Source organism: Acetobacterium sp. K1/6, from assembly GCF_034438075.1.
Taxonomy (GTDB): Bacteria; Bacillota; Clostridia; order Eubacteriales; family Eubacteriaceae; genus Acetobacterium; species Acetobacterium carbinolicum.
On record NZ_JAXQGA010000003.1, the window covers coordinates 1 to 57,671 of the forward strand.

Annotated in this window: 53 protein-coding genes and 1 pseudogene (1 of these 54 running past the window's edge); 45 read left to right on the top strand and 9 right to left on the bottom strand. The window is 42.6% G+C overall.

Features of this window, described 5'->3' with window-relative positions:
• Positions 1-478 precede the first annotated feature (478 nt).
• From U2P91_RS03125 to U2P91_RS03155, 7 genes are all read left to right on the top strand, one after another.
• Positions 479-1,123: a TetR/AcrR family transcriptional regulator gene (locus U2P91_RS03125; RefSeq protein WP_111888697.1), complete on the top strand. Its 645-nt coding sequence runs from the start codon at positions 479-481 to the stop codon at positions 1,121-1,123.
• Entirely contained in the window at positions 1,120-2,487 is a 1,368-nt protein-coding gene (locus U2P91_RS03130; RefSeq protein WP_111888698.1) for a phenylacetate--CoA ligase family protein, read from the top strand. The genes U2P91_RS03125 and U2P91_RS03130 overlap by 4 nt, the downstream gene beginning before the upstream one ends.
• 357 nt (positions 2,488-2,844) lie before the next feature.
• Entirely contained in the window at positions 2,845-3,513 is a 669-nt protein-coding gene (locus U2P91_RS03135; protein ID WP_111888699.1) for a TetR/AcrR family transcriptional regulator, read from the top strand.
• Positions 3,514-3,738: 225 nt separating this feature from the next.
• Positions 3,739-5,730 (top strand): FAD-dependent oxidoreductase, encoded by a 1,992-nt coding sequence (locus tag U2P91_RS03140; RefSeq protein WP_111888700.1) that lies wholly within the window; start codon positions 3,739-3,741, stop codon positions 5,728-5,730.
• 182 nt (positions 5,731-5,912) lie between these two features.
• Positions 5,913-6,992, top strand: coding sequence for a uroporphyrinogen decarboxylase family protein (locus U2P91_RS03145; protein WP_111888701.1), 1,080 nt, complete (start codon positions 5,913-5,915; stop codon positions 6,990-6,992).
• Between the two features lie 109 nt (positions 6,993-7,101).
• Entirely contained in the window at positions 7,102-7,737 is a 636-nt protein-coding gene (locus tag U2P91_RS03150) for a TetR/AcrR family transcriptional regulator (protein ID WP_111888702.1), read from the top strand.
• On the top strand, positions 7,737-8,810 hold the full coding sequence (locus U2P91_RS03155; RefSeq protein WP_111888703.1) for a radical SAM/SPASM domain-containing protein: 1,074 nt from the start codon (positions 7,737-7,739) through the stop codon (positions 8,808-8,810). The genes U2P91_RS03150 and U2P91_RS03155 overlap by 1 nt, the downstream gene beginning before the upstream one ends.
• A gap of 125 nt (positions 8,811-8,935) precedes the next feature.
• Here U2P91_RS03155 and U2P91_RS03160 read toward each other — a convergent pair whose 3' ends face one another.
• From U2P91_RS03160 to U2P91_RS03175, 4 genes are all read right to left on the bottom strand, one after another.
• Entirely contained in the window at positions 8,936-9,619 is a 684-nt protein-coding gene (locus U2P91_RS03160) for a P-II family nitrogen regulator (protein ID WP_111888704.1), read from the bottom strand.
• Complete coding sequence (locus tag U2P91_RS03165; RefSeq protein WP_111889772.1) at positions 9,606-11,099, bottom strand: DUF1538 domain-containing protein; 1,494 nt, start codon at positions 11,097-11,099, stop codon at positions 9,606-9,608. Before U2P91_RS03165 ends, U2P91_RS03160 begins: the two co-directional genes overlap by 14 nt.
• A 339-nt stretch (positions 11,100-11,438) precedes the next feature.
• Positions 11,439-13,214 carry an oleate hydratase gene (locus U2P91_RS03170; protein WP_111888705.1) on the bottom strand — a complete coding sequence of 592 codons (1,776 nt, stop codon included), beginning with the start codon at positions 13,212-13,214 and terminating at the stop codon, positions 11,439-11,441.
• Between the two features lie 131 nt (positions 13,215-13,345).
• Entirely contained in the window at positions 13,346-13,924 is a 579-nt protein-coding gene (locus U2P91_RS03175) for a TetR/AcrR family transcriptional regulator (protein WP_111888706.1), read from the bottom strand.
• Positions 13,925-14,099: 175 nt separating this feature from the next.
• Between U2P91_RS03175 and U2P91_RS03180 the strand changes: the two genes are divergently transcribed.
• The 4 genes from U2P91_RS03180 to U2P91_RS03195 all read left to right on the top strand — a co-directional run bounded on the left by U2P91_RS03180 (position 14,100) and on the right by U2P91_RS03195 (position 16,764).
• Positions 14,100-14,237: a hypothetical protein gene (locus tag U2P91_RS03180; protein WP_162624518.1), complete on the top strand. Its 138-nt coding sequence runs from the start codon at positions 14,100-14,102 to the stop codon at positions 14,235-14,237.
• A 46-nt stretch (positions 14,238-14,283) separates the two neighbouring features.
• Positions 14,284-14,625 carry a zinc ribbon domain-containing protein YjdM gene (locus tag U2P91_RS03185; protein WP_111888707.1) on the top strand — a complete coding sequence of 114 codons (342 nt, stop codon included), beginning with the start codon at positions 14,284-14,286 and terminating at the stop codon, positions 14,623-14,625.
• 301 nt (positions 14,626-14,926) lie between these two features.
• Positions 14,927-16,078, top strand: coding sequence for an aldo/keto reductase (locus U2P91_RS03190; protein WP_111888708.1), 1,152 nt, complete (start codon positions 14,927-14,929; stop codon positions 16,076-16,078).
• Between the two features lie 257 nt (positions 16,079-16,335).
• On the top strand, positions 16,336-16,764 hold the full coding sequence (locus U2P91_RS03195; protein ID WP_111888709.1) for a flavodoxin: 429 nt from the start codon (positions 16,336-16,338) through the stop codon (positions 16,762-16,764).
• A 108-nt stretch (positions 16,765-16,872) separates the two neighbouring features.
• Here the strand turns inward: U2P91_RS03195 and U2P91_RS03200 are convergent, their stop codons facing one another.
• The 3 genes from U2P91_RS03200 to U2P91_RS03210 form a co-directional block, all read right to left on the bottom strand.
• Positions 16,873-17,298, bottom strand: a complete 426-nt coding sequence (locus U2P91_RS03200; protein WP_111888710.1) for a hypothetical protein — start codon at positions 17,296-17,298, stop codon at positions 16,873-16,875.
• A gap of 159 nt (positions 17,299-17,457) precedes the next feature.
• Positions 17,458-18,795 (bottom strand): MATE family efflux transporter, encoded by a 1,338-nt coding sequence (locus U2P91_RS03205; protein ID WP_111888711.1) that lies wholly within the window; start codon positions 18,793-18,795, stop codon positions 17,458-17,460.
• A 54-nt stretch (positions 18,796-18,849) separates the two neighbouring features.
• Positions 18,850-19,443 carry an MBL fold metallo-hydrolase gene (locus U2P91_RS03210; protein WP_111888712.1) on the bottom strand — a complete coding sequence of 198 codons (594 nt, stop codon included), beginning with the start codon at positions 19,441-19,443 and terminating at the stop codon, positions 18,850-18,852.
• Between the two features lie 822 nt (positions 19,444-20,265).
• On the opposite strand from U2P91_RS03210, the gene U2P91_RS03215 reads away from it, so the two are divergent.
• The 11 genes and pseudogenes from U2P91_RS03215 (at position 20,266) to U2P91_RS03265 (ending at position 34,256) form a co-directional block, all read left to right on the top strand.
• Entirely contained in the window at positions 20,266-21,993 is a 1,728-nt protein-coding gene (locus tag U2P91_RS03215) for an MATE family efflux transporter (protein WP_111888713.1), read from the top strand.
• Positions 21,994-22,007: 14 nt separating this feature from the next.
• Positions 22,008-23,630, top strand: coding sequence for a SpoIIE family protein phosphatase (locus U2P91_RS03220; RefSeq protein WP_111888714.1), 1,623 nt, complete (start codon positions 22,008-22,010; stop codon positions 23,628-23,630).
• Positions 23,631-23,634: 4 nt separating this feature from the next.
• The gene (locus tag U2P91_RS03225; RefSeq protein ID WP_111888715.1) at positions 23,635-24,189 is read left to right on the top strand and encodes a hypothetical protein; all 555 of its coding nucleotides are present in this window, start codon (positions 23,635-23,637) and stop codon (positions 24,187-24,189) included.
• Positions 24,186-24,788, top strand: coding sequence for a GNAT family N-acetyltransferase (locus tag U2P91_RS03230; protein WP_111888716.1), 603 nt, complete (start codon positions 24,186-24,188; stop codon positions 24,786-24,788). The genes U2P91_RS03225 and U2P91_RS03230 overlap by 4 nt, the downstream gene beginning before the upstream one ends.
• The gene (locus U2P91_RS03235; RefSeq protein WP_111888717.1) at positions 24,785-25,195 is read left to right on the top strand and encodes an ATP-binding protein; all 411 of its coding nucleotides are present in this window, start codon (positions 24,785-24,787) and stop codon (positions 25,193-25,195) included. The genes U2P91_RS03230 and U2P91_RS03235 overlap by 4 nt, the downstream gene beginning before the upstream one ends.
• 121 nt (positions 25,196-25,316) lie before the next feature.
• Positions 25,317-27,605, top strand: a complete 2,289-nt coding sequence (locus U2P91_RS03240) for an ABC transporter permease subunit (RefSeq protein WP_162624519.1) — start codon at positions 25,317-25,319, stop codon at positions 27,603-27,605.
• Positions 27,602-28,318, top strand: a pseudogene (locus U2P91_RS03245) (amino acid ABC transporter ATP-binding protein); the annotation flags it as partial. The gene U2P91_RS03240 and the pseudogene U2P91_RS03245, both read left to right, overlap by 4 nt.
• A gap of 394 nt (positions 28,319-28,712) precedes the next feature.
• Positions 28,713-32,801: a PEP/pyruvate-binding domain-containing protein gene (locus U2P91_RS03250; RefSeq protein WP_111888720.1), complete on the top strand. Its 4,089-nt coding sequence runs from the start codon at positions 28,713-28,715 to the stop codon at positions 32,799-32,801.
• A 217-nt stretch (positions 32,802-33,018) separates the two neighbouring features.
• Positions 33,019-33,621 (top strand): helix-turn-helix domain-containing protein, encoded by a 603-nt coding sequence (locus U2P91_RS03255; protein WP_111888721.1) that lies wholly within the window; start codon positions 33,019-33,021, stop codon positions 33,619-33,621.
• A 37-nt stretch (positions 33,622-33,658) separates the two neighbouring features.
• Positions 33,659-34,018 carry a GIY-YIG nuclease family protein gene (locus U2P91_RS03260; protein WP_111888722.1) on the top strand — a complete coding sequence of 120 codons (360 nt, stop codon included), beginning with the start codon at positions 33,659-33,661 and terminating at the stop codon, positions 34,016-34,018.
• On the top strand, positions 33,993-34,256 hold the full coding sequence (locus tag U2P91_RS03265) for a CatA-like O-acetyltransferase (protein ID WP_111888723.1): 264 nt from the start codon (positions 33,993-33,995) through the stop codon (positions 34,254-34,256). Before U2P91_RS03260 ends, U2P91_RS03265 begins: the two co-directional genes overlap by 26 nt.
• Here U2P91_RS03265 and U2P91_RS03270 read toward each other — a convergent pair.
• Positions 34,221-35,795: an IS3 family transposase gene (locus tag U2P91_RS03270; RefSeq protein ID WP_111888724.1), complete on the bottom strand. Its 1,575-nt coding sequence runs from the start codon at positions 35,793-35,795 to the stop codon at positions 34,221-34,223. The genes U2P91_RS03265 and U2P91_RS03270 overlap by 36 nt on opposite strands.
• A 35-nt stretch (positions 35,796-35,830) precedes the next feature.
• Between U2P91_RS03270 and U2P91_RS03275 the strand changes: the two genes are divergently transcribed.
• From U2P91_RS03275 to U2P91_RS03325, 11 genes are all read left to right on the top strand, one after another.
• Entirely contained in the window at positions 35,831-36,310 is a 480-nt protein-coding gene (locus tag U2P91_RS03275; RefSeq protein WP_111888725.1) for a CatA-like O-acetyltransferase, read from the top strand.
• 139 nt (positions 36,311-36,449) lie between these two features.
• Complete coding sequence (locus U2P91_RS03280) at positions 36,450-36,791, top strand: DUF3796 domain-containing protein (RefSeq protein WP_111888726.1); 342 nt, start codon at positions 36,450-36,452, stop codon at positions 36,789-36,791.
• Between the two features lie 2 nt (positions 36,792-36,793).
• Positions 36,794-37,003, top strand: coding sequence for a helix-turn-helix transcriptional regulator (locus tag U2P91_RS03285; protein WP_111889773.1), 210 nt, complete (start codon positions 36,794-36,796; stop codon positions 37,001-37,003).
• The gene (locus U2P91_RS03290; protein WP_242988510.1) at positions 37,000-37,887 is read left to right on the top strand and encodes a M23 family metallopeptidase; all 888 of its coding nucleotides are present in this window, start codon (positions 37,000-37,002) and stop codon (positions 37,885-37,887) included. Before U2P91_RS03285 ends, U2P91_RS03290 begins: the two co-directional genes overlap by 4 nt.
• A gap of 319 nt (positions 37,888-38,206) precedes the next feature.
• A complete protein-coding gene (locus tag U2P91_RS03295; RefSeq protein ID WP_111888728.1) occupies positions 38,207-39,247 on the top strand; it encodes a helix-turn-helix domain-containing protein in 1,041 nt (346 codons plus the stop codon).
• 248 nt (positions 39,248-39,495) lie between these two features.
• A complete protein-coding gene (locus tag U2P91_RS03300; protein ID WP_111888729.1) occupies positions 39,496-40,269 on the top strand; it encodes an ABC transporter ATP-binding protein in 774 nt (257 codons plus the stop codon).
• Between the two features lies 1 nt (position 40,270).
• Positions 40,271-41,383, top strand: coding sequence for an ABC transporter permease (locus U2P91_RS03305; protein ID WP_162624520.1), 1,113 nt, complete (start codon positions 40,271-40,273; stop codon positions 41,381-41,383).
• A gap of 1 nt (position 41,384) precedes the next feature.
• Complete coding sequence (locus tag U2P91_RS03310; protein WP_111888731.1) at positions 41,385-42,644, top strand: ABC transporter permease; 1,260 nt, start codon at positions 41,385-41,387, stop codon at positions 42,642-42,644.
• A gap of 74 nt (positions 42,645-42,718) precedes the next feature.
• A complete protein-coding gene (locus U2P91_RS03315) occupies positions 42,719-43,858 on the top strand; it encodes a sensor histidine kinase (protein ID WP_111888732.1) in 1,140 nt (379 codons plus the stop codon).
• Positions 43,859-43,872: 14 nt separating this feature from the next.
• The gene (locus tag U2P91_RS03320; RefSeq protein ID WP_111888733.1) at positions 43,873-44,502 is read left to right on the top strand and encodes a response regulator; all 630 of its coding nucleotides are present in this window, start codon (positions 43,873-43,875) and stop codon (positions 44,500-44,502) included.
• Between the two features lie 94 nt (positions 44,503-44,596).
• On the top strand, positions 44,597-47,338 hold the full coding sequence (locus U2P91_RS03325; RefSeq protein ID WP_111888734.1) for a cation-translocating P-type ATPase: 2,742 nt from the start codon (positions 44,597-44,599) through the stop codon (positions 47,336-47,338).
• 110 nt (positions 47,339-47,448) lie between these two features.
• Here the strand turns inward: U2P91_RS03325 and U2P91_RS03330 are convergent, their stop codons facing one another.
• Positions 47,449-48,042: a TIGR00730 family Rossman fold protein gene (locus U2P91_RS03330; RefSeq protein WP_322518999.1), complete on the bottom strand. Its 594-nt coding sequence runs from the start codon at positions 48,040-48,042 to the stop codon at positions 47,449-47,451.
• Between the two features lie 264 nt (positions 48,043-48,306).
• Between U2P91_RS03330 and U2P91_RS03335 the strand changes: the two genes are divergently transcribed.
• The 12 genes from U2P91_RS03335 to U2P91_RS03390 form a co-directional block, all read left to right on the top strand.
• The gene (locus tag U2P91_RS03335; protein WP_111888736.1) at positions 48,307-49,197 is read left to right on the top strand and encodes a metal ABC transporter solute-binding protein, Zn/Mn family; all 891 of its coding nucleotides are present in this window, start codon (positions 48,307-48,309) and stop codon (positions 49,195-49,197) included.
• Complete coding sequence (locus U2P91_RS03340; RefSeq protein ID WP_111888737.1) at positions 49,194-49,961, top strand: metal ABC transporter ATP-binding protein; 768 nt, start codon at positions 49,194-49,196, stop codon at positions 49,959-49,961. Before U2P91_RS03335 ends, U2P91_RS03340 begins: the two co-directional genes overlap by 4 nt.
• Before the next feature lies 1 nt (position 49,962).
• Entirely contained in the window at positions 49,963-50,823 is an 861-nt protein-coding gene (locus U2P91_RS03345) for a metal ABC transporter permease (protein WP_111888738.1), read from the top strand.
• Entirely contained in the window at positions 50,820-51,278 is a 459-nt protein-coding gene (locus U2P91_RS03350; protein WP_111888739.1) for a Fur family transcriptional regulator, read from the top strand. Before U2P91_RS03345 ends, U2P91_RS03350 begins: the two co-directional genes overlap by 4 nt.
• A 92-nt stretch (positions 51,279-51,370) precedes the next feature.
• The gene (locus U2P91_RS03355) at positions 51,371-52,666 is read left to right on the top strand and encodes an MFS transporter (RefSeq protein WP_111888740.1); all 1,296 of its coding nucleotides are present in this window, start codon (positions 51,371-51,373) and stop codon (positions 52,664-52,666) included.
• A 27-nt stretch (positions 52,667-52,693) separates the two neighbouring features.
• Positions 52,694-53,512 (top strand): glycerophosphodiester phosphodiesterase family protein, encoded by an 819-nt coding sequence (locus tag U2P91_RS03360; protein WP_111888741.1) that lies wholly within the window; start codon positions 52,694-52,696, stop codon positions 53,510-53,512.
• A gap of 228 nt (positions 53,513-53,740) precedes the next feature.
• Positions 53,741-54,556 (top strand): glycerophosphodiester phosphodiesterase family protein, encoded by an 816-nt coding sequence (locus U2P91_RS03365; protein ID WP_111888742.1) that lies wholly within the window; start codon positions 53,741-53,743, stop codon positions 54,554-54,556.
• 174 nt (positions 54,557-54,730) lie between these two features.
• Positions 54,731-55,186, top strand: coding sequence for a peptide deformylase (gene def / locus U2P91_RS03370; protein ID WP_111888743.1), 456 nt, complete (start codon positions 54,731-54,733; stop codon positions 55,184-55,186).
• A 38-nt stretch (positions 55,187-55,224) separates the two neighbouring features.
• Positions 55,225-56,127: a helix-turn-helix transcriptional regulator gene (locus U2P91_RS03375; RefSeq protein WP_111888744.1), complete on the top strand. Its 903-nt coding sequence runs from the start codon at positions 55,225-55,227 to the stop codon at positions 56,125-56,127.
• A 72-nt stretch (positions 56,128-56,199) separates the two neighbouring features.
• Positions 56,200-56,667 carry a VOC family protein gene (locus tag U2P91_RS03380; RefSeq protein ID WP_111888745.1) on the top strand — a complete coding sequence of 156 codons (468 nt, stop codon included), beginning with the start codon at positions 56,200-56,202 and terminating at the stop codon, positions 56,665-56,667.
• A 122-nt stretch (positions 56,668-56,789) separates the two neighbouring features.
• Positions 56,790-57,341, top strand: coding sequence for a GNAT family N-acetyltransferase (locus U2P91_RS03385; protein ID WP_111888746.1), 552 nt, complete (start codon positions 56,790-56,792; stop codon positions 57,339-57,341).
• Positions 57,342-57,549: 208 nt separating this feature from the next.
• Positions 57,550-57,671, top strand: partial view of a B12-binding domain-containing radical SAM protein gene (locus U2P91_RS03390; protein WP_111888747.1) — the start only. The gene runs 3,481 nt beyond the window's last position; only the first 122 of its 3,603 coding nucleotides appear in the window; it begins with the start codon at positions 57,550-57,552; its stop codon lies beyond the right edge, outside the window.

Genomic DNA, 57,671 nt, shown 5'->3' on the forward strand with positions numbered 1-57,671 from the left:
GGTTCGTCGTTTTCTACTCATGTGTATAGTTTATCTTATTTTCTGGATTTTGTGTCCAACTATTTGTGGACATTATAGAAAGCGATAAAAAATCATCCCGATATTGAAAAACAAATAGAAATTGATAAGAAGGATGAGCGAAATATTGCAATTGCCAGACGCGCCAAAGCCAAAGCCTATGATATCATGATCCCTGTGTTTGGGGCGTTTTTACTGACAGTTGCTCTAATGGGGGTTGATTTGATCATTGTGTTATTATTGGTTAGTGCATATTTGTTTGTTGTTTTTTATGGGTTGTATTATCGAGTCAAATATGATCGGGAAATGTAGTTTTTTTCTTTCGAAGGATGGATTGACTTTAATTAATTCTTAAAATGGGATAGCAGAGAAAGATCAAATAAGGGCGCCCTATTGACTTGTCAGTCAACAGGGCGTATACTTTACTTAAATATTGACTCACTAGTCAAAGGAGGTTTTTATGTCAATTGAATCTTTTGAAAAAGTATCAGATGAAAAAAAAGCGGCCATCATCCAAAGCGGAATTGCGGAATTTTCGAACAAATCCTATATGGATGCCAGTACCGATGAAATAACAAAAAACGGTGGCATCTCCAAAGGGATCTTGTTTCATTATTTTGATAACAAGAAAAATTTTTATCTTTATTGCCTGGAAGTTGCGTTGAAACGTCTTCTTAGAGATATCCACAAACCAAATCAATCAGATTTTTATGGGATTATCTTTTCTTATGCCGATGAAAAATTTAAATTGTGCCAAGAATATCCCAATGAAATGCGGTTGGTCAATATGGCGGCCCGGGAAATGAGCACTAAAATACTTGAAGAAAAAAATGCACTGATGATACGCTATATGATCAGTACGCGAAAGAAATCACAGGAGATTATGGCGAAAGCCATCGCTGCTATTACATTAAAAGATATTGATGGCGAAAAATTAAAAGACGCTATAACTTTATATCTGGGGGCGATTATTAACAAATATCTGGAGCGGTATAAAGAGACCCCAGAGTTATTTTTCGAGCGTTCAGCAGAGATTAAAGCCGAAATAAAAGAGTACCTTGATTTTATGTTAAATGGAGTAGTGAAGGAAGGCGAATCGTCATGAAAAAAATTAGTTTAATCAAGTCAATTTGGCTTTGTTCCCGATATCCGAAAAAAAGTGATTTAGACAAGGCCAGAATTAGAGCAGAACGGCTTAATCGTCTGGTTGATTATGCAGAACAAAACAGCCCTTATTATCAAGCGCACTATCAAAATATTGGAGAGAATTTTAAGCTAAGTGATTTACCACCAACGAATAAGGTCGATCTGATGGCGCATTTTGATGAGTGGATAACGACAAAGGATGTTACCTTAAATGAAGTAGAAATTTTCCTGAAAGATTTGGACAATATCGGACGAAAAATCAAGGGAAAATATCTGGTGTTTACCACCAGCGGCTCTACGGGAAACCCCTTGGTCGCTCTATATGATCAATCCACCAATAATGTTATGACCGGAATAAACATGATGCGAAGTTTTGCCAGAAAAGCAGATTTTATGGCCTTTATAAAAGGCGGCGGAAAAGCCATGGGAGTGTTTGCTACCGGTGGTTTTTACTTGGGAAATAGTTCGGTCCGGGCGCGCTTATTATCGATGCCCTGGAAAAAAAGACAGTTTGGCGTAACCAGTGCCTTATATCCGATTGCTCGGATCGTCGCTGAGTTGAATGCTTTTAAACCGACGATGTTGGGGGGCTATCCGACCATTCTGGAACTGCTGATTGATGAACGGAAAAAGGGGCGGCTACAGATTCAGCCAATTTTAATCATGACCGGTGGCGAATACCTGAGTCCGCAGCTGCGAAGTTCCTTGGAAGAGGCTTTTGGATGTACCGTTCAAACCTCTTATTCTTGTACTGAAGGCGGAACCATTGCGTGTGAATGTCCGGAAAAACATTTTCATATTAATGATGATTGGATCATTGTGGAGCCGGTTAACCATCAGAATGAACCGGTGGCGGATGGGGTACAGTCAGATAAAATCCTGATCACCAACCTATCTAATTATACCCAGCCTTTTATTCGATACGAGGTTACTGACCGGGTGATTATGCATCATGAACCCTGCTCTTGCAACAATCCGTCACCTTGGCTGACCCTTGAGGGACGTACCGACGACATCCTGACTTTTCACGAAGATGGCAAGATGATTAAAATTTCGCCACTGGCTATTTATGCAACGCTGAAAGAAATCCATGGGATCATTCGGTTTCAACTGATTGCTGAAGGAGAGAATAAGCTTGAATTGAGAATCACACCCGGGATCGGCGACGATCCACAGCGCTTATTTGAAGAAGCGCAGAAGAAACTATCGGCTTTTCTGGCCAGTCATGGAGTGACGACTGCCCATCTCTCTTTTTCTGATTTGACACCGGTGCAGCATCCGCAAAGTGGAAAGTTTAAGCATATTATTAATAAAACTGAGTGATTTTGGAGACTCAATCCTTGCAAAATTAGCGGACGCAGATATCCAGATCAAAATAAAGATCCTATAGAGAGTTTAAATCAATTAGCTTCATAGATCAAGAAAGGTCAGAATTGATTTGTTATTTTCACTTGACACTGAGATACATTACGGTGAAAATGATTGTATCTTATTGCATGATCGGGTAGTTGTTTAAAAAATAAACAAGCTTAGTTTTTGTCATAATGGGATCCTTTGTTTGACTAATACCATGATGTTGGGTGAGTTTTAAATTGAAACATGGCGCCATCATAATCCAAAGTCAAAATCTTGCACTTAATTAATGCATAACAACGTTAAGAAAGTTGGGAGTTTTTTAAAATGAAAAAAATGAAACCGGAAACAGAAATGAAAGAAAAAATATACAATGCTGCAAAAGTGCTTTTTTATGAAAACGGTTATATCAAGACGACTTATAAGCAGTTAGGGGAAGCGGTCAATGGGAATGGTGCGTTGGTGGCTTATTACTATGGATCAAAAGGAAAACTGGCTACCTTGGTTTACAACGAGTATATGAATCAAATAAAGAACATGGTCAGAGAACAATTTAATATAAATAATATCAGTTACGATGTTCTTCTTGCAACTGCCATTGAAATTCGGGTTCATGGGAGTCTGATGAGTACTAATCGGAATCTGAATCTTTTTTATTGGGAGATTATGAATGAAAACATTCAGATAAAAGAAGAGGCTGTTAATGAAGAGTATTTTCAGGAGTTAGTTAAAATCTGCAAATTGGATTTGCCGATTTACAAATTAAAGCTGCTTAATTATGGAGAGTTCGGATTTCGTCAGGCTACGTGTCTGGCTCATCAAATGGGAAAAGTCGATTGTTCCTATAAAGAGTTTACAGATGCTGCGATTGAAACATTACTGTTGTTGTTAAGACAGGTTGATCGGATTGATGAAATTTTAGCTGTTTCGGAAGAATTTGAAAAAAACATGCCAGAATTAGCGATTAAAAAAAACTTTGTAATTGACTTTAAATAACATGATTTATTCTGATCAAGGGTTACCGTTTGTAAAAGCTTAATATTACGGAAAAACTAATTTCAATTAGCGGCTATAATTTTTATACAATGCTTATTTATAGCCATTAAAAAGCTTAATAATTTCTTGATATTAATTGTGATTAATATTACTCTTGCGTTTTTTTTAATTTTCATGGTATACTTACTTTCGTAAAATAAATTAAATAACGAAAGGGTATAAACTATGAATAATTATCCCCATGTTTTTGAGTCCATTCGCATCCGTGGTGTTGATTTTAAAAATCGCATCGAGATGGCACCGCCATCACCAAACCGTGCTGACCGGGATGGCCGGGTTTCCCGGGAATTTATTGACTGGTTCAAACCCATCGCTGAGGGTGGAACGGCCATGATCCATGTTGGCAATTCGGTGATTGATCGGGCCGAATCCAGCGATGAAGAACGTCAGTTAGATTTAGGTACCGACGGATGTATTCTTCCGCTTTCTCAATTTGCCGAAATGTGTGAAAGTTTTGGGTGTCAGGCTTCGCTTGAAATCAATCATTGTGGCATGGATTCTGATCCTTTCAGAATTGGACATCCGGCTATTTCAGCTTCTTCCATCATCACTCCGGCAGAAATGGGACGTGCTAAGGCCGGTGGGCGGGAGCCTATTCCTACCATTGAAATGAGCCATGAAAAAATCAAAGAAACCGTTGATAAATATGCGATGGCCGCTTACCGTTGTCAGAAAGCCGGTATGAAAGTCTGTATGATTCACGGTGGACACGGGAATCTGATCTCTCAGTTTGCCAGCAAACTCTTTAATAAACGCACCGATGAATATGGTGGTTCCCTGGAAAACCGGGCCCGGTTCTGTGTCGAAGTGCTGGATGCTGTGCGACAGAAAGTGGGGGAAAATTTTGTCATTGAATTTCGGATTTCAGCAGATGAAATTCATCCTGACGGTATGCATTTTGAAGAGACCCTTGAGTTTATTGAATTGATTAAAGATAAAATTGATATTCTTCATGTTTCCGCGGGAATTCACGGCGATTTTGCGTACATGCGTTATTGGTGGCAAAACTCCATGATGGACCGGATGTATAATGTTCATTTTGCTGCGGATATCAAAAAACGCTTCCCAGATTTACTGATTGCTACCGTTGGTTCGATTATGAATATCAAAGATGCGGAAGCGATTATTGCCTCTGGAAAAGCAGACTTTGTCGCGATGTGTCGTCCGCTAATTGCTGATCCGGCGATGCCACGAAAATATGCCCTTGGTCAGGAAGAAGACCATCGACCATGTATACGTTGTCAGTATTGCGGTAAGAGATTGATTATGCCCCGAGTAATCGGCTGTGCGGTTAACCCACTCTGTGCTAATATTGATGAATTTCCCTATGGTAAAATTCCTAAAGCTGAGATAAAAAGGAAGGTTGGCGTAGTTGGTGGCGGTCCAGCCGGCATTCAGGCTTTATTGACTCTTTGTGAACGGGGGCACGAGGTTGTTCTTTACGAAAAAGAAGATCAACTGGGCGGGAATGTTATTACTGCGGCTTCGCCCAAATTTAAGATTGACATGCAGGATTATCGGGATTATCTGGTTCGTCAAGCTGAAAAATCATTGGGAACGATTCATTTGAATACTGAAGTAACGGCAGAAATGCTGGATGCTGAGCAATTTGATGCCCTGATTTTGGCAGTAGGAGCCGATCCTCTGATTCCAAATCTTCCCGGGGTCGATTTACCGCATGTTCATTGGGCACCTGATGGTGAAATGGGATGTGTTACTGTGGGAGAACAGATCGTGATCATTGGTGGTGGTGCGATTGGAATTGAATCGGCCATTGAACTGACTGAAAAAGGAAAGCAGGTAACGGTACTTGAAATGGCGCCAGATCTGTCTAACCTCTTTATGACCGCCAGTGGTACGATGCAGGATCTATTGGAAAAGATAGAAACGCTAAAGATTCCAGTAATCACCAGCGCAAAACTCAAGTCCATTGATGAGCAGACTGTTTACTACGACGATTTAACCACCGGAGCTGAGCATACCCTGCCTGCGGACACGGTGTTACTGGCGGTTGGAATGGTTCCAAGACATCAGTTGGTTGATGAACTGCGTCAGAGTGCGCCGCCAACTGAAGTTTTTGTGGTTGGAGATGCGATTGAAGTTGGTAATATTGCCGAAGCTGTAAATAGTGCGTTTAAAATAGCGGTTCATCTATAAATTGGCGCTGTCTGTTCGAGAGCGTAAAAAACCTGAATCGCTTAGATACAGATGCGGTGTAAAAAACAAGTTTTTATAGGCATAGTCCAGATCGTAGTGATAGGCAAAATTAAGTTTGAGGTTTTCGGTTTTTGGGAGATGCTCAATGAGAGGCACTGTGTTATCTTGTAGGAGGAACAATAATGAGTAAATTTATGGAAGTGGCAGCAAATCGGGATTATTCAAAGTCATGGCAGGCACCAGGGAGTTTCCCCTGGATTTTTCAACAGCCTAAACCACCCATTGAGAAACGGGTGATCGGTGTCAGGGAGAATTATATTCGCTGTGCCAAAGGTGAGCAGCCCTATTGGATGCCAGCTTATTTTTATGAATCCAATATTGTCTGGCCGGACGCGATGGAAGAGCACCCGGTGCCTGAGGTCGATGGCTATGATTGGTGGGGTGTCAATTGGATAATGGTTGATTCAGCTGGTGGAATGATTACCAAGCCAGATACCCGAGCCATTTCAGATTTTTCGCGTTGGAAGGAAGAACTGAACTGGCCGGATTTATCCCTGGTGGATTTTAGAACCGATGGGCAGAAGATCCAGAAAATGTTGGACCCGGAACGGCCCCATGTCTATGAATGTGTGGAAGGCATTTTTGAGCGGCTCCACGAAATGCTTCCCTTTGAAGAAAGCCTGATGGCATTTTATGAAGAACCGGAGTTACTGGAAGAATTTTTTCAGAAAATGGCGGATTACAAGATTGAATCGACACAAAAGATCATTGATTATTATGGTAGAATCGATGGGGTTCTTTATCATGATGACTGGGGTACCCAGCGATCCGGTTTTTTTTCCAATGAGATGTTTCGGGAACAGATCATGCCAGCCACCAAACGATTTATGGACTATCTAAAGAAAAAGGTTGCCTTTATTGAACTCCATTCCTGCGGCAAGAATATTCAATATGTGCCGATGATGCTGGAAATGGGAATAGATATGTGGACTCCCCAGCTATTTATTAATGAACCGGATTATCTTCATTCCACCTATGGAAAAGTAATGACTTTTACCTTTCCGCTGATGATTGAGCCTCAATGGAAAGAAGATGAAATACGCAGAGCGGTTCGGGAATTTGTCGATCATTTTGGTGAAAATGGTCGGGTTATGTGCTGGATCATGACCGAAAATTTTAATCAGGATCAGGAAGACATTGCCAGAGATGAGCTGTATCGTTATTCGCTAACCTATTACAATCAGCGCTTTGGTCGAAATTAATAGCGAAAAAATAACTTTAAAACCTGACTTGACAGGCTAGCGTTCATTAGCTATAATAAAGCTAATGAACGCTAGCTTTAATTTTTGACAGGAAGTTTAAGGAGAAGTGATGACAAAACGCAATACCAGAGAAATAATATTAGAGGAAGCACTGAATCTGTTTTCGGTAAAAGGCTATCAAAGTGTGACGGTTAAAGAAATCGCCCAGGCAGTGGGAATTAAAGACAGCTCACTGTATAAGCATTTTGCCAGTAAGCAGGCCATTTATGACACCTTGCTTACGTGGATGAATGAAAAATTTGAAGAAACCGTAACCTTTTACCGGTTGCCTCAGGGTGAGTTAGAAAGTGTCGCCAGGGAATATGGCCGCAATGATCTGGTCTGGCTTAAAAAAGCCTGTGAGGCTGTTTTTCTTTTTTTTCTTAAAGATCCACAGGCATCAAAGTTTCGTAAAATGTTAACCATCGAGCAGTATAAAAACAGTGATGCAGCTAAGACATTATGCAGTTGGTTTTTTAATGACGCCATCCAGTTTCAAACTGATTTATTTACTGAGATGATCAGGCAGGGAACCTTTAAAGAAGGTCCGCCCCAGATTATGGCGTTGCAGTTTTATTCACCATTTTACACGCTTTTATGCCAATACGATAGTATGCCGGAAAAAGAAGACGAAGCAATGGCTCTGCTGATAGCACACATCGAACAATTTGCATCAATTTATCAAATAAGAAATGAGGAAAGCTGATGAATTTAAATAGTATGATGGACCAGGGAATCACCCAAATCATGAAAACCGCCGGTCGATTCTATCTGGGGAATAACAAAGGCCGCGCATTTTTGATGAGCGTTCTACCGGAGATGGCAAAAAGCACGGCCAGAAGAAAAAAACAGGAAAAAGAAGGCTTGCATGTGCCGCCATTTCTGATCGCCAGTATCGCTTCCCAATGTAATCTGCACTGTGCCGGATGTTATGCCAGGGCTGGCGGAGGCTGTGGTACAACGACTGGCAAAGCGGAGATGAAGGCCGGTCAATGGGGAAATATTTTTGACCAGGCGGGGCGCCTTGGGGTCGCTTTTATTCTGCTGGCTGGTGGAGAACCTTTTTTACGCCGGGATATTCTTACGCTGGCCGGGGAGTATCCAAACATCATCTTTCCGATCTTTACCAATGGTACCATGTTGGATCAGGAGACCATTGCATTTCTTGATCAACATCGCAATCTGATCCCCATTTTCAGTATCGAAGGCAATGCCGAAGAAACCGATTCCCGCCGCGGGGTGGGTACCTATGAGCAGATTGAAGCGGCCATGGCAGCCTTGAAAAAGCGCAAAATCCTGTTTGGGGCATCGATTACGGTGACTAAAGAAAACATGGGGCTGGTAACCAGAAAGAATTTTCTTGAAGCTTTGGAGGACAAAGGCTGCGGCGTCAGCCTGTATATTGAATATGTCCCGGCAGAAGAGGGAACCGAATATCTGGAATTGGGAGAAGCAGAGATTAAGCAATTACAGGAAATTTGTATACAATTGAAAAAAAACTTTAGTAAGATGGTGATTCTATCATTCCCCGGCGACGAGGAGGAAATGGGCGGATGTCTGGCTTCGGGACGGGGATTTTTTCATATTAATCCCTATGGTGATGCCGAGCCCTGCCCCTTTTCACCCTATGCCATTCAAAACCTGACCAGTGATTCGGTGGAAGCTGTGCTTCGCTCCCAGTATTTTTTCGATCTCCGGGAGATTGCTAAAAGTGCCGGAAACCATGGCGGATGTACCTTGTTTGAGGTGAAAGATCAGGTTGAAGAATTGTTGGCATAAATCGTAAAGCGTTTATTAAAGTCTTCAAATAAGAACAGGTTAATGTGTTTAAAATAAACACATTAACCTGTTCTGGTCTCCGGCCGGAAGCGTCAATTAAAAAAAGCTACCGAATCAGGGTCAGATTAATGATTGTTCTGGTACAGCCCATAGGTTCGGTTTACACCAATGGTAAAAATAATCCCATTCCCGGGTTTGCTCATTTCAGTAGCGTCCTGAATAGCGTTGACGACTGTTTCTGTTTTCGCAGTTTCCAGGATTAGCATTACTACTTCTTTTTCCGGTTCAATATCCATGGCAAAGAGTTTTGAATACTCATGAATTCCCGAGCCTCGGGCATTCATGATGGTTCCACCCTTAGCACCGGCTGCTTCTGCTGCACCGACAACCGTTTCAGCATTGCCGCGATCGACAATCACAAATATCGCTTCATACATTGTTTTATTGACTCCTTTTTCTTCATGCGTTTTATCATAGAAACAATTTCGAACGCCTAAAAAATTATTAAGCGCCGCCGTAAAGGCAATGCCATGATTGGCTTTGGCGAATTTAAATTTCTGGCTAATCGCCTCAGCGGCTGATTCGATTTTTTCAGTTTGGGCGATCATTAGAACCACTTCCACCCGTTCATCACAGATATCAAAAAAATCGTTGAGCAAACAGTGCTGGGTGCCTTTTCCCAGAAAAATGGTTCCCCCAGAAATTCCATATTTTTTTCCCAAATGCAAAACCTTGGAACCAACGCCGAAATTGACAATGACAGCCAGCATTTCATAGCTTTTTTTTAGTGTGTTTTCAAGTGTGTTCATCTTCGAAAATGCCTCCTTTTACCGTTTTTATTTTGAAGATCAGGCCTAGAATCTCCAAAGCAATGATTGGCATCAGGGCCACCATGGCAATTAGTCCAAAACCGTCTATCAGTACATTCGCTCCTTCGATGGATGCGGCGGCACCTTGGGCAAAAGCAAGAATAAAGGTAGCCGTCATGGGGCCGGATGATACCCCGCCAGAGTCAAAAGACATCCCCACAAAAAGCTTCGGTACCAGATAGCTTAGAACAATGGCAAGAAGATAACCCGGCAACAGATAGTGCCAGAGTTTGATTTCCGGAATGACGATGCGCAACATCGACAAGCCTACAGCGAGAGATACCCCCAGGGATAAGGCAACCAGTACGACCCGTCGTTTTAGGTAGCCGCTGGTGACATCTTCAATTTGCTTGGTAAGGACATAAACCGCCGGTTCAGCCAGAATCACCACCAGTCCAAGCAGACCGCCAATGCCAACCAGGATGGCTTTATTATCAAAGTTAGCAATGGTATAACCGACCAGGGTTCCCACTTCCATAAACCCGGCGTTAACGCCAGTTAAAAAAAGAACCAGACCAATTAGGGTATAAATCAGGCCTTTGATGATTCGTTTAAGGGGCTTCTTTTTTAGTTTAAAGGCGAGCATCTGAAAAACAACAAAGACAATGACAATCGGCAAAAGGGCCAGGGCGACTTCGTAAAGCATGGTCGGCAGCTTTTGGATAAATGGCAGGAAAACAGCGGTTGAATCGGACAATTCACTGTCAAGGCTGCCGCCTATTTCTTTGGTCCCCTTTAACACACTCATCAGCATCACCGCAAGAATGGCACCGGTGGAGGCAATGCCAACCAGACCAAAGCTGTCATCCTCGGAGGCGCGTCCCCTTTTTAATGAAGAGATCCCCATCGATAGAGCCAGAATAAAGGGAACGGTCATCGCCCCAGTGGTGGCTCCAGAGGCGTCAAATGAAATGGCCAGAAATGCTTCGTTGGTAAAAAGAGAAACGATTAGAATCAGCCCATATAGGATGGTCAACAGAATACTTAAAGATTTGTTATAAATAATTCTTAAAAAACCAACGGTTAACAGTAAGGCGATTCCAACGGACACATAGATAATGATTTCAGTTTTAGTAATAACATTGGCAGAAACAAGGGCTACCTGACCAGCTAGAATATGGAGGTCGGGTTCGGCAACGGAGATAAAAAAACCAAGCAGTAAGCCTGAAACAATGACAATCCAGACCTTATTGCTTTTGGTAATATGCGTTCCCATCAAATTTCCAATTGGTGCAATACCCAGATCCACGCCGAAGAGAAAAATCGTCAGACCAACGACAATAAAGAGTGCACCCAGCAGAAAGCGCAACATAATCGGGACTTCAATGGAAACGAGAGTAAAACTTAGAATAACGACAATTAGCGTAATCGGCAAGACTGAAACCAGAACCTCTCTGAATTTCTCGAAAAGAATGCTAATAATAACCAACTCCTTTCTAAACTTTTATTGTGGTGGAGGAAATTACGAGAATCAACAAGCAGAACGATCTTACCGGGCAACTAGTGGATTTTAAAAATTTATGAGGTAACGAATAATTATGGCATCATTATACCAAAGAAGACAAATAAGGACAACCGTAGTCCTAAATTTGGCTAATGGCGTATTTTAGTTTAATTAAGACAATGATAAAAAAACAGAGACAACCTTGATTGAAGAGGTGTCTCTGTTTTAGGGAGGAATATTTTGCCGGTTTTTCTAAAATCGCTAGAAATAGTGTAATAGAGGTCGGCTTATTGATGCGAGATAGATTATTCTAACTTAAAATAGTTGATACGTCTTTAGCAACTTTTCAAGGTCAGTTCCCTGAATTCGTCTGAATACTTCAAACAAAGCCAGTTTCTCCTGATCACCCAGATCGAGATCAGTTATTTTCTTGCCATCACGAAGCTTGACGGTTGAGGTCAGGAGATCGCGGATATCGTAAGTACTTCCCCATACTTCCGGTACGCCGCGATCAATATCAAGAAGTGTGTAGACGGCTTCCATGGCGGTGCGGATTGAGTATTCCGTCGTGAAAATGGTGTCGCGTCTTGTTTCTGCAAACTGACCCAAGAAGGCAAAGTTCACTGCATTTTCAGGAACGACTAAAGGCCGGTCTCCAGCTTCACGAGGCATGAAAAAGGCGGTGATATAAGGCATCATGCAAGGGATGGTGTTAGCACTATTTTGAGCAAGTGAAGGAATTTCGCTTTCCGGCACACCAAGATGATACAGCCATTCCATACATATCTCGATGCCGGTACATTCGCGCATGGTCTTTTTTACATAGTTGCCGGGTTTATCACTGAACAGGCCATAAATCCAACCGACGAGTTGACCTTCCGGCTGGGAGCGAAACTGCGGTTGACGATTGAAGGTCCAGCTCAACAACCAGTTAGAATCCCTGGCGGTTACAATACCTCCGGTAACCGTTTTCCCGGAGAAAGGATCGCGCTGACAGATTTTTTGAATATAAGGTGGAATTTTATCGTCAAGAGTGGTGACGGTGGCACTCATCCAGTTGGTTTGTTCGGGATCATAGCAAAATTTATCGGGATTTCCGAAGGATGGATCTTGAACAGCGATTTTGCGCCACATATCCCATCCACCACCCTCGTTGATTTCTTTATTGTAAGGGGCGGGTTCATTTTGGCTGCCCAGCGTCGAATTTTCCACACAGCCGCCATTGGTAATGAAAATGAGATCATTCTCGGTCAGATCAATGCATGAGTTTTTTCCATCCTGAAAAACAACAATTTGTGTGGCCTTTTTTTGGTTCATGTTAATATCAAATTCGACATTGACAACTTTGGTATTGTAATGAAATTGGACACCAAAAGACTCTAAGTAGTTGATCATTGGCAGAATCATCGATTCGTACTGATTGTATTTGGTAAAGCGCAGAGCGGTGAAGTCGGGAAGACCGCCGATATGGTGAACAAATCGTTTAATATAAAGTTTCATCTCTAATGCCGAATGCCAGTTTTCAAAGGCAAACATGGTTCGCCAGTATAGCCAAAAGTTGGAGTCAAGGACTTCATTACTGAAACATTCGTCGATACGCTTATTGTAGAGCTGTTCATCTGGGGTGAAGAAAAGATGCATAATTTCCATCGCACCTTGATCCGAAAGACCGAATTTTTTATCGGTGTGGGCATCTTCGCCACAATTGACAGTCGCTCGCATCAGTGAAAAATTTGGATCGGCTTTGTTGAGCCAATAATACTCATCAAGAACACTGATACCTGCGGTTTCGATTGAGGGAATTGATCGAAACAGATCCCACATACATTCAAAGTGGTTATCCATTTCACGTCCCCCCCGCATCACATAACCAAGACCTTCATAGAGAAATCCATCACAGGCTCCGCCTGGAATCGGATCTTTTTCGAGAATGTGGATATGTTTACCTTGCATTTGACCGTCACGAATCAGGAAACAGGCCGATGCCAGAGCACCAAGTCCAGAACCGACAATGTAGGCTGATTTTTGGTCAACGCCGTCCGGTTTTAATGGGTGTGCAAAAGCTTCATAATTTCCGCTGGAATAATACATAGTAATAACCTCCGTTTATTGTTCAAATTTGTTTATGGGTTCATTGTAGTAAAGATCGTCATAATTTGATATAAACAAAAAGAGTGATTTGATAAAACTCTGATCAAAGCACTCTTTTTGTAATAGGTTGTTCATAGTATAGACCTGGGCGGTCGATCGGTGCGGAATTGGTTAAGGGCGGTGGCAACTTGTCCTTGTAGTAGTGTAGCAAGGCGATCGATTAGGATTTTAGGATCTTCCTGCATGGCACCACGGATCCATTCAAGCATTAAGCCGACAAAGGCGTACTTATAAAAATCGGCGATGAATTTTTTATCCGCTTCACGGATGGTTATACCGATCGCTTGTTCTTCAACAACATCAATCATCAGTTTGTAGGTTAATTTATAAAGATATATTTCAACTTGCTCACGACTGACGGAATGATAGACATTCATAATAAAGGGCTTGTTGTCGAGCACGACTTCAAAGATTTGTAAAAATCCCTGTTGCCAGGTATCGTAGGTTTTTTTACCATTGAGAGCCTTTGAAGCATCTTCGACACAGGACCATTCCACGAGGTCATAGATATCTTTAAAATGATAGTAAAAGGTCATTCGGCTAATTCCACAGTCCGAGGCAATATCATTAATTGTAATTTTATCCAAGGGCTTTTTTAAAAGCAGATTTTTTAACGAAATTTCCAGCGCTTTTTTGGTGGTTTGTGACATTTTTACCTCCCCCAAATGTATTGATTGATCTTTTATTGAAGTATATCATATTTTTTGCGGGCGAATGCTTAACAAATCTTTAACATCATCAGGATATGATATCATGTAGTTGAATTTAGCAAAGCTATCAATGAACATTCAGTGAAGAAATTACACGCTCAATAGGATTGCTTCGATGACCATTGCAGCACTAACATTTTTAAAAGACTGCCAGTATTTAAAAGAGTGGATTACATTAAAATATGACAAGCATAAATCAATCAAAGCGGCCATCGGGATGACTTGTCAAGTGGATCAGATTATGATAGTATGAATAACTCGTACCACGAGAAAAACCAATTATGAATGGAGAACAATACATGGAACAATTGCCGAATTGCCCTAAATGTAATTCAGAATATACCTATGAAGATCGAGAACTGTTGATCTGTCCAGAGTGTGCTCATGAGTGGACAATAGATGCAACAGACGAAAACAGTGACGATGAAAAGAGTATCAAAGATTCAAACGGAAACGTCTTAAGTAGTGGTGATACGATTATCTTAATCAAAGACCTTAAAGTAAAAGGCAGTTCCCAGGATCTCAAAAAAGGCACCAAGGTAAAAAATATCCGTCTGGTTGACAGCGATCATAACATCGATTGTAAAATTGACGGTTTTGGAGCCATGTCGCTAAAATCAGAGTTTGTTAAAAAGGCATAATCATTAGCACTAAAATGGTACAGACTCGCCTAGGAAAAAACTAAAAAAGCAAAGTGAAACAAACAAAAGCCCACTGATTTTTACTGGCAGAAAATCAGTGGGCTATTTTTTTGAATTGACGAAATCAAATATTTAAATCTTCGTAAGGTAGTTATAGGCCGATTTAAAAAAATAAAAGATTTTAACTTGGACTAAAGATCAGATAGTAGTATAGTAATAGTAGACAAATAATTCAATACAAATTAATTAGACTAAACAGTTTATCGCAAATTGTTTAAATTTATAATTAGGGAGAAAAAAGATGTTGTATCGAAAATTCGGAAAAACAAATGAAGAGGTTTCAGTTTTAGGGTTTGGTTGTATGCGGTTGCCGGTTATCGACGGGGTTCAATCCAATATCGATGATGAAAAAGCCATCAAGATGTTAAGGTATGCCATTGATCATGGTGTGAACTATATCGATACGGCCTATCCTTATCATGGCACTGGTTTTGACAAAGGTGGAGAGAGCGAGCTTTTTGTGGCCCGGGCCTTAAAAGATGGTTATCGTGAACGGGTTAACATCGCGACCAAGCTGCCGTCATGGTTAATTCAGTCACGAGCCGATATGGACCGATTATTGGATGAACAGTTAAAACGGCTGGAAACGGATACAATCGATTTTTACCTGCTGCATGGACTCAACAGAGGTTTTTGGCAAAACCTGAAAAATCTGGGAGCCCTTGAATTTCTTGATCAGGCGATCAAAGACGGAAAAATCAAATACGCCGGTTTTTCGTTTCATGATGATGTTGATTTATTTGTCGAAATTGTCGATGCTTATGATTGGTCTTTTTGTCAAATCCAATATAATTATCTGGACGAAAACTATCAGGCCGGTAAGAAAGGCCTGGAATATGCGGCCAGCAAAGGAATGGGAATCACCATTATGGAACCAGTCAGAGGCGGCGCTCTGGTTGATAAATTACCCCAGGAAGTTTTAGCCGCCTGGAACGAAGCGCCAATCAAAAGAACTCCGGCTCAATGGGCGCTGCGGTGGGTCATGAATCATCCTGAAGTTTCCGTGGTCCTCAGTGGTATGACGACGATGGAGCAGGTGATCGATAATATCAATACTGCCAATGCAGGTGCAGCCAATTCACTAACCAATCAAGAACTGGCGTTAGTGGATTTTGCCAAGAAAACAATAACAGAAAAAATGAAGGTCAACTGTACAAATTGCCGGTATTGTATGCCATGTCCATCCGGAGTTGATATTCCGGGACATTTTTCGCTTTATAACAATGCCTATCTCTTTGATACCCTTGAAAAAGCTAAATCTCTCTATAGCACAATGTTTCCTCAAGATGCCAAAGCCTCTCATTGCGTTGAGTGTGGAAAGTGTGAAGAACATTGTCCTCAGAATATTGCCATTATCGAGGAATTAAAAAATGTCAGAGCAGCCTTAGAATAAAGTGGATGCCTTTAAAATAAATTTCAAAAGGGATTGACAAGAACAGAAACTCTTGCTAATATGTTAGCAAAAGCTAACACAAAACTAACATAGAGTAAAGAGAGAACCGATGAGTTGATTAGATCGATGTTCGCTGATATCAAAATTGGAGGTAAGCATGACCCTGAATTGGAAAAAAACCCTTAAACAGATCACCAATAATGTCTGTTAAATTGGAAATGATTTAGCAAAAATTATTCAGATCAGGAGAATTTATGATGAAAAAAGTATCAATTGTTTATTGGAGTGGAACCGGAAATACTCAGGAAATGGCCGAAGCAGTTGCCGCTGGAGCAGAGGCTGGTGGTGCTGAAGTAAAGGTACTTAGTGTGGATAAGGCCAATATTGAAGAACTGTTAAGCAGTGATGCCATTGCTTTGGGTTGCCCTTCCATGGGTGCCGAAGAACTGGAAGATCAGGAAATGGAGCCTTTCGTCGCTGAACTTGAAAAAGAAAGTCTAACCGGAAAACCTTTGGCCTTATTTGGATCCTACGATTGGGGCGATGGCCAATGGATGGATGAATGGGAAGAAAGAATGAAGAAAACTGGGGTCAATCTAGTCGATGATGGCTTAAAAATCAATGATGCCCCCGACGATGCTGGCTTGGAAGCCTGCAGAGATTTAGGCAAACGACTGGCTTCATAGCAGTATCTAAGTAAAAAAGCACGGCAATCACGAAATAAAACCATGGACTGTTTAGCGCCATGGTTTTGTTTTTTTAGAGGTTTGAAAAAAGTCGACAGGTCTGAAAACTTAGCCTTTCTTTTTTTGCATTTCCAGTTTTTTTAGCTCAAATTTCTTTTTATAGTAGCAAGCATAGACTTGAGCATTTTGTTCCTGTTGTTCGCTGACAGAAAGTAAGCGGCACTTGTTGATGACCATCATCTGCCCTTTAAAAATGAGATAGATATCTTCCACATCGCGGAGCTCTTTGTTAGGATCCGATAATTGATTCATTGTTTCTTCAGCTAAGATGAGTAATTGTTTTTTTATTTCAGAATCTGATAGCTTTACGGCGAAACCAACCTTTTTTTTATTCTTTTCCGGAAGGTCAGTTGAAGCGTTTAATGGTGATTCTGAAGGCATTGGTTTTTTGGGGGATGCTTCTACAATGGGTTCTTTTTTATCTTTTTTTGTTAGCTTTGTTCGTCCATGGAATTCGTCTCGTGTGATTCGCAAGGTGGTTACCTCCAATAAGTATGGGAATAGGTTTGTTTAATGGAAATTGATGTAAAAATAAGATTTCATAATTGTCTTATTCTATCACCTTTTAGGGGAAATGACTATTAATAAATTTGGTCAAGTTGAGCAACTTTGAAAAGCACAGTAAATGTTATTTTACTGATCTTGATTCAAAGGATAAGTTGCGATTCTTTTAATCCATTTTCGGCTCTTCAATCGATAGATACACCAGATCGCTTTGATAATCTGGTCAATTTTCAGTAGCGTATAGATCCAAAATGCCGGTAAATGCCAGACGAAACCAGCCATTGCTCCAAGCGGAACCGAGGCAGCCCATAAGAAGATAATATCCGCCACCATTAAAAATCGGGTGTCTCCACCGCCGCGAAGAACCCCCTTGGTCAGGATACTGTTGGTCGATTGAAAAATAACAATAAAACCGATGGCAAACATTAGTTGAGCCGCAATTTGTTGAGTCTCTGGGGTCAGGTTGTAGAGACCAATCATCGGTTTGCTGGTGATCCAGATAAGCATAGCACTACAGAGGCCGATGGCGATGCCCAGATATAAAAAGGTGACGCCTTGCTGCTGAGCAGTTTCCTCATCACCCCGCCCCAGGGTGTGACCTGTGATAATAGCACTGGCGTTGGCAATCCCCTGGATAAGCACCGTACTCAGTTGCTGAAGAACCATCGTGATGGCATTAGCAGAAACAAAACTGACGCCTAACCGTCCAATCACCATCGCCACAGCATTATTGCCAAGGGCGAGTAAAACATCACTGATCAAAACCGGAATAGCGATGTTAATGTATTCCCTTAAGATATCCCGACATCGCATAAAGAGATGAAAGAGGCGATAACGGATTTTTTTGTCAATAAAAAATAGATAACCGCAAATAAACGAAAACTCAAAAATTCTGGCAATTAATGTTGATAGGGCAGAACCCTCAATACCCATCCGGGGGGCTCCCAAATTGCCAAAGATAAACAGGTAGTTAAAGAAAATATTGATGATAAATGCAAAAATCGATGAAACTAAAGGGAGTCGAACTTGACCGACACTTCGTAGTACAATGGTGGATGTCAGCGAGAGTCCTAAAAGCAGATAGCAGGGAACTGCCCATTTAAAATAGCGCGTACCTTCTTGGATAATTTCTGGATCGGTCGTATAGATACGCATGATCGCTTCAGGAGCAAAAAAGGTCACCAATGAAAAAAGCAAAGCAAAACCAATGCAGATGCGGAACATAATGGTAATTGATTTTTTTAAGGCATCAGGGTTTTTCATTCCCCAGAAACGAGAGGTGAGTACAGAGGCACCCATGCCAATCCCCATGCAACAGATCTGAAAAACCATAATGAACTGATTGGCCAGGGAAGCACCAGACAAGGGCAGTTCTCCCAGCGCCCCCACCATTATTGTATCGGTCATGTTAATGCCAATGGTAATGAGGCTTTGTAAGGTGATCGGAATGGCAATAGCAGCCACCATTTTATAAAAGGATTTATCTTTGATGATATATTTGATTGGTCTACCTCCAGAAAACTACAGTATTATTTCGTCATTGGGTTCTAAAATCAGGCGGCCTTCAGCCACAAAGGCTTCGGCAATTTTACGATCAAACAAAGCACCCGGTTTCATATGAATGGGGATGGTATGGACGGCACCGATGACTGCTGCACAGTCGGAGGCTTCCTTGGGATCCATATTATAAAAGCCATCAGTCGGCAACAAGGCATAGTCAAGTTTTTCTTTAGATAAAACGTCTTTCATATAGTCGGTGGTGGAAGTATCACCGGAAGCATAAATTTTAACGCCATCAAGCTCAATCACATAGCCCACACACTTGTTTTTGTCATGCCCGGAATTATAGGCCGGTACGGCCTGGATAGCAACTTCATGAATAGTCCGGGTTCCATAATTACCGTTTATCAGAATGGTTTCCGGTCGGACAACTACACACCCCTGATGTTGCTGTAATAATGATAAATTGTTATGATCGGGATGTTCATGGGTTATCAGGGCAATATCAGCAGGAAGATCGTAGCCTTCCCCAGCAAATGGATCAACGTAGAGTACGATGCCCTGATCGGTGACAAGCCGATAACTGCCATGGCCTTGATAGAATAATTTTCCCATTTAATTTCTCCTTCAATAAATTTTGTTTGATCAATTTACTTACTTAAATAGTCGCGATTAAATGTTGATTCAGCATCATAATTTAATTTTGTTGATTTTAGTTTATAACCATGAATTGATTTTGTCAAAGGAATTTAAGAAGAATAAGCCGATATAAGCGGAGAGATTAAGATTGGCATGAGGAAAAGTGGCAGTATTAAAGCTTAGAAGGAGAAACAAAAAATAAAAACAACGGCTCTTCGATAAGACCGTTGCTTTCATGAAAGGTTAGGATAGTTTAAGTGTTTGATGATGCTTTGTATGTTTATAATATATATGCCAATGCTTAAAAATGTCTTGAAATGGTTCTAAGTTAAGAATTAATTAAGAAATTCTAATATACATGGATGTAGTGTATAAGGCACATAAATATTTATTTGCAACCTGGTTATCCAAGCATCACTTAGCAACCATGCCCTTTACAATTGAACGCTATGCCAGTCATGACCCGAAGATAACGAAGATGGAAGTTTGGGTGATGCCAATAAAATGATTGAAGGGTTGATTTTTTCAATAAAAAATGAGTGAGAAAAGTCTGATTAGGTTCAGGCTTTTTTTATGTCAAAACGAGAGCTTCATTGTCAGAAAATTTTTGAAAACGTTCCAATTAATTAAATAAATCTTGAGCATCGCATGAATAATATATGCTATAATAACCACGTATAACTTTTTTTTAATTGGGTGATATTTTAGCAACGTAATTATTTGATAATCAATCGATTTGTTGTTCCCCTGGGATCAGTTTACTAAAACTGAAAAAGTAGGACGTGGAGAGAAGGCATCATGAATAATCAACATTTTGTTAACAAGGCTTTTCGCATATTTGTTATCAACAGTATCCTTTCTTCGGCTGGGGTAGTGCTGGGAACCTTTGTCGATGCTATCATTCTGGGGAATGCTTTTGGTGCAGTTGGTTTGTCAGTACTGGCCGTTTCAATGCCGATATACGCGGTTTATAACCTGTTCGGTTACGCCTTTGGGGTTGGTGGATCACTGAGAGTTTCCGAGTCCATTGGCGCTGAGGATAAAGATGGGGTTCGATCCTATTTTACCCAGGCAGTAGTTTTTGCAGCGGCAGTGGGAGTCGTTATTGCGGTATTGGGAAGCCTCTTTCTGCCGACCATTATTGCTCTTACCGGAGGGGCGGGAATTGCTAGTGCCAGGGATTATATGTGGCCGATTGTAGTCATGGCACCGATATTTATTCTGGCTCCGGTGATGTCGTTGCTGATTCGCAGTGACGCCGATCCATTTTTGTCGACTCTGGGGATTGGTGTCTCGGTGGCGGTAAATCTGGTTTTGGATCTGATTTTCATCTTTGGACTGAAGATGGGTGTGTTTGGTGGGGCGCTCGCTATGATTATCGGACAGCTGTGTGCGGTTTTCATCTATTCACTGCACTTTTTTAAAAAGCATAATCACCTTAAATTGAGTCGGACTTCCCTGAGTCCCAAAGCCGGCGCTCAGCTTTTTCAGGGGGGCTTTGGGATTGCATCGGCCTTTATTTATCAGGGGATCACCTTGATCGTTATTAATAATTTACTCAGTGTAACCGCGGGGGGCGGGGGATTGGGTGTCTATAATATCCTTTTTAACGTATCATTATTTGCTTATGCCATATTTGATGGTATTTCGTTGGCTCTGGCACCACTGGTCGCAACGTTTGCCGGGGAGAAGGATACTGAAGGTGTTTATAACACCATGGGCCTGTCCTTAAAGACGGCAGTTTTACTTAGTGCTTCATGTGCCCTGGCTTTGCTGATCTTCGCAGAACCTATTGCGTCGATGTTTGGGGTGGCGGACAATCTGCCGCTGGTAGCTCAGACCATCCGCATCTTTGCCTTCGGGGTAGTACAAACCTGCTTTAACTGCATCATGGCACACTTTTACCAGACCATTAAGCGGCCGTCTCTGGCGGGGCTGATTTACTTTATGCGGGGGCTATTGCTGCTGGTTGCCTTTTCGGCCTGGTTTATTCCGGTTTTTGGAGTGCTCGGAACAGCATTGGCAATGGTAGCGGCGGAAACGGCAACCATGGTGATCCTGCTCATTGCGGCACTGGTTATCAAGAAACAGGGCGGGTACCGAAATATTTTATTGTTTAGAGAACCGATTATCGCGAAGGATAAACTATATGAAACAACCCTTTCTTCTGACATTAAAGAGCTTGAAAATTGTGTGGTTGAGATTGAAGCTTTCTGTGAACGGCTTGATATTGATAGCAGGAACGCTTATTTTATTAACCTGACCATTGAAGAATTGGCAACTAATATAATTAATTTTGGATTTAGTGATGGGAAACCGCATTATATCCATATAAAAATTGCTCTATTTGAAGAGGACATCTATATTCGGCTCAGGGATGACAGCACCAGCTACAATCCTTTTGAAGAACCGGAAAAACCGGATGAAGGGCTTGATTATCTGGGTGTATCAATTGTACGCAAAAAGGCAAAATCATTTGCCTATAACCGAACCCTGGTATTTAACAATTTGCTTATTATTTTATAGAAAAGGTGGCATGTATGAAAGAACAAAAGAGCATTCGTCGAATCAGTTTAAAAACCAAGTTTGCCTCAGCCAGTATGATTCTGGCACTGGTGTTATCATTGGTGATTGTGCTGGTTTCCTATTTTAGTTATCGGGATTCCATGTTTAAACGCTATGAAGAAAACATCACATCACTCGTGAAAACCGCTTCATCCTTTGCTCCGGTAGACAAGGTCAACCAGTATTATGAAACGGGCCAGACCGATTCTGATTATGAATTGTTCATTAAAGAGTTGCAGGTCATCCAGGAACAGAACCACTTGGAATTCCTTTATGCCTATGTCCCAATTGAACAAGGGTTTAAAGTTTTTGGGCAGGGAACCAAACCGGGGACGGCAGGTCATTTTGTTCTTGGTGATTTTCTGGGAACAGACTATTATCCACAAGAAGATATTGATGCTGCTAATCAATATTTTATCGGTTCTGAGAAATCAAAGACCATTATCACGAATGAAAGTGAGTTCGGATATCTGATTTCTGCAGTTCATGTGTTAAAAGATGCAGAAGGGAATCCGACTTTGATTATTGGGGCAGATATGTCCATGAAAGATATTAATTCGACTCTTAGTAATTATATTATTCTGGTTTCTTTTGTTGCGGCACTGATCCTAATTTTATTTATCACCATTTATCTGCTATTTCTTAACAAATCGATTATCGATCCGTTACAGGTGATTGTTGATAATGCCACCGATTTTGTCAATACCAACATCGATGATAACCTCAATGAGATTGTGGCTTTGAATATCGAAGTACGAACCGGTGATGAAATCGAAATTCTGGCCGAAGCCTTTAACAAGATGACCAGTGATATTATCCGTTATATCAAAGAATTGACTAGCGTCACGTCTGAACGGGAGCGGATTGAAACCGAGTTGCGGATTGCCACCCTGATTCAGGAAGGCATGCTGCCCCGGAATTTTTTATATCCTGACAGAAACGAGTTCACCCTTTATGCCTCGATGCGGGCGGCTAAAGATGTCGGCGGCGACTTTTATGACTTCTTTTTCGTGGATGATGATCACTTCTGTATCACCATTGGCGATGTTTCCGGGAAAGGGGTTCCAGCGGCTTTGTTTATGGCGATGACCAAAGCGACCGTAAAAGATCTGGTACTCAGGCGCCTGCCTGTCGATGAGGTCATGACCGAAGCTAATGTTAGTCTGTGCAACAACAATGAACAGGGTATGTTTGTGACCTTGCTGATTGCCATTATTAATGTCAAAACTGGGGTCTTCCAGTGGTGCGATGCCGGACATGACCCGGCAATTATCTGGAAAAAAGATGGCACCGTTGAAATGCTTACTGGTAAGAAAGGATTTGTTTGTGCTGGCATGGAAACGGCTAAATATAAGATGAATGAATCGCAAATCGAAAAAGGGGATATTATCTATCTCTATACTGATGGGATTCCCGAGGCGAATAATACCAAAAATGAGTTTTATGGACTGGAACGCCTGAAAACATTGGTTGCTTCAAAAGACGAGCATGATATTAAATCACTGTGCGCCGATATTTTAGCGGATGTAGACGAATTTGCCGATACCGAACCGCAGTTTGATGATATCACTATGCTCGGGTTTAAGCTTGAGGAGTAGTGGCATGGATATTAGGATAAAGCAGGGCGAGTGTTTGTCGAGGCAGGACTTTGAAGCGATAATTGATTTGGATCGTAAAATTTTCGGAGATAGCATAATATCTAATGAAGGGATGGCCGAAAAACGGTTTTTGAAATTTAAAGACGGTTTGATTGCGGCATTTTCTGGTGATATGCTAATTGGTTTTACCAGCTTTTTTAGTGTGAATTCGAGTATTTATCAACGGGCGGCCGACAACCGGGAGTATATTGATGATAATCTTAATGATACAGATGTCGTTCCCTTGGAAAAAGGAAGGAATAACGATATTCTCTTGTTTGATATTGTTGTCGAGCAAGCTTTTCGTCATCAGGGTGTTTCATATTTATTAGTGGATTCAATCAGGGATTATTTGAAGAAAAAACATGCAGAAGGCTATGCGCTTGGGAAAATTATCGCTTTCGCAATAACTTCTGATGGTATTAACAATATGGTATCTCTTGGCGGGAAGTTGATCTGGTCCAATGACAAGGCGACACTTTTTGAAATAAGCAAAGAGACGTTCTTGGGGTGCTTATGATAACCATATGGGACAGAAAGCTCGACAAAAATAACATGAAAAAGGCGACTGATGTGTTGTGCCACGCCTTTAAGAATGACCCCCTCTACCGAACCGTGTTTCAGAATGAAAAGGATCTTTGCCGATATATCAAGCTAATGGTCAATTACTACAATCGCAATGGTGAAATTCATGTGGCGGTTGTTGATGATAAAGTAGTCGGTGCTTCCATTTGGAATCATAAAGGCAGACCGTTTTTTAGTATCCGCACGGCCCTAGTCAGTGGTATGTTGGGAGAACTCATCAAATTTCTAATGCTTGCGCAGGTTAAAAGTTTGATTATGGTAAAAAATGAAGCTCTGATCACTGAGCGCTATCATTATAATAAAGAACACCATTATATCTTTATGCTTGGCTCTGTGATGAAAGGGGCGGGCCGGGTGCTGATGGAATATGATATTAAAAAGTTCAGCGAATGTCCCATTTATTTAGAAAACAGCAACATCACGGACAATAAGAATTTTTACGAGCGACTTGGATTTCATTCCATTAAAACGATTGATGTGATGGGGGTCCCGGTGGATTTGTTAACCAACAGTAAAGGAGATCAGAGCGTATGAAGAAATTAACCGTTGATGCATCTACAGAAAATTTATCTAAGATTCTTGAATTTATCGATGCCGAACTGGAGGCGGCTGGAGCCGATATGAAAATGATCTTTCAAGTTGATTTGGCGGTAGAAGAAATATATACAAACATTGCCCACTATGCCTATGCTCCGGATGATGGCAAGGTGATCATTCAATTTGACGCCTATGGTGACCCGTTGCTGGTGGAAATACAGTTTATTGACTGTGGAAAACCATTCAATCCCCTTGATAACCCGGATCCGGACATCACATTGACAGCTGAAGAGCGCCAAATCGGTGGTTTAGGTGTGCTGATGGTCAAAAAAACCATGGATGAGGTGGACTATCGTTTTGAAGAAAATAAAAACATTTTAACAATAAAAAAATATGTAAGTTAGGTTATTAAACAAAGTGATAAGGAAGATGTTGGATTGTGATTATAAAAAGATTATAGCGAAGGGGTTTGATCCCGATGCACCAGTGTTAGCGGCAAAAGAGGATAGAATTGAGGAGGGGATAATGCCCAATAGACAGAAGCTTTTGGCCTTAATGCTAGGGTTTATAATTGTATTGTTCGGTGGTTGTTCAGCCGCGGATGAAGCGAAAATTGACAGTACCAGTGATTTAAACCAGGCCGGCTATATCATCGGCGTTCCGGAAGGAACGCCACCAGAAGAAGTGGCGAAAGAGTTTATGCCCAATGCCGAAATCTCGTACTTCACCCAGTTTATTGATGGCGTGGCGGCGCTTAAAAGTGGCAAGGCCACGGCGGTCATTTATGACAGCTCGGGGGTTGATCGTATTCTGCTCAGCAATCCCGATCTGGTCAAGCTGCCCGAGGAACTGGGCAATATTGAAATCGCTGCTGTGGTCAGGTTGAGTGATACGGGGCTTAATGACCAGGTTAATGCTTTTATTAAACGGATTCATCAGGATGGAACTGCCGACGAAATGGTGACCCGCTGGATTGAGAACATTGGTGGCGTGATGCCCGATATTCCCAAACCCCAGAACCCGGAAAAGAAGCTGACAATTATTACTAACGGCATGACCGAACCGATGAATTACTACGAAAATGGCGAGCTCACCGGTTACGATATTGAGTTTATCGAGCGCTTCGCCAATTACGCCAACTTTGATTATGAAATCATTACCATGGATTATGCCGCGATGATCCCGGCGCTGCAAAGCGGCAAAGGCGATATTATTATCTCTGACTTTTTTAAAACCGACGAACGGGGACAGGAAGTCCTTTACAGTGATGCCTATGTGGTGCTTCACAACAGCGTGATGGTACGAAAAAGCATGTTTTCGGGAAATATAGAAGCGGAAAACAGCACCATTGCCACCAATGATGAGCTTAATGGCAAACGGGTGGGCTTTATTACCGGCATGGTGCACATTGATAATTTTCGCCCATTGTATGATTCCATGGAATATGAATTTAACGATTTTTCAGCGATGACAGAAGCCCTGAAAGCGGATCGGATTGATGCGATGCTAACGAGTGAATCCAAGGTGGCTGAAATTATCGAACAGAATCCTGACCTGCTGGCCTTACCCCCATATGCGGATAACTCGGCATCGATTGGGATGAGCAAAACAAACACCGAGCTTGGGGACAAGCTGGATGCGGTGGTGAAAAGCATGATCACCGATGGTTCATTGGATGCCTTGACAAAAAAATGGATGGGCAGTGATGAGGCCCAAAAGGTGCTGACACCGGTTACCTTGACCGGCGAAAAGGGTACCTTGGTCGCTGGCGTTCTCGGTGATGATTATCCTTATTCTTATTATAAAGACAATGAGCTGGTGGGTCTGGAAGTCGATCTGGCCAGAATCCTGGCGGCCAAACTGGGAATGAGTTTAGACGTTAAGACGATGGATTTTTCAGCCATTATCCCCAGCATTACCGCGGGCAAGATTGACCTGGCTTTCTACCTGGCCTATACACCGGAACGGGCAGCGTCGATCCGATTCCTGACACCGCTTAAATCAGATCGTGCCGTGGCCCTCGTTAAAAATAAAGTCTCCACCGACAGTACCGCTACTGCGGGTTCATTCTTGACCGGTTTTTTTACCTCGCTTCAGGATAGCTTTAATAAAACATTTGTTGTCGAAGATCGCTATAAGCTGATTTTGCAGGGGTTGTGGACAACCATTGTTATTTCGATGTTGTCACTATTGTTTGGCAGCGTTCTGGGAGCAGTAGTCTGTGCGATGCGCAAGTCCCGGGTAAAGATTGTATCCGGGCTGGCGATTGTTTATATCCGGCTGATACAGGGGGTGCCAATTGTCTTAACCCTGATGATCCTGTATTACATTTTGTTTGCGTCAGTGGATATTGCCCCGATTCTCATCGCTGTGGTGGGTTTCTCGATTAACTTTGCCGCCTATTCGGCCGAGATATTCAGGACTGCCATTGATGCCACCGACAAGGGTCAACTGGAGGCGGCCTACGCGTTGGGATTTACCAGGGTATCCAGCTTTTTTAAGGTCACCTTACCCCAGGCACTGCGTCACATTCTGCCGATTTTTAAGGGCGAATTTATCAGTATGGTAAAAATGACCTCGGTCGTCGGCTATATTGCTATTCAAGATTTGACCAAGATGACAGATATTATCAGGAGCCGAACCTTTGATGCTTTTTTCCCGCTCTTTGTGACCGCTTTTATTTATTTTGTGATCACCTACCTGTTTATTATCGTGCTGGGAAAAATTGAAGTTTCGATTGATCCTAAACGCCGGAAACGGGTGGTCAAAGCGATTATCGATCCGGAAGTGAGTGTAGCGGAGGTGGCAGAATGATAACAATTAATGGTTTGTCCAAAAACTTTGGAGAATTGGCGGTGCTTAAGGGCATCAGCACCGAGATAAAAGAAGGCGAAGTGATTTCGATCATCGGGCCATCAGGCTGCGGCAAGTCAACCTTTTTGCGCTGCATCAATTTGCTGGAAACCCCGACTAGTGGCGAGATCGTCATTGATGGCCAGAACATCCTGGCTAAAAATGCCGATGTCTCAGGACTGCGCCAGAAAATGGGAATGGTGTTTCAGTCTTTCAACCTCTTTTCCCATCTGATGATTATTGAAAACCTGATGCTGGGGCCGGTTAATTTATTAAAAATGCCCCGGCAACAAGCCTATGATGAAGGGCTGGCTTATCTGGAAATGGTCGGGCTGCGGTCAAAAGCCCTGGCCTTCCCTGACGAATTATCCGGTGGCCAGAAACAGCGGGCGGCGATTGCCAGAACTCTGGCGATGAAACCGGAGATTGTTTTGTTTGATGAACCCACATCAGCCCTGGATCCCACGATGGTCAGTGAAGTACTGGGGGTTATCCGTAAACTGGCGTCAAGCGGGATGACGATGATGATCGTAACCCATGAGATGAAGTTTGCCCGCGATGTTTCCAGCCGGGTGTTTTATATGGACGAAAAGGGAATTTACGAAGATGGAACACCAGCAGAAATTTTTGATCATCCCAAGAAGGCCAAGACTCGGGCGTTTATCCGGAAAATTTCATCCTTTGAATATATCGCCGCGGGCAGCGGCTTTGATCTCTATGAACTTAATGCCAGAATCGAAACCTTCCTTAAAAAGCAGATGTTTACCGATCGTCAGATTATGAATGTCCAACTGGTTTGTGAGGAGCTGGTCCTCGCGATCCTGCTGCGGGCGTTTCCCAAGGCCAGCGTTGCACTTTTGGTGGAGTATTCAGATTTAAACGGTGAGATCACCATTAAGGCCAGCTTTGAAGGGGATGCCTATGAACTGGAAAAGGCAGAGGAAAACGAACTATCACTGGCGATTATTAATACATATGCCAAATCCGTTACCGTTACCAATGAGGCGGGCCGAAATAGGGTGAAGATAATTATTTAACTAAATCGATTGTAATCAGGGGGATAGAAAAATGGCGAACGTGTTTTCTTCCAAGGCTTTAGAGGCCAATCTTAATCAGACCCGGGAAAGTGTCACTGAGATCCCGGAGATTCAGCTATGGTTCGGCGAGTTATCAAAAGAGTACTGGGGGATTCATAAGCGCACCCAGGAATTTTTGGTTGAGCTCAATCATAAGTATCGCAACAATCGCTATGTCATTGAGTCGCTGCAGACCATTTGTCTTGGCGATCTCTGGCTCTACTACGAGCTGGAAGAATCCGAAAAGGCTTTCACGGTACTGGTGGAGATGATCCGCTCAGTGCTGCGTTCCAAACTAAAAGACAGCCAACGGGTCTTACTCAGTCAGGTATTAATCCGCTTTATGGATCGTCTGGCCAATCTTGATGATTATCCCAAAACAATAATTTCTTTGTGCATCGAGGTCCTTAAAGCGGACATGACGGCGCACGAACTTCTTTATGTTAAAAATTCCGGTATATTTAAAATACATTTAAACAAGGTAGCGGCGGAACCCGAATTTAGCGCAACGCTGGTAGAGATCACCACAAACTTGCTCGATCAGTGCATTGATTACTGGGATCAAAGCTCCCAGGCTGATGTATGGTTTGCTTCCCGGCAAAAACTCTTTCCCCATTTGCAAGCGGACGACATCGAGGCCATCGGTCATGCTTTTTTTGAGGAGCTCAGAACGAAGCGCCAACAAGCCACCGATTGGCAGGAACTTCAGCAGCAGCCTTTTTTTAATGACATCGCTAATTATTTTCGCAGCTTCTCAGAAAAATTCCCGACCCATCTGGAAACGATTTACTATTTGTATTATCTGCTGCATTTGCCCGGGATGGCTACCCTCAACGACCATCTGATCTATGATATCAACCGGAATCTGCGCAACATCTTTGATGAACTGGATTCTAACGATATCATCGATTTTATCAATACCATCATGGACGAGTTTAAAGAACTTAGTGCGGAGCATGGCGGCACCGTACTGGATTGTATTCTCACCCTGGGCAAAGAAATCATTGCCACCGGAGACACTGCCAATATTGATTACTTCACTAAAGCGCTGATTAAGATGGGTTTTAACTACCCGGGGAAATTGAGTCTCAATACCGATTGGCAGATTCTGATCGATTCCAATCACGTCAAAAACATTCGGGTATGGCTGGAATTAATTGAAGAAAATCCCCGGGCCATGCGGGAGCTGTTGGCGGCCCTTATTGTCAATCTCAAGCTTGGTGGGATCTTTATTTCCGACACCGATCTTTTTCAGCGGGATATCACCCGGCTGCTAAACGGTGAAATCACGCCGGTTTATCGGGAAATCAAACAATTGGCGCGTATCTTTCCGGTCTATTTTCGGGAAATTGGGGCTGAGGGTGAGCTTCGGGATGTGACAACCGCCATTGACGAGGCCTCCCGTCGTAAAGACCGGCTGATCCATTTTATGCGCAAACAGATTCATATTGAAAGCAATAATACCCATATCGATCTGGCCCGGAAAATCATCACCTACTGGTATGATGGCAATAAGGAACCGTTACAAGAGATGATTCCCCAGGAAATCTATGAAGGTCTCGATCAGGACAGTAAGTGGTTTATCCGACCTCACGAAACGATGATCCGACTTTGCCAGGAACTGAAAGTAACCCCGCCTGAGCTATTCCGTCTGGATATTGACGTGATTCGGGAGGTGTTGCACAGGTTTGGATCGGATCTATCGCTCGATGTCAAACGGGTGCTTTATCTTCTCAGAGCTTATTTTTTACTGTTGGAAAAATACTCCTTCGAATTTGACGATGTTCTAGCGATGCTCAGAGGTTACAGCCCCCACCTGACCGGAGATTTGACCGAACTAAAACAAAGCCTTAAAAAAGATGATAAGGAAGCATCGATTCGGCAGTTTTATAAACACATGAACCATCTTAAATTGATTATACAGGACCCTCATCCCAGTGAAGCCACTGAAAATATTTATTACAAGCGGCACATCGCGGCGGATATTCCCTCGATGTACGGCGAATATGTGGAACCCAAATTTGACGCTCTGGGTCTGATGTATCGGCTCGAAAAAACCGTGGCCAAGCTGATGACTCAGGTCACCCAGCCTTTTAATGCAGAATACATTACCGCAAAAACATTTCGTCAGATTTATCAGATCCTGCTGCTGTTTAAGGATGGGCTGGAGCTTGATGGCATTTACAATCAAGGGTTTAACTCCCATCTGGATATGCTTAAATTTGGGCTGGCCTCGCCCAGCTTTTCGATTCATCAGTACGTCAATATTTTTCAGTTCATGGCTAATGATATCAAACAAATGATCAGTGAATACTTTTTTGATCTCTTTGAAATCCCGATGAAGGTTATTATTCCCCAGATTCTTGCCTCAAAACAGGTGGAAATGGCAGGAGACAACCGTAAGTTTTATCATATGGAATCGGAGAAATTCTTGCGCGATAATCTGTCCACGGCTTTTCTGGTTCAGGATTTAGATAACTTTATCACTGACACCATCAACGGGCTTAGAAGCATGATGAAAAACTATTCGAGCACCTTTATTGAAAGCATGATGACCTATGACCCCGATATTAGCTTTAGTCTGCTGACCCAAACCACCGCAGAAATAGACAACCCGGTTTTTCTGGGAGCCAAGGCTTATTTTCTAAAAAAACTGATTACCTACGGATTTCATGTGCCGCCAGGATTTGTGATTACTACCGAAGTGTTTCGGCATAAGGAAACGATTGAAGGCCATCCGGATATGATGCGTGATATGGATTTGCGCATTGCAAAGCATATTGCGGTTATTGAGGAAATCACGGGACAGTCTTTTGGCAACGCTGACAACCCCTTATTCTTCTCGATCCGCTCGGGTTCGTCGATTTCTTTGCCGGGTGCGATGAAAACGTTTTTAAACGTCGGTATGAATGATGAAATTGCCGAAGCTTTAAGCAAACAGGAAGGTTTTGGTTGGACAGCCTGGGATTGTTACCGGCGCTTTCTCCAGAGTTGGGGGATGGCTTATGGCATTGATCGGGATGTTTTTGACCGGGTGATGTTGGAACACAAACAACAATGGGATGTGGCGCTTAAAATCAATTTTAGTCCCGACCAGATGAAAGCCATCGCTTACGGCTACAAAATGGTTTTAAATGACTATGGCATTGAAATCGAAAGCAACCTGTTTCAACAGCTAAAACAGGCGATTCGCTCGGTTTTGGACTCCTGGTTTTCCCAAAGTGCGGTTTACTATCGCGATCATCTGCAGATTGCTAACGACTGGGGCACGGCCGTGGTGGTTCAGAAAATGGTGTTGGGGAACCGCTCGGCCCGCTCCGGCACCGGGGTAGTTTTTACCAGCAGTCCTTTTAACGGATGTGCCGGGATTAATCTCTATGGCGATTTTGCCCTCTGCAGTCAGGGCGAAGATGTGGTTTCCGGGCTGGTCAATACCTTGCCCATCAGTGAGTCGCAAAGAAAACGGGATTATCGCGATAGCAGCTTGTCACTGGAGTCGGGATTTCCCCAAATATATAATGCCCTGATTCGATATGCCGGACGGCTGATTGAAGAATATGGCTTTGTTCATCAGGAAATAGAATTCACTTTTGAATCCGATAACCCGGAAGATTTATATATCCTGCAGACTAGGAATCAGAACCTGAAAAAACAAACCTCCTTTTTCAGCTTTTTGCCAGCACCCAACGAAATGGAGCTGGTCGGTCACGGCATTGGCATGAGCAGCGCCGTGTTGTCAGGACTCCTGGCCTTTGATATGGCAGATATGGAGGGTTTAAAACGAAACACGCCTGAGGCAAAAATTATTCTGGTGCGGCCGGATACGGTGCCCGATGATATTCCGCTCATCTTTGTCTGTGACGGCCTGATTACGGCCAAGGGCGGGGTCACCTCCCATGCCGCAGTGGCAGCCGCCAGCATCGGTAAGGTCTGTATTGTTAAATGCAAGGGCCTGGAAGTTAATGATTCGACCAAAGAATGTACCATCAATGGGCATCGCTTCAAATCCGGCGATCCCATCTCCATCGACGGCGGGCTGGGGAATATTTACAAGGGGAATTATGAGATTGGTGAGATTTAAGGCCGGGATTAAGTATAAGAATAGATTACGATATAACGAAAACAAATGCGATTTAGTAGGATCGTTTTCGTTATATCGAAAACGATCATTGAAATAATCGTGAATTTTTTCAGAGCAAAGCTAGTGATCGCAACAGCATAATCTGTTGAAACTCTACGGAGCGTTGATTGAATAAATTTTCGTTATCAACTATTATAGTTCATATGGAGGTAAGACTATGGATTGCACGAAGGTAGGCATCCTACTAAAGGCGTTGCGAAAAGAAAAAGAAATGACCCAAAAGCAGGTTGCCGATCAGATGCACATCAGTGATAAAACCATCTCCAAATGGGAACGTGGTATGGGTTGTCCGGATGTATCCCTGCTGGGAGAGCTGTCGGAACTATTTGAGGTGAATATTGAAAAAATACTTTTAGGAGATCTGGAACTAAATGATATGGAAACAGGAAATTTGAAACGAATAAAATTTTATGTTTGTCCAAACTGCGGAAATGTGATCAGCACGACTGGCGATGCACAGCTTTCCTGTTGTGGACGAAAACTGGCCCCACTGGTGGCCAAACCGGCCGATGAAAAACATAGTGCTATGGTAGAAGATGACGATGGCGAATACTACATTACCTTTGACCATGAAATGAGTAAAGACCATTTTCTTTCTTTTGTGGCTTATGTGTCGGCGGATCGAAGTTTGTTTATCAAACTGTATCCCGAGCAAATGGCGGCGGTACGGCTACCGGCAATGAGCGGTGGAAAGCTGGGGAAGAAGTATGGCAGTAAACTGTACTATTATTGTAGTAGAGATGGTCTATGGGTATTGTAGGCAAAATAAACAGAGTTACATAAGGGGAATTAGATAGATGGAAACACGATCAAAAAAAGAATTAAAAGATAACTATAAAAACAGAACCGTTGTCGGGGGGATTTATGGCATCAAATGCAATGGCAATGACCGGATCTGGATAAAATCGACCAAGGATATGGCGGGTCAAAAAAACCGGCTTGGGTTTGCGGTTGCAATCGATTCATGCCCTGAACCCGCGATGCTTAGGGAATGGAAACAGTATGGCGGCAAATCATTTTCCTTTGTTGTCCTCGAAGAAATCGAAAAAGGTGAAACCCAGACCGAGCGGGAGTTTAGTGATGACGTTGCGATACTGTTTGAAATATGGAAGGATAAGGAAAAACTAAAAAATGAACACACAATTACATCCCATTGACTTTGAAAACTGGGATCGAAGACAATACTTTTATTATTTTACCGAAATGCTGCCCACCGGATTTAACCTGAATATAGAGATCGATATCACTAAGGCCCATCAGAAGATTAAAGCAGCGGGCAAAAAGTTTTTTCCTGCCTATCTTTATCTGACGGCAAAACTGATAACCGAGCAGGGGGGTGCGGACGTTTTGTTGGACCGACTAAGCGACCAACCCCAGACTTTTTCTATAGTTTAATGGGCTCATTCCCCCGAGTGATAGCTTAATCCGCTTTTCACCGTACCACTGAATGTATGCATCAAGCTGATCAATGAATTGGTCTATCGTTACACCAGTCCATGAGCAGCCATAAAACATCTCGTTTTTTAGTCTGCCAAAAAATCCTTCACATGCTGAATTATCTGGCGAGCAGCCTTTCTTTGACATTGACCTTGTAAGCTCAGCTTTTTCAATACGTTCAAGCCAGCCTGGCCAACGATAGTGACAACCACGATCAGAATGAACGATGGGTTTTTCGTCTTCTCTAAGCTGGGAAATAGCTTCATCAAGCATTATATTTACAAGTTCTGCATTTGGTGATGTACCGATGGTCCAGCTTACCGGAAGACCATCAAAGCAATCAATGATTGGAGATAAGTATATTTTTCCGGCGGGGATATGAAATTCGGTTATATCTGTCAGCCATTTATTGTTGGGCTTATCAGCCTTGAAATCGCGGTTAATGACATTTTCAACCGCAGGGGTGATTTCGCCTTTATACGAGCTGTATTTCTTGCGTTTGATATTCGGAACAATAAGGTCTTCCTCTTTCATTATTCGGCGAATAACCTTCTCTGATATGGTAGCTCCGGCTGATTTTATAACCGAATGAATTCTGCGGGAACCATACCTACTGGATGATTCTTCGAAGGTGCCTTTCACCTTTGTTCTTAAATCAGCATATTTATCGGTATTGATAGCGAGTACCTGGTAACAGTAGCTACTTTTAGCCATAACCATTATGTTGAGAAGCATATTTAATTGATGGGATTCTCGCAGGGCATTAATAATTGTGGCCTTCTCACGGTTCGTAAGCGTTTGAAGATTAATGCCCTTGTCTTTTTTTATGAGTTCAGCAGCTTTTTCATAAATATCGCGCTCAATCTTCAGGCGATGAACTTCCTTCTGAAGTTCCGCAACCTGTGACGAAAGCTCATCTTTTTTTTCATGAAGCTCTGACACCTCAGTTTCATGAGATTGAACATTTTGGGATTGAATGATTTTCTTTATGGGCTTTTTCATTGACTGAACGCATCCTTCTTTCAAAAACAGTCGTTTCCAGTTATAGAGATTTTCTCTTGTTGTTCCATACTCAGCAGCAACTTCTTTAGCAGGTTTGCTACGGGAACATAGGGAAATGACAGCCTGTTCTTTTTGATCACGCGTATATTTTACAACAGCACCACCGGAACGGCAATACCTTTTTTGGTCTGGAGCAAGTTCTGTTATCCATTTATCCAGCATTGGGCGACTAGGATAACCAAGCTTTTTCACTGTCCGTGAAACACATTTGCCATGCTCACGATAATAGTCAACGGCCTTTTGTTTCTCTTCATCAGTAAATTTCGATTGCTTGATAAAATTCTGATGAAGATCTCCATTCTGAGAATACTCATTGTACCAATTCCAAAGAGCTTTTTTGGAAGGATAGCCCAACTCACGGATTACGGTAGCGTAACTCATATCGTATTGAATAAGCAATTTGACAGCTTTAATGTTTTCCTGATAGGAAAACATGTGGTACCTCCTGGTATTATACTAAGTCCAGGTTTTTGTCCGCACCCCCGCAGTCGGAATTTCGAGTTGCAAAAACAGCGGATAAGCTGGAGTATTATGAGGTTTTACACCCCTCCTATGCCTGTTTTCACGAGGATGACAAAACGATGTCGAACATGTGGACAGAATTTGATCCGGATTTTGAAAGCTTTTATCAAAACTACATGAATGATCAGAAACAATACTCCGGAAACCACGGGATTCTGGCAAAACCAGAACTGCCACCCCCCAACAGCTTTATGGTTGGGATGCTACCGTGGACACAGTTTAGCAGTTACTCACCGGTACCTTATGCCAAGGCGGATTATTATTTTCCCGTTTTACAGGCCGGTAGATTCTTTGAAAAAAGCGGCCGAAAAATGATGCCCTTTTCGATCACCGTTCACCATGCCGTTGCTGATGGCTATCATGTGAGCTTATTCCTGGAAAAATTTCAGACTGCTATGAATCATCCCGAACAATGGATCAGGTTATGACGAAAGTTGTGGCCTTTTTTTATTTGGGCAGACGACAGATTGCAAAAGCTGTTTTAAATGCGATCAGGTTTATTGACATTAATCTAATGATGTGGTATATTTCTAACATGATGTTATAAATATACCACATGGAGGCAAGATGAAATTGAATCGACTGGGATTTTTATCACTACTTTCACTGTTGGGCATACTGGGGTTATTTGTTGATAATAGTGGTCTGCTGGGCTTCTTTGGTTTCTTATACTATCTTCGTTATTTTTTTGTAATCCCGGATGAGCTGTTTCAGGAGAATGTCAGGAAGGCCGCAAGTATCGGATTTTTTACAGGAGTTGCTGCAACTGGTTTAGTCTTTGCATTGCGCGTCGTGTTACCGGTTTCTATAGCGCCAAGTGTCGCATTGGCGACTACTTTTATTGTTTCGGTAGCTTGCTTCACTATTGCCCTAGTGGTGTTTGAAATTAGAGAACAGCGGGGAATATGAAGATGGCTCTGATTACAAAAATACGCGAGTATCGGGCCCGGTACAATCTGACCCAGGATGAGCTGGCAACCCGGGTGGGGGTGCGGCGGGAAACCATTGTCAATCTGGAGCGTGGTCGCTATAATCCGTCGCTTAAATTAGCAATGGATATTGCCAGGGTTTTTGTCACCACGGTGGAAGAATTGTTTATCTTTAGTGACGAGGTGAAATGATGAAGCAATGGATTAACTGGTGTGGTAAACTAAAATTTTTGGGATTGCTCGGATTGCCGGGTCTTTTCTTTGACGACAAAATTTTTGATATTTTCTGGTTGTTCTGGCTGTTTGGTTTGGTTGAAATATTTAATAATCTGCCGGTATTTGTTCAGTCGATTAAACAATTTGGGGGGATGTTGATTATTCCACTGCGTTATCGTTCGCGGCTTCCCAATCCTAACAATTATGTCAGCCCGATTAAATATTCCCTACCGTTTTCAGGCGACTGGATGGTGGTTAACGGTGGCATTGAGAAAGCGTTTTCTCATTCCTGGAGCGTTCCGACTCAACGTTACGCTTACGACTTCCTGATCCTTGACGAAAACGGTAAAAGTTTTCAGGGCGATCATCAAAACGTCAGCAATTATTATTGCTATAGCAAACCGATTTTAGCTCCTGCTGATGGGAACGTAGTTGAAATCGGCAACGACTCACCCGACAGTCGCGTTGCCGGAAACGGCCAGATCGATTGTGCTGGCCGTGATATCCGTGGTAACTACCTTTTGATTTGTCATGCCAAAGCGGAATACAGTCTTTTGGCCCATTTGCAGCCAGGCAGTATTGGTGTTAAAGTCGGAGACACCGTCAAGCGGGGACAGATCATTGCCTATTGTGGAAATTCGGGCAACAGCTCCGAGCCTCATCTCCACTTTCACCTTCAGAATGGAATCAGTTCTTTTTATTCGGCAGGGCTTCCCATTGAATTCACGCAGTTATCCGTCAAACCCACGCCCAACTATTCCGTTTATGATTCCCGCCCGGTGCCAGCGCTTACTTATCAATCGAAAAATCACATTGCCCGCGGTCAAACGGTGGTAAATAGAAATGATCCAGCGCAGTAAAAAGGACACGGGTTTTAAAGATTTCCGATGGTGATCGTATTTTCTGAATCAAATTGGAAACACGACCCTGATTACATCAAATGCGGAAATGGATAGCTTCACTATTTCCCGAAACGAAATTATTGGGAAGTTTGAGAGCAGTGAGAGAACCTCTGGCTATTCCATGCAGATCTGCCTTTGCAGCTTCTTTTCGCTGAACATAACGGTTGGTTAATAATACCAAAAGAATCATGACAATGCTTCACTTGTGAGGAACCGGAATTTTTGCTATGCTAGTTAACAAAGGTCCAGTGCATTTATCTGATGGGAGAAGCAACACATGAAAATAAACAAAGTAATACGAAAGTATCGAAAAGAAGCAAATCTTACTCAGGAACAGATCGCAAATTGTCTGGGCGTATCAGCTCCGGCGGTAAACAAGTGGGAGAATGGAATATCATATCCAGATATTACTTTATTATCACCACTTGCCCGGGTTTTGAAAATTAACATTGATACATTATTGTCCTTCAACGAAGAATTAACGGATAAAGAAATTGACCTGCTGGCAAATGAAATAGCCGAGTTGGCCCAAAATGCGGGTTATCAGCAGGCGTATGAAAGAGGTGCAGATCTCATTAAAGAATATGCTACTTGTGATCGACTCATTCTTTCGATTACAAGTATTTTAGATTGCTTTCTTACTCAGGGCGTGGAAAATCAGGATGGATATGAGGCGCAAATTTTGCTCTGGTATGAATTAATAGCCACAAGCGAGAAACAAGAAATTGCGTCCATGGCAGCGGCTTCATTGGTGTCAAAATATACAAGTAAGCAAGAATTTGAAAAAGCGCAGCAACTGATCGATCGTATTCCACCAGCGGGTTATGATAAACAACTTATTCAGGCGATGCTTTTTAAAAATCAGGGTAAAAACGAAAAAGCTTATGAAATTTATGAGCGGATGTTATTAAAGAATGCCAATGAGTTATGGAACATTATCCAATTAATTATTCGCTTACTATCCCAGGAAGAAGCCTTTAATAAAACGAAAAGATATATCGATTTAGGTAAAGAAGTCGTTCAATTGTTTGATTTGGGAGCCTATAGTGAAAATACGACAGAACTTTTTCTTGCCATTGAACGGCGTGAAACAGAGAAAAGTCTGGAAATCTTAGAACAAATGGTTTCGAAAATTGAAACCATTTCTGATTTCAGAAAATCGGATTTATACACCCACATTAAGTTTAGGGAGCCACGTGGATCGGATTTTGACATGGCAAAATTGATGCTGAAAAGAGGACTGGAAAGCGATGAAGAAAGCGCATTCTTTAAAGATGAACCGCGATTCAAAGCCATTCTTAAGGCCTTAGATCATTAAGGGGTGTTTATTACCCAGTTGCTAATGCTAGCAACTGGGTTTGTTTCTGGAAAATTTCAGGATGCCATGAATCATCCTGAGCAATGGATCTAGGTTATGACGAAAGTCATAGCCTTTTATTTCTTTTTGCACTATGTAAGCCGTTCCCAAAATGATATCTTAATCATGAACAATCTGTGGTGATCAAAGAATCGGGCAGATTATGGCGTGAGATAGATAAAAAGTGTGATAGAGAAAGGATATTAATTATGGGAGATGCAATTGTAAAACTGGAAGGCCTGACAAAAAAATATGATGGTAAGGCTGTCGTCGATCATGTTTCACTGGAAATTCGGCAGGGGGAGATTTTTGGCTTGCTGGGACCAAACGGTGCTGGTAAAAGTACGACGATGAATATGATCTGTTCGTTAGTGAAGCCAACCGCCGGTAAAATCAGGCTGTTTGGAAAAGATGTCCAAACCGATATGAAGGCGGCTAAAGAAAGGCTCGGCTACATTCCCCAGGAACTGGCCATTCATGGCAATCTGAAAGCCTGGGAAAATGTCGAGCTGTTTACCTCTCTTTATGGAGTAAAGGGTAAAGAACTAAAAAAAGCAATTGATGATTCCTTGGAATTTGTGGGATTAAAGGATAAACGCAATGTCTTTTGTAAGAATTTTTCCGGCGGCATGAAACGCCGACTAAACATTGCCTGTGCCATCGGACATCATCCGGAGCTGTTGATTTTTGATGAACCCACGGTGGGGATTGATCCCCAATCCCGAAATTTTATTTTAGAAAAGATAAAGGTTGCCAATGAACAGGGGGCCACCATTATTTATACCAGCCACTATATGGAAGAAATCGAAGCAATCTGTTCCCGGATTGCGATCATGGATAATGGCAAAATCATTGCCATGGGAACCAAAAAAGAACTAACTGAACTGGTCACAGCGGAAACTGACTCGACAATGAGCCTGGAAGAGGTTTTTCTAACCTTGACCGGCAAGAAGCTACGCGATTATGCTGAGGGAGAGATGTGATATGCCACTGATACTGATTAAAAATAACATGAAACTGATGTTTCGTAATAAGTCCTTTCTGCTGTTGATGATCATTATGCCGATCATTGTCATTGCCCTTTTGTCCAGTGCCTTTAAGGACATGATGGCAGCGGCCCGGGATATTGATCCCTTTACAGTAGGGTACCGGATCACGGCGAATAGCCCGTATCAAACCTATCTGCCGGAACTTAAAAAGGCAAGTGCCAAGAATGATGTAACCCTAATTGAATATCCGGAAGGTGAGATAAAAAAGCTGATTGAAAATGAAACCGTGTCTGCTTTTGTGGATATCCAGGATGACGATTATATCGTGTATCAATCAAGTGCGAAGAAAGCCGAGGCATTGGTTTCAGAAAGTCTTTTCGACAATTTCTTTTATCAGGTGGATGCCAATACCGCCCTGGTAACCGCCCAGATGAAGAAAGGACTTGTCGATATAAAATTGCTGGAAACAGATCGCGAAAGGGCGTCCCGGGAAGTGCTCTCAGTCGAGCCAATGCCCACCTCCACCGATTATTATGGCATTATTTACATCGTCTTCTGGAGCTTCTGCGGGATTATTCCGTTGGCCGCAGTGATCGCCAGCGAACGAAAAAATGCGATACCGCAGCGGATGCGGGTGTCGCAGATGAGCAAGACGCAGTTATATCTGGCAAAATTTGTGCCCTGTTTTCTGGTAACCTTTATGGCCATGGCGGTGGCCGGGACAATTTCGGCGCTACTCTTTCAGGTGCATTGGGGCGCATTACCGGCTTCAGTAGGGATTATCCTGCTTTCTACCATGGCAGCCGCCGCTTTTGGGGTTTTTCTTTATCAGTTATTCAACAAGGTGGTTGTTAGTGTGGTCGTGGGCTTTTCACTGACCTGGATACTGGGATTATTTGGCGGTTCCTTTGATCCGTATATGTATGAAGACTTTTCGATTACGCTAATGAAGGCATCGCCCCTTTATTATGTCAACCGGACCCTGGTGGAATTTTCCACCAAAGGATACAGTGATTATGTTGGGATCTGTCTGATTTATCTGATTGGTCTGATTTTAGTTTTTGGAATACTGGGCAGTATGCTGATGAACCGGAAAGTGGAGGAATAGAATGAACGGCTTTGTTACGATGGTAAAAACTAATCTGAAGCTGTTGCTTCGAAATAAGGGCTATCTGGCACTGGTGCTGCTGCTGCCGATTTTATCGGCGGGTCTGCTTTCGTTGCAATTAGGTGGTGAAGTGTCAATGAAGGATGACACCTCGTATATGGTTCAAACGATTGAAGATCGGGCGGACAGCATTACCAGTATTGAGAATACCAAACTGATGGTTAAGCTGTATGATAACAGCAACACCGAAACATCAGACTATCTGGCCCAGGAACTGGCCGGTTCAGGCCTTTTCCGAGTTTTTCGTTATAATCAGGAAGTGGTTGATCTGCCGACGGCAAGACAGGAAAGTATTGATGGCGCCGGAAAGAGCAATATCGGTGCGGTGGTCTATATTCCTAAGGATTTTGAAGCCGATCTGTTAGCGGGGGGAACCGGAAAGCTATCGCTTCTGGAGATTAAAAGTGACGGACGAAATGCCTTGTTAAACAGTAATGTCAATACCTATCTCAATTTTATCATGAAGGCGACGGAAACAACCGGCTATGATAAGACTGCCCTTGATGCGATGCTTAGTGAACTGAAAGAGAGTAAGCTTAATAAAAAAATTGAGGCGGTGGAAATCGGAAATAGCCTGACATTAACCAGTCAGCAGAACCACCAAAGCACCCGCATTGGTTATTCAATTGCAGTGCTGACAATGGGTTTTCTGTTCTGTGGAGTCTTTATTGCCGATATTATCGTTAGAGAAAGAAACAATCAGGTCTATAACCGGATATTTCTATCAAAAGCCAGTATTCTCAATTATGTTTTGTCAAAAATGGCCATGATCTTATTAACGGTCGGGATCCAGACAACTATTTTAGCCATGGCAACGCCGCTACTGGTGAGTACTGATTTTGGCATCCCCTTTCCCAGTTATTTGTTTCTGGTTTTTGGTCTGGGCTTATGCATTAGTACCCTTTCAGTGGTCATTGGCACCCTGGTAGGGAATACCATGAATGCGACCTACGCCGTCTTTGCCATCTGGATTGTGTCAAACATCATGGCCGGCTTGTACTTTCCTATCACCAGTGCGGCTCAATGGTGGGTAAAAGCCTCACTGCTGATTCCCCAGCGGTGGGTGATCGTCGCTTCAGAAATGTTGATGACTGGCGAAACCGGGGTTTATGCAATGTACGGGCTGATTGTCGGCAGCTATCTGCTGATCCTTATGGCCGGCACCTCGATTGGCATCATGGTTGGAAAAAAGGATTATTAAACAATTGCATTGAAGTGAAAATCGAAAATGTGATAGAATGTTCGTAAAGTAAAGGTGGATGGGAAGTCAGACAGATGTTTGAAAAGATGAAGGATAACTATTTCTCGATGATGAAATTTTGCTGTCTGACGGTCATGCTGGCATATGTGATTGTTGACGGTGAGAAATCATTTCAAGTGATCAGCCAGGAGGGGTTTTGGCTGGGATTGTTTGTGGTGGTATCAACCCTTTATGAGTTGCTGGATAAGGAAAAAATCGGCTGCTTGCTTACTGAAATAATCTTTGCGATAGGGATCTTCGTTTTATTTAGGGAAAGTAGCATCGGTTTTTATTTAATTCCGGTGGTGGTATTGGATACGGTGGTTTATTTTAAACTGCCCCTCGTCGTCGGCTTGATGGTCTTTGCCGGTGTCCTTTTTCATCCCCCGGATTTAGCCGTTTATATGATTTATAGTATCTTTATTAGTGTTATTTATTTTCAGAATCATGTGCTGATCAAGCGGTATCAAGATAAGCTGGAAAATTATGAGCAGGAAGAGTTTAAACTAAAGGATTCCATTTCGGACAAAGACTTGCACTTTAAAAAGAAACTGGAACAGAACAGCCTGCATTATAAAAATCAAATCCTTACCGAACGGGCCGGAATTTATCAGGCCTTGCATGATAAGCTGGGGCACAGCATTAACGGTTCCGTTTATCAATTGGAAGCCAGTAAGGTGCTGATTCATAATAAACCGGAACAAAGCAGTCGGATCATTCAGGCCGTCATTGATACCTTAAGAGAAAGCATGGATGAAATCCGCTTTATCTTGCGGAAGGAAAAACCGGAGCACAAAAAGGTGGCCCTGCATCAGCTTCAGGGATTGTGCGAAGAATGTCGGGAAAAATATGGCATTCAGGCGATCTTGCGACTAGAGGGGGAAGATAAAGAGATCCCCGATCACATTTGGGAAGTGATTCTGGATAATGCCATTGAAGCCGTTTCCAATGCCCTTAAATATGCAAAATGCTCCAGACTGGCCATCGAATTGGTGGTTATGAACAAAATCGTCCGTTGCAGTATTTATAATAATGGCACAAGCTGCGAAACAATTGTCGAAGGAATGGGGATTCAGGGAATGAAAGACCGCACCCGGAAAGTAAGTGGTCTGATTGATATTGATGGTCAAAACGGATTTCGGATCAATATGATTTTTCCATTAACTTCCGCTTAAGAAAGGCGACAGACATGACTAAAATAAAGGTAATCATTGTTGATGACTCTGATTTTGTACGAGACGGCATGGGCATCATCTTGGGTGTCGATGACGAATTTCAAGTCGTTGGCTGTGCTAAAAATGGCAGAGAGGCGCTGGAATTTGCCCAGAAAGAAAAACCGGATGTTTTTTTGATGGACATCCAGATGCCGGAAATGGACGGCATTGCCGCGACCAAAGAGATTGTTGCAAAAGGTTTGGGAAAGGTGCTGATTCTGACCACCTTTGATGATCGCGAGCTGGTGGAAAAGGCGATGAAAAATGGGGCCGACGGATACCTGATCAAAAATCATACTCCGGAACAATTAAAACAGAGCATTAAATCCGTTTATCATGGGGTTCATTTTCTTGACAGTCAGGTGCTTGATAAATTTACCGAACCGGAAACAAAATGCAGCACCGGTTTTGACGGCAGTTTGTTTACCGTCAGAGAGCTGGGGATTATCGAAGCCGTAGCCAACGGCTTATCGAATAAGGAAATTGCCGAAAAACTTTTCTTAAGTGAAGGCACTGTTAAGAATTATATCAGTGTGATTCTGGACAAGGGCAATCTTTCTCACCGCACCCAAATGGCTATTTATTATTTAACCGGCCGACGATAAGCAGGAAAACTCAGCCACTCAACTAGAAAGATGTTGTATTTTAACGATTTGGGGTATCCAATAAGTAAGTATAGTCTTATTTGGAGGGTACTTTATGCAAGAACAAAAGAAAAAACAGTCGCAGACAGAAAATTTTATCCGAAAAAATTGGCATGCTCTTGAAGAAAAGGTTGTTTTTAAAGCGTTAGAGAGTAATCCGGCCGGGCTTGAACCTGGAGAAGCAGCCAGTCGGCAGTCCGCTTATGGTAAGAATGCGTTACCGATGAAAAAGTTGCCGTCGATCTGGACCATTCTGCTTCATCAAATTAAGAATCCGCTGATCTTTATCCTGATTGCGGCGGCAATTTTATCGCTGGCGTTAGGCGATGCCAAGGATGCTATTTTTATTCTGATTGTCATTATTCTAAACAGTGTTTTAGGTGCCTACCAGGAGTACAATGCGGAGAAGAGCGCCGCCAGTTTACAGAATTTGCTTAAGATTAAGGCCAACCTCAGGCGGGGCGGAAAAGAGGTTGAAATTGATTCAGAGGAGCTTGTTCCTGGAGATATTGTTTTACTGGCATCGGGAGACAAGGTACCCGCGGATTTGCGCCTGCTGGAGGCTAAAAATCTCGCGTCAGATGAAAGTTTTCTAACCGGCGAATCCATCGAAGCAAGTAAAAAAGTAGGTCGGTTGTCCGAAAATATGGGCATCGCTGAACGAACGAATATGGCTTATGCCGGCGCCGTAATTACATCGGGCCGGGGAACGGGTATTGTGGTTGAAACAGGGACAAACACCGAAGTTGGTCAAATAGCCGAGCAACTCAGTGAGTCTGAAAGTGCAAGCCCGCCGCTGGTCACGCGGATGGAAAAATTCACCAAACAAATTAGTGTGGTGGTTTTACTCATCAGTGTTTTTTTAGCTGTTCTGCTAAGACTGCAGGGGCTTGATTTTGCGGCCATCTTCTTTGTAGTGCTGGCCCTGGCGGTTTCAGCGATTCCCGAAGGGCTTCCGGTAGCACTAACAGTGGCACTTTCGATTGCGGCATCCAAAATGGCAAAACGCAACGTCATTGTCAGAAAACTACCAGCGGTGGAAAGTCTGGGTAGCTGTACCGTGATTGCCACCGATAAAACAGGTACACTGACGGTTAATCAACAAACAGCACGGCAGGTTTTTTTGCCAGATGGACAAGGGTTTCACATCTCAGGCCAGGGCTATAATGGTGAAGGAAGTCTTGAGACCGAACAGAAAAATCAGATCTCGGATCAGCAGCAGATACGTTTAGAAAAGTTGGCGGTTTCTTTTGTCATGGCAAATGAAGGAACCCTAACACAAGAAAGTGGTGCCTGGACGCATCACGGCGATGCCATGGATGTGGCATTTTTGGCACTGGGCTATAAGCTTGGGATATTACCGGAAGCGGTAAAGTCTGAAAACAGGCTGCTGGAGATGATTCCCTATGAATCGGAACGGCAATTTTCAGCGGCCTTTTATGAGAAAGAAAGCACAACCTTTGTTGCGGTTAAAGGTGCCGTTGAAAAGATACTAAAGTTTTGTGATCAAATGGCAAATCAGGATGAAACGGTTTCTCTCGACCCGACAACGATTGAAAAACAGGCTGAAGCGCTGGCTGCTCAGGGTTACCGGGTATTGGGAGTTGCGGGAGGCAAACACCCGGGATATGAAAAAAAGGACCAGTATGAAGATGAGGATTTGCCAGAAATGGTTTTTCAGGGGTTGGTTGCCTTTATTGATCCGTTACGACCAGAAGTGGCTGATGCGGTGGACGAATGTAAGCAAGCCGGAATAAAGGTGATCATGGTTACCGGCGATCACCCCAAAACGGCAATGGCCATTGCCAATGAGGTGGGGATTGTCGAGCCCGATGAGGCAGTGGTAACCGGGAAAAAATTAAGTCAGGCAGGATCTTTGGTTGATGCGGAATTTAAAAGTCTGGTTAATTCAACCCATGTCTTTGCCAGAGTTTCACCCAAACAAAAATTGGAAATTGTTGAAGTTCTGATTAACCAGAACGAATTTGTGGCCGTTACCGGTGACGGGGTTAACGATGCCCCGGCGTTAAGACGGGCAAACATTGGGGTTGCCATGGGCTCCGGTACGGATGTTGCCAAAGAGATCAGTTCGATGATTGTAACAGATAACAATTTTGCTTCGATTGTATCCGGTGTGGAAGAAGGGCGCTTCGCCTATGATAATGTGCGCAAAGTAATCTATCTGCTCATTTCAACTGGTGCGGCTGAAGTTGCTCTTTTTCTAGCGGCGATCTTCACCGGGATGCCCTTACCCTTAATTGCGGTTCAGCTACTTTGGCTTAATCTGGTTACTAACGGTATCCAGGGTGTGGCTCTGGCTTTTGAAGATGGCGAGCCAGGAGCCATGAAAAGGAAACCCCGAAAAACCGATGAGAAGATTTTTAATCCCCAGATGATTAGTCAAACAGTGCTTTCAGGCGTTACCATGGGAACCATCGCTTTTGGGTTCTGGTATTACCTGATCATTCTCCAGGGGTGGGATCATATGGCGGCTCGAAATATCGTGCTCCTATCAATGGTATTGATGGAAAATGTCCATGTCTTTAATTGTCGGTCGGAATTTTCATCAGCATTTAAAGTTCCAATTAGCCGTAATTACATATTGGTGATGGGCGTTTTAGCTGCTCAGGGGATTCATATTCTGAGTATGCATCTTCCTTTTATGCAACAAACACTTGAGATAGAACCGATTTCAATTTTTGAATGGTTGGTGGTTTTTGGCTTTACCCTGCTACTCTTAGTGGTCATGGAAATTTATAAAATCGTCCGCAGGAAAATGAACGCAGCACTCAGTTAAAATTAGCAAAGATACAGAAAAAAAGAGGTTTAACCGAAAACGCCATTGGAATTGGGATTCCAATGGCGTTTAGTGGGCACTTAATTTAGGGCAATGTTTTTTTTTGCATTTTATTTTATCGTGGCCGGATCCAATTGCTGCCACTTGTTGCCCAGAACAGGCGGGGTATAGTGAATCATTTGACGGATCAATTCGTCGGGGTCTGTTGAGACCAGCACCAGCTTTGTGTTGGACGGGTTCATAAAACCTTCGTTGACAATGTTTTGCATCATTGCAATAAAGGAATCAAAAAAGTTTGAAATATTGAAAATCCCAATCGGTTTTTTATGAATCCCCAGTTGTGCCCAACTAAAGGTTTCAAATAATTCTTCGAAGGTCCCCACCCCTCCGGGAATGGCAATAAAACCATCAGATAAGTCGGCCATGGTTTGTTTGCGTTCATGCATGTTTTTTACTTCAATAAAACGAGTCAAACGGTCGTTAATCACTTCGTTGGGGAAAAGGCCTCCGGGCATAACCCCTGTGACACAGCCACTATTGTCTAACATATGATTGGCGATTTCGCCCATTAGACCAAATTTTGATCCGCCGTAAACTAATTCAATGTTGTTCTTGACGAGCACCAGACCCAATTTTTTTGTCATTTCTTTGTACTCCGGACGAACACCGAGATTGGAGCCGGAATAAACACAAATTCTTTTCATAATGATGACCTCCTGAAATATGAATGCTAAAGCTAGCAATTATTCTACTTATATCTTAAAATAAGAATATTTAAATGAGATCTTAAATTATAACAAACAAAACCGTGATATGACAAGTTATATTTAGCAGATGCTTAAATAGTTTACAGCAATATTCGACTAATAATCTTTGTATAATACCATTGACACAAAAGAAGCGTAGGCTTACAATTAATATGCAAATACAAATCATTTGCATATTAACCAAAAGAAGGTGGTAGGAAAATGAAAAAGATGAGAACATTGCGTGTTTTATCGGGATTAATTCTGGCCGTTTGTCTGTTATTATTAGTAAGTGGCTGCAAGAGCGGCAAAGAAACTTCAGCGATCAGTAATGGTGAGGATAAAAAGCCAATCGTGGCCGTGACCATTGTACCGGAAAAAACTTTTGTGGAAGCCGTTTGCGGCGATCTGGCGGAGGTTATTGCATTGGTACCGCCGGGAAATAGTCCGGAAAATTATGAACCGACGCCTCAGGAAATGGAGAAATTCAGTCAGGCAGAAGTATATTTTACTATCGGCGTACCAACGGAGGAAGCAAACATCTTACCAAGTGCAGGAGAGGTTAAGATCGTTTCATTACAGGAAGCAGCAAAGGCTGTTTATCCCGAAAGATTATTTTCCTCGGGCGAAAGAGATCCCCACATCTGGCTTTCACCAAAGCGGGTGGAGGTAATGGTAGAAACCATTGCAAAAGAAATGTCAGCACGAGATCCTGAGAATCAAGCGGTTTATCAAAAAAATGCCGAAGATTATATTGCCAAACTTAAGGCTTTAGATCAGGAAATAACCACCGCTCTGGCACCGGTTCAAAATAAAAAAATTATTGTGTATCATCCGGCATTTGGTTATTTAGCCGATGATTATGGGCTGGAAATGATTGCCCTGGAAGAAGAAGGCAAGGAAGCAACCGCTCAGCAGCTTCAAGCGATCATTGACCTGGCAAAGAAAGATAATATTAAGGTTATTTTTTATCAGGCCGAAATTGATAGTAGTCAGTCTCAGGCTTTTGCCGATGAACTCGGTGGAAAAACGGTTCAACTAGCTCCGCTGGCGGAAAATTATATTGAAAATCTACAAACGATGGCAAAAACGATGGCCGAGGTTATGCAGTGAAAAATAAAGTCGTACAGGTGGATAATTTAACCGTCTACTATGGACAAACACCGGCAATTGCCGGTGTTTGTCTTGATGTTTATGAAGGTGAGTATTTAGGGATCATTGGACCCAACGGCGGTGGAAAAACAACGTTGCTAAAAACAATTTTAGGAATCAACCCGCCAACGGAGGGAACCGTCCAGATATATGGAGAGCCGATTGCGAAAAAACGGATACTGATGGGGTACGTTCCTCAGTATGCAGCCATGCATAAGACATTTCCGATTACGGTATTTGAAGTGGTTTTAACCGGTCGGATCAAAGCTGGCTTTAAACCCTTTTTTCATTACTCGGAAGAAGATAAGGAGATCGTCGTGAATTTATTGGCAAAGGTTGGGCTTAGTGATCTGGCAGACCGGCAGATTTCTCAGCTTTCAGGGGGAGAATTTCAAAAGATGTTAATCGCCAGAGCATTGGCAGTTAAACCGAAACTGCTGCTTTTGGATGAACCCACAGCCAGTGTCGATGCGGTATCACGTGAGCAAATATATGGTCTTTTAGAGGAACTCAACAAAGAAATGACGATCATTCTGGTGACCCACGATCTGCTTGCCGTATCCTCTTATGTGGGGCGACTAGCATGTTTGAATACAAAATTGGTTTATCATGGCGAGCCTGAATTGACGGAAGATGTGGTTAACCATCTTTACGGCTGTGCAGTTGATCTCATTGCCCATGGCGTTCCTCATCGGGTACTAAAGGATCACGGGGAGGATTGCTGAGATGTTAGATGCATTATCTAAATATCAATTTTTACAGAATGCTTTTTTTGCCGGGATTTTAGCCAGCATAGTTTGTGGGTTGATCGGAGTAATCATTGTTGAGCGAAAACTGGTAATGATGAGCGGCGGCATTGCCCATACGGCCTATGGTGGGGTTGGTTTGGGCTATCTGCTAGGTTTTGAGCCGATTATTGGGGCCTTTGTTTTTTCAGTCTGTGCCGCGTTGGGAATTGGTTATATTAATAAAAAGGGCGGAGCTGAATCGGATGTTGTCATCGGTCTGTTCTGGTCAGTTGGTATGGCACTGGGGATTTTTTTTATTGCCTTGATGCCCGGCTATCCGCCTGATTTGAGTTCCTATCTTTTTGGGAGTATTCTATCGGTTACACGCTTTGATCTTTATTTGATGATCGGCTTAACACTGATTGTCGTTTTTGTGGTGGTGGTGTTTTTTAATCATTGGAAGGCCTATCTGTTTGATGAGGAATTTGCTACTATTTTAGGTGTTAATACGACAATACTAGAGTATGGTCTTTTGATTCTGGTGGCAATGACCGTGGTGGTGCTGATTCGGGTTGTCGGAATTATTCTGGTTATTGCCTTGCTGACCGCCCCGGCGGCATCAGCGGGAATGCTTAGCTCAAATTTCAGAAATCGGATGTTTTATGCTATAATATTAGGGATTATCTTTTGCCTATCGGGCATGTGGATTTCGTATGAGATGAACATTGCTTCAGGTGCGACGATCGTTATTCTGTCAGTGGGATGTTATTTTTGTTTGTATCTGGGTCAGGCAATCAGACGCAAAATAAATCGGAACGCTCAGAAAAGTCGAAGTAAGCGGAATGAGGAAATCAAATGAAAAAGTTGGATATCCGTGAAGAACTGAAAAACAACGGCATGAAATCGACAAAACATCGGGTGGCGATTCTGGAGATACTGATAAAAAATGATCAGCCTGTTTCAGCCGAGAATATATTTTTTGACATACAGAAAATGGATGTGTCCATCAATTTGTCAACCGTTTATCGAAATCTTGAAGCTTTGGCAGAAAAGGGACTGGTGACAAAATTAAGTTTGTCGGGGGACAACCGTTCGGTGTTTGAGTATAATAAAATGGTTCATCGGCACTATCTGATTTGTTTGGGTTGTAAAAAGATCCTGGCCATTGAGCATTGTCCCATTAAAAGCTATGAACATCAAATTGAAGACGAAACCGATTATGAAATTGTTGGACACAAACTGGATCTTTATGGTTATTGTCCTAAATGTAAAAAAAATAATCCCGGCTATCAGCCAAAAAATTCGCAGGACTGAATTATGAAGATTTGTTAAAGATTTGTTAAGCGCATTGATAAAGTATACCGTGGATGCTATACTTTTTTCATGAAGAAAAAAGGAGCATATTGATGAAGCTGGATTACCGACTCACTGTTTTAGTAGGCCTGGGTTTTATGACTGTTAGTGCATTTTGGAGCCTGTATGATTTTGTGATTCCAATGATTATGTTAAAAGCCTTTGAATTTGGTGATACCATGGCTGGTGTGGTTATGTCCCTTGACAATGTTTTGGCGTTGTTTATGTTGCCTCTATTTGGGATGCTTTCGGATAATACCAGTACCAGGATGGGGAGACGGATGCCCTATATTTTAGGCGGTACGGCAATGGCAGTGGTCTCCATGCTGATCATTCCCTATGCGGTGATGGCCAATAAACTGGGGTTGTTTATTGTCGCCTTGGCTTTAGCACTGTTATCAATGTCCCTTTATCGATCACCGGCAGTGGCCCTGATGCCTGATGTGACACCAAAACCGCTTCGCTCCAAGGGCAATGCAGTGATTAATCTGATGGGTGCCGTCGGCGGGATTATGGTTTTGGCGATGGTCGCACTGCTGGCACCAGACAAAGCTAACATCAACTATTGGCCGCTGTTTTTGGGAACGGCCGGTGTTATGGTAGTGGGTGTCATTATTCTTAAACTGACCGTCAATGAACCGGCAGAAGTTATCAAAATGCGTCATAACAGTGCGACTTTGGGGATTGATGTTGAAGAAGCGGAGCATGACGATACCCTGGTCACTCATGAAAGACTTCCCAAAGAATATCGAAAGAGTCTGATTTTTATCCTTTTGTCGGTCGCCTTATGGTTTATGGGATATAATGCGGTAACCTCGGCCTTTTCTAAATATGCCATGGTTTCGTTGAATATGCAGGAATCCCAGTCGGCATCGATTTTAATGGTGGCCAGTATAGCCGCCATCATTTCTTTTATTCCAGTTGGGATTCTTTCTTCTCGGATTGGACGAAAGAAGATGATCCTTGTGGGTGTGGTGGTGCTGGCCACGGTTTTTGGAACATCGGCATTCTACACGGGATTTAATCCCCTGCTGTTTGTGTCTTTTGCTCTGGCTGGGATTGCCTGGGCGGCGATTAATGTCAATTCTCTGCCAATGGTGTTGGAAATGTCCAAGGGAGCCAACATTGGTCGCTATACCGGTTATTATTATACGGCATCGATGGCAGCTCAGGTGATTACACCGATTATTTCCGGTGCACTACTGGAACATTTGGGATATCATACCTTAATGCCCTATGGGGCTTTGTTTGTCGGGCTGGCATTTTTAACGATGATGATGGTGAACCATGGCGATTCAAAACCGATTATCGGGCCATCCAAGCTGGAGTTATTTGATGTGGCAGACTGATGATTTAGAGAAACGACGAGGCAGAAGATGATCATCATTATAACAATGGTAACCGTTGGCGTAATACTTTTATATCTGTTTATGATTTCGCCGGCTCAGTTGCCCCCCAATTCAGACACGAGACTCTGGCAATATCATTACGCCCATCGCGGCCTTCATAATAAGGATCGGTCGATTCCGGAAAACTCGGTGTTAGCCTTTGAGAAGGCCGTTGAGGCCGGATATGGGATGGAGCTGGATATCAATCTCAGTGCCGATGGACAGGTGGTGGTTTTTCATGATGACAATCTTCTGCGGGTCTGTGGTGTGGATAAATTGATCACCGATTGTTCCCTGATGGAACTTTTAGGATATCGCCTGGAACAGACCGGTGAAGGGATTCCCCTTTTGACGGATGTTTTGAAACGGGTCAATGGCCAAACACCACTTATCGTAGAGTTGAAAAACACCAAAAATTGGCAGCTGCTTTGTGAAAAAGCCGCAGCGATTCTGGATCATTATCCGGGCTCTTATTGTGTGGAGTCTTTTCATCCCGGCATTGTCCGATGGTTTTACAAAAATCGGCCGCTGGTGATCAGAGGACAGCTATCAGCTAACCATCGCAGCTTTGAAGAATTGCCGGTATGGCAAAGTCTAATGATTGCATCAATTCTGACAAACGTGGCGGCCCGTCCTCATTTTGTGGCCTATGACCATAAAGATGCCCATCATCGGCTCAGTCTTCGTCTTTTCCGCCAATTAGGCGGTAAACTGGCTGGTTGGACAATCCGAGATACGGATGATCCCCTGCGGTGCATGAGGTTTTTTGATGTAATTATCTTTGAATTTTTCAGACCAGCGGTTTAAAAAACAAGATTTTACAGAAAATAGTCTAAATACTAATCTATTTTTAATGAAAGATTGAGAAAATAGTAGGGTAAATAAAAGAACATGGGTTTATAATAGATACTAGCGGTAAAAAAGAAGTGATCAGGTTATTGTGAAACAGACAAACAACCTAGTGTTTTTGCGATCGCAAAAATTTAAGAGAAAGGGACTGATTTGAATTAGATTAGCAAAAGTAGGTAAGGTTACATGACAGTGTATATCGTGGCAGGAATAGCCATATTTATCATTTATATTTTGTTGCTGCTCCCGGGCAGGATGCCAAAGGAAGTCGATGATCGATTGTGGACCAGTTATTATGCCCATCGGGGCTTGCACCAAAAGGATAAGACAATCCCAGAAAATTCGATGGCAGCCTTTAAAAAAGCAGTCGATGCCGGCTATGGAATTGAAATGGATTTAAATCTTACCGCAGATGGAAAAATCGTTGTGTTTCACGACGATAATTTATTACGTTTGTGTGGAGTGGAGCGGTTAATAACCGATTGTACCTATGAGGAATTATTGGCCTATAACCTGGGAAACACGGAAGAGAAAATCCCTCTGTTTGACGAGGTTCTGAGAATGGTGGATGGTCGGGTTCCCTTAATTGTCGAACTGAAAAATACGAAATATCTCAATGAACTCTGTGCAAAAACAGCAAGTCAGCTTGATGAATATGACGGGCTTTATTGTGTCGAATCTTTTCATCCTTTAATTGTAAGATGGTTTTATAAGAATCGGCCTGATGTAGTAAGAGGGCAGCTTTCAGTCGGTAGAAAAAGTCTCAAAGGGCTGGATGTTAAGTTCTGGCAATGGTTGTTAATTATTTCATTTGGAACCAATTTTATCACGCGCCCGCATTTTATGGCATTCTGTCACGGGGATGCCCGGCGGAAATTGGGTCTTAGCCTGTTCCACTTGTTGACCGGAAGGCTGGTCGGATGGACAGTTCAGGATACCGATGACATTGAGTATTGCAAGAAAAAATTTGATGCAATTATCTTTGAATATTTCGAACCATGAGTTTAAGGCAAAAGGTCGTAGCAGATCAGGGGATGTGCTAGGCCTTTTTTGGGTTAAAGGAGTAAAGATTCCAAGAATTCTTTTTTATACTATTTAAAGAGCAGCGCTCATTGACAGACTTCGATTTTCACAATATACTTGAGAAAAGTAAGTAAAATTAATCAGGAGGAAGCAATGGCAATACGACAACTTCGGCTTGATGAGGATCCAATCCTCAGAAAAAAATGCAAAGAAGTAAACGAAATCGATGAAAAAATACAAATGATTCTTGATGATATGCTAGAAACATTACAGAGTATTCCCAATAGTGCTGCAATTGCCGCCAATCAGGTGGGTATCCTAAAGCGATTGGTGGTTATTAATATGGGTGAAGGGGTGATAAAACTGGTTAATCCCGAAATCATTGAGACCAGTGGCGAACAGGAGTGCACAGAAGGTTGTCTGAGTTTTCCGGGAAAATTTGGAACGACCATCCGTCCCCAAAAAGTTACTGTTAAAGCGCGCAATGAAAAGGGTGATGAAATCATCATTGACGGCGAAGATGATTTGGCCAAGTGTTTTTGCCATGAATTGGATCATCTGGATGGGGAAGTATTTATTGATAAGGTGATCACATTTCTTGACGTTTAAATATGGACCTTTAAAAGGTTTTAATAAAAGGATCGCATATGAAAATTGATCGGCTAATCGGGATACTATCGATTCTTCTACAGCAAAAAAAAGTGACGGCTCCTTACCTGGCAGAGATGTTTGAAGTCTCCCGCCGAACCATTAATCGGGATATTGAAGACATCTGCAAGGCTGGAATTCCGCTGACGACAACCCAGGGAGCAAACGGCGGGATCGCCATTATGGAAGGCTATAAGATCGATAAAACGCTATTATCATCAGCGGAGCTGCAGTCTATATTGGCAGGACTTAAGAGTCTGGACAGCATTGCCGGAACCAATCAATATCGGCAATTAATTGATAAACTGGCAGTGCGTGGGGGAGTGACCCAGCCGGATAATCATCTTGTTATTGATCTGTCCTCACACTATAAAAATTCATTGGCCCCCAAATTTGAAACCATTAAAAAAGCCATTGATCAGAGGCAGGTCATTTCTTTTTATTACTATTCACCAAAAGGCGAAAGCAGCCGACAGATTGAGCCTTATTTGATTGTCTATCAATGGTCATCCTGGTATATCTGGGGCTATTGTCCGGAGCGTTGTGATTACCGACTTTTTAAGCTCAATCGGCTCTGGAACCTGCAGGTGCTGGATGAGACCTATGAGCCCCGGATTCTGCCAGAATATAACACTCAGAAGCAATTGGCCATGCCCAGCCAGATTCATCTGGTGGCAGAATTTGACCCCGCTATGAAATGGCGGCTGATTGATGAATATGGGATGGACTCTTATCAAATGACCAGGGAAGGAAAACTCCGCTTTGAATTTTATTTCTCAAGCCAAGAAAATCTTTTTAGTTGGCTGCTGAGCTTTGGTGATGGGGTAGAATTAATAAAACCTGAAGCACTAAGAGAAGACATTTTGATGATTGCGAAAAAAATTGCTGAAAAATACCAGTGATTGATTTAAACATGACAGACTGGTGTCGTGATTAGTCAGGTAGAATAAACTAAAAACAAGGAGGATTAAGAAATGAAATTTGAAGCACCGATGCTGGTGGTGGATGATATCAATCGTTCACGGGCTTTTTATTGTGATGTTTTTGGTTTGGAAGTGGTGATGGATTTTGGTGAAAATATTACCTTTAACGCAGGATTTTCGCTGCAGGATAAAGCGCTTTGGGCGAAATTTATTAATGCCGACGAAAAGTCGATTGTCTATCGGGGTAACGATATGGAGATGTACTTTGAAGAAGAAAATCTTGATGACTTTTTAAAACATCTGAAAAGTTTTGAAGGGATAAACTATTTACACGATGTCGAGGAAGCCGCCTGGGGGCAGCGAGCCATCCGCTTTTATGATCCGGATTACCATATCATCGAAGTGGGCGAAAGTATGGCCATGGTTTGCCGGCGTTTTCATGACCAGGGGATGACGGTGGATGCCATTGTGGAGCGGACCATGATGCCAGCGGAAGCGGTTAAGAGTTTTCTATTATAAATAAGCTTAAATTTAATCTAAATAGGAGAATCCCTTATACAGAAATGTGAAGGGATTCTTTTCCGTTGTTTTTAGAAATGTTATAATAAAATAGTTGAAATTGAGAAAAGAAGGATATAAATATGAGCAGAGACATTATCATCCGTAGGGCGAAGGCCTCAGATGCACAAGACTTACTGGGCATTTATGCGCCCTATGTCAGAGAAACCGCGATTACCTTTGAATATACCGTCCCGTCCCTTAAAGAATTTAGTGAACGAATAAATAAGACCTTAACTAAATATCCTTTTTTAGTGGCCGTGCATGAAGCGCAAATTCTTGGCTATGCTTATGCTTCGGCGTTTAAAAACCGGGCCGCCTATGACTGGGCGGTGGAAACCACCATCTATGTCAAACAGGACAACCGTCAAAGCGGGGTGGGAAAAAAACTCTACCAGAACTTAGAGGCAGTTTTGAGAAAGCAGAACATTTGTAATTTGTATGCCTGCATTGCCTATCCCAATCCCGGGAGTATCGGTTTTCATGAACACCTGGGCTTCCAAACCATTGGTCATTTTTCAAAATGCGGTTATAAATTTGAAACCTGGTATGACATGGTCTGGATGGAAAAAATAATTGGTGAGCATGGTGCCAATCCAAAATCAGTTATCCCCATCACTGAATTGGAGGCGTAAATAGTTAAACCGGGCTTCGAGTCGGTATTGCCGATGTCATTATTGGGCGCAGTATCAAGTAAAATTTTTAAAATAGGGAAAGCTAAAAAGTGCAGCGGATTTAACAAAAAAGCAATAGACAAATCACAAAAAAAAGAATACACTGTGAATAAAAAAATTTACGAAATAGATCTTAACGATGCATAAAAATTAAACTTGGAGGCGCATAGTGAAAACGATCAACTTAAAACTGATGCTGATTCATCGTGGAACACGGACCCATTCGATCACTCAAATTGAGCCCATCGGTCATATGTCATTGGCGGAAATGATGGCCAGTAAAGGACTTGA

What these genes read in the sequence shown, in the direction of transcription:
- U2P91_RS03140 (WP_111888700.1), top strand. Translation starts at nt 3,739, where the DNA reads ATGAATAATTATCCCCATGTTTTTGAGTCCATTCGCATCCGTGGTGTT.
- U2P91_RS03210 (WP_111888712.1), bottom strand. Translation starts at nt 19,443, where the DNA reads ATGGGAAAATTATTCTATCAAGGCCATGGCAGTTATCGGCTTGTCACC.
- U2P91_RS03205 (WP_111888711.1), bottom strand. Translation starts at nt 18,795, where the DNA reads ATGGTGGCTGCTATTGCCATTCCGATCACCTTACAAAGCCTCATTACC.
- U2P91_RS03300 (WP_111888729.1), top strand. Translation starts at nt 39,496, where the DNA reads ATGGGAGATGCAATTGTAAAACTGGAAGGCCTGACAAAAAAATATGAT.
- U2P91_RS03320 (WP_111888733.1), top strand. Translation starts at nt 43,873, where the DNA reads ATGACTAAAATAAAGGTAATCATTGTTGATGACTCTGATTTTGTACGA.
- U2P91_RS03325 (WP_111888734.1), top strand. Translation starts at nt 44,597, where the DNA reads ATGCAAGAACAAAAGAAAAAACAGTCGCAGACAGAAAATTTTATCCGA.
- U2P91_RS03280 (WP_111888726.1), top strand. Translation starts at nt 36,450, where the DNA reads ATGAAATTGAATCGACTGGGATTTTTATCACTACTTTCACTGTTGGGC.
- U2P91_RS03155 (WP_111888703.1), top strand. Translation starts at nt 7,737, where the DNA reads ATGAATTTAAATAGTATGATGGACCAGGGAATCACCCAAATCATGAAA.
- U2P91_RS03150 (WP_111888702.1), top strand. Translation starts at nt 7,102, where the DNA reads ATGACAAAACGCAATACCAGAGAAATAATATTAGAGGAAGCACTGAAT.
- U2P91_RS03345 (WP_111888738.1), top strand. Translation starts at nt 49,963, where the DNA reads ATGTTAGATGCATTATCTAAATATCAATTTTTACAGAATGCTTTTTTT.
- U2P91_RS03255 (WP_111888721.1), top strand. Translation starts at nt 33,019, where the DNA reads ATGGATTGCACGAAGGTAGGCATCCTACTAAAGGCGTTGCGAAAAGAA.
- U2P91_RS03285 (WP_111889773.1), top strand. Translation starts at nt 36,794, where the DNA reads ATGGCTCTGATTACAAAAATACGCGAGTATCGGGCCCGGTACAATCTG.
- U2P91_RS03230 (WP_111888716.1), top strand. Translation starts at nt 24,186, where the DNA reads ATGATAACCATATGGGACAGAAAGCTCGACAAAAATAACATGAAAAAG.
- U2P91_RS03130 (WP_111888698.1), top strand. Translation starts at nt 1,120, where the DNA reads ATGAAAAAAATTAGTTTAATCAAGTCAATTTGGCTTTGTTCCCGATAT.
- U2P91_RS03365 (WP_111888742.1), top strand. Translation starts at nt 53,741, where the DNA reads ATGACAGTGTATATCGTGGCAGGAATAGCCATATTTATCATTTATATT.
- U2P91_RS03305 (WP_162624520.1), top strand. Translation starts at nt 40,271, where the DNA reads ATGCCACTGATACTGATTAAAAATAACATGAAACTGATGTTTCGTAAT.
- U2P91_RS03235 (WP_111888717.1), top strand. Translation starts at nt 24,785, where the DNA reads ATGAAGAAATTAACCGTTGATGCATCTACAGAAAATTTATCTAAGATT.
- U2P91_RS03295 (WP_111888728.1), top strand. Translation starts at nt 38,207, where the DNA reads ATGAAAATAAACAAAGTAATACGAAAGTATCGAAAAGAAGCAAATCTT.
- U2P91_RS03145 (WP_111888701.1), top strand. Translation starts at nt 5,913, where the DNA reads ATGAGTAAATTTATGGAAGTGGCAGCAAATCGGGATTATTCAAAGTCA.
- U2P91_RS03135 (WP_111888699.1), top strand. Translation starts at nt 2,845, where the DNA reads ATGAAAAAAATGAAACCGGAAACAGAAATGAAAGAAAAAATATACAAT.
- U2P91_RS03190 (WP_111888708.1), top strand. Translation starts at nt 14,927, where the DNA reads ATGTTGTATCGAAAATTCGGAAAAACAAATGAAGAGGTTTCAGTTTTA.
- def (WP_111888743.1), top strand. Translation starts at nt 54,731, where the DNA reads ATGGCAATACGACAACTTCGGCTTGATGAGGATCCAATCCTCAGAAAA.
- U2P91_RS03125 (WP_111888697.1), top strand. Translation starts at nt 479, where the DNA reads ATGTCAATTGAATCTTTTGAAAAAGTATCAGATGAAAAAAAAGCGGCC.
- U2P91_RS03350 (WP_111888739.1), top strand. Translation starts at nt 50,820, where the DNA reads ATGAAAAAGTTGGATATCCGTGAAGAACTGAAAAACAACGGCATGAAA.
- U2P91_RS03385 (WP_111888746.1), top strand. Translation starts at nt 56,790, where the DNA reads ATGAGCAGAGACATTATCATCCGTAGGGCGAAGGCCTCAGATGCACAA.
- U2P91_RS03310 (WP_111888731.1), top strand. Translation starts at nt 41,385, where the DNA reads ATGAACGGCTTTGTTACGATGGTAAAAACTAATCTGAAGCTGTTGCTT.
- U2P91_RS03185 (WP_111888707.1), top strand. Translation starts at nt 14,284, where the DNA reads ATGGAACAATTGCCGAATTGCCCTAAATGTAATTCAGAATATACCTAT.
- U2P91_RS03360 (WP_111888741.1), top strand. Translation starts at nt 52,694, where the DNA reads ATGATCATCATTATAACAATGGTAACCGTTGGCGTAATACTTTTATAT.
- U2P91_RS03180 (WP_162624518.1), top strand. Translation starts at nt 14,100, where the DNA reads ATGACCATTGCAGCACTAACATTTTTAAAAGACTGCCAGTATTTAAAA.
- U2P91_RS03335 (WP_111888736.1), top strand. Translation starts at nt 48,307, where the DNA reads ATGAAAAAGATGAGAACATTGCGTGTTTTATCGGGATTAATTCTGGCC.
- U2P91_RS03290 (WP_242988510.1), top strand. Translation starts at nt 37,000, where the DNA reads ATGATGAAGCAATGGATTAACTGGTGTGGTAAACTAAAATTTTTGGGA.
- U2P91_RS03160 (WP_111888704.1), bottom strand. Translation starts at nt 9,619, where the DNA reads ATGAACACACTTGAAAACACACTAAAAAAAAGCTATGAAATGCTGGCT.
- U2P91_RS03175 (WP_111888706.1), bottom strand. Translation starts at nt 13,924, where the DNA reads ATGTCACAAACCACCAAAAAAGCGCTGGAAATTTCGTTAAAAAATCTG.
- U2P91_RS03220 (WP_111888714.1), top strand. Translation starts at nt 22,008, where the DNA reads ATGAAAGAACAAAAGAGCATTCGTCGAATCAGTTTAAAAACCAAGTTT.
- U2P91_RS03355 (WP_111888740.1), top strand. Translation starts at nt 51,371, where the DNA reads ATGAAGCTGGATTACCGACTCACTGTTTTAGTAGGCCTGGGTTTTATG.
- U2P91_RS03315 (WP_111888732.1), top strand. Translation starts at nt 42,719, where the DNA reads ATGTTTGAAAAGATGAAGGATAACTATTTCTCGATGATGAAATTTTGC.
- U2P91_RS03330 (WP_322518999.1), bottom strand. Translation starts at nt 48,042, where the DNA reads ATGAAAAGAATTTGTGTTTATTCCGGCTCCAATCTCGGTGTTCGTCCG.
- U2P91_RS03250 (WP_111888720.1), top strand. Translation starts at nt 28,713, where the DNA reads ATGGCGAACGTGTTTTCTTCCAAGGCTTTAGAGGCCAATCTTAATCAG.
- U2P91_RS03380 (WP_111888745.1), top strand. Translation starts at nt 56,200, where the DNA reads ATGAAATTTGAAGCACCGATGCTGGTGGTGGATGATATCAATCGTTCA.
- U2P91_RS03215 (WP_111888713.1), top strand. Translation starts at nt 20,266, where the DNA reads ATGAATAATCAACATTTTGTTAACAAGGCTTTTCGCATATTTGTTATC.
- U2P91_RS03375 (WP_111888744.1), top strand. Translation starts at nt 55,225, where the DNA reads ATGAAAATTGATCGGCTAATCGGGATACTATCGATTCTTCTACAGCAA.
- U2P91_RS03265 (WP_111888723.1), top strand. Translation starts at nt 33,993, where the DNA reads ATGAACACACAATTACATCCCATTGACTTTGAAAACTGGGATCGAAGA.
- U2P91_RS03240 (WP_162624519.1), top strand. Translation starts at nt 25,317, where the DNA reads ATGCCCAATAGACAGAAGCTTTTGGCCTTAATGCTAGGGTTTATAATT.
- U2P91_RS03270 (WP_111888724.1), bottom strand. Translation starts at nt 35,795, where the DNA reads ATGTTTTCCTATCAGGAAAACATTAAAGCTGTCAAATTGCTTATTCAA.
- U2P91_RS03170 (WP_111888705.1), bottom strand. Translation starts at nt 13,214, where the DNA reads ATGTATTATTCCAGCGGAAATTATGAAGCTTTTGCACACCCATTAAAA.
- U2P91_RS03195 (WP_111888709.1), top strand. Translation starts at nt 16,336, where the DNA reads ATGAAAAAAGTATCAATTGTTTATTGGAGTGGAACCGGAAATACTCAG.
- U2P91_RS03225 (WP_111888715.1), top strand. Translation starts at nt 23,635, where the DNA reads ATGGATATTAGGATAAAGCAGGGCGAGTGTTTGTCGAGGCAGGACTTT.
- U2P91_RS03260 (WP_111888722.1), top strand. Translation starts at nt 33,659, where the DNA reads ATGGAAACACGATCAAAAAAAGAATTAAAAGATAACTATAAAAACAGA.